The organism is Flavobacterium frigidimaris (genome assembly GCF_002217275.1).
Lineage (GTDB): Bacteria > Bacteroidota > Bacteroidia > Flavobacteriales > Flavobacteriaceae > Flavobacterium > Flavobacterium aquidurense.
The window spans coordinates 173,014-230,684 of sequence record NZ_MUGV01000015.1; the positions used below are offsets into that span (position 1 = coordinate 173,014).

Genomic DNA, 57,671 nt, shown 5'->3' on the forward strand with positions numbered 1-57,671 from the left:
TGTGGCACCGGTATTGGCATAATGATTTTCATTTCCTGCATGGTTTTAGAAACCTTGTAGGTTTAAATTTAGTGGTTGATTTTAAAGTTTAAACTATTTAATGGAAAAAGCAGAGCATGTAGTGTATTCAGAAAATGGAGAAGTTTTTAACGCATTTTTAAACTCTAATTGGTATGATACCATGAGTCCATATTTATATTGTGTGTCTCAATTAAAAAGTATTAAAAGCAAGATTGACAATAACGAAAAATTTAAAATAGAAAGTAATGGTAAAATATATCATATCACGACCAATTTAGAATTTAGGAACTGGATAGAAAAAGTGTTTTACGGAGGGTTTGAAAAACATGTTTTTATTGATTAAAAATTAATAACAAACTTTTAAGGTTTTGAAAACATTAAAGGAAACATAGAGTGAAAATCTCTTTAAAAAAGTTCCGGAGGAACGAAATTTTGGTAGCAACGGAATTTATACCGTTGAAATGATAAGCGATCCAAATAATAGCTCCGTAGGAGCCCATTTGCTAGCGCGAGCTTCCAGCTCGTGCCCACAAAGAAAATTATTATTAGAGTTTAAAATTTATAGTTGGAATGTGCACGAGCGGGACGCTCGCGCCAGCAAAAGAAAAATATAATTAAAATTTCGGAAAATCATAAATCATCTTATGAAACCGATACTGCGTGAGGGATAGAAGTGAAAAGCCCGCAGACCAATGCAGTGATAACGAAATTGGTCGAGGACTTGTAACGGATAGCCCGGTTCGCCTTTTTCGGCGAACACGCCCAAAATATTTAAGAATTAAAGCTTTTAAACCTATCGATTCTGATAGGGTTTAGAATAAAAAATAAACATACCTGCAAGGTTTCGAAAACCTTGCAGGAAAAACAAAGAAAAAAAACTCAGAACCTTAGAATCTCAGGATCTTAGTAACTTAAAAAGAAATGGCAGAAAAAAGAAGAGACCTTGTATTAGCAGGATTAGAACCATTGATTATTACGCCCGAAAGTGTTTTTGTAAACGTTGGGGAACGTACGAATGTAACAGGTTCGCGAAAATTCCTTCGCTTGATCAAGGAAGAGAAATATGACGAGGCGCTTGATATTGCAAGACAACAAGTAGAAGGTGGAGCACAAATCATCGATATTAATATGGATGAAGGAATGCTTGATGGGGTTCAGGCAATGACAAAATTCCTGAATTTAATTGCATCAGAACCGGATATTTCGAGAGTGCCGATTATGATCGACAGCTCGAAATGGGAAATCATCGAAGCGGGTCTTAAAGTAGTACAGGGAAAAAGTGTTGTCAACTCGATTTCACTGAAAGAAGGGGAAGAAGCCTTTATTCATCACGCCAAATTAATCAAACGATACGGAGCTGCGGCTATTATTATGGCTTTTGACGAAGTAGGTCAGGCGGATAATTTTGACCGAAGAGTCGAAATCTGTCAGCGTTCGTATGATATTTTGGTTAACAAAGTTGGTTTTCCTCCGCAAGATATCATTTTCGATTTAAATATTTTCCCCGTTGCAACCGGAATGGAAGAACATCGCTTAAATGCTTTGGACTTTTTTAGAGGGACAAAATGGGTTAGAGATAATTTGCCTCACGCACATATTAGTGGTGGAGTAAGTAACGTTTCATTTTCTTTTAGAGGAAACGATCATGTTCGTGAAGCGATGCACTCGGTGTTTTTATACCACGCGATCAAGAACGGGATGACGATGGGAATCGTGAATCCGGAAATGCTTTCGATTTACGATGATATTCCAAAAGATTTATTAGAGCACGTTGAAGACGTAATTTTAAATAGACGCGACGATGCAACAGAACGACTTTTGGATTTTGCTGAAAACGTAAAAGGCGAAGTAAAATCAGATGAAAAAGCGATTCAGGAATGGCGTTTAGGAACGGTTCAGGAGAGAATTACGCATTCATTAGTAAAAGGAGTTGATGCTTTTATTGAAGAAGATGTTGAAGAAGCGCGTTTAGCGGCTGTAAAACCTATTGAAGTTATCGAAATCAATTTGATGACGGGAATGAATGTGGTTGGAGATTTATTTGGAAGCGGAAAAATGTTCCTGCCTCAGGTTGTAAAATCGGCACGTGTAATGAAAAAAGCCGTTGCTTATTTATTGCCTTATATTGAAGCCAGCAAACAAGCCGGAGACAAACAAGGAAACGGGAAAATCCTGATGGCGACTGTAAAAGGTGATGTTCACGATATTGGTAAAAATATTGTTTCGGTGGTTTTGGCTTGTAATAACTACGAGATTGTAGATCTTGGCGTTATGGTGCCTCCGGAAAAAATTATTGCGGCTGCGATTGAACATAATGTTGATATTATTGGACTAAGCGGACTGATCACGCCTTCGCTTGATGAAATGGTTTATCTGGCCAAAGAATTAGACAAACAAGGAATTAAAATTCCGATTATGATTGGAGGTGCAACAACTTCGCGTGCGCATACCGCCGTGAAAATTGCGCCACAATATAGAGAAACTGTAATTCACGTAAACGATGCTTCGCGCGCCGTGACAGTGGCAGGAAATCTATTGGATCATAACCGTAAAATATATGCAAGCGATATTCGTGCAGAATACGATTCGTTTAGAGAAACGTTTTTAAATCGTTCGAGAGATAAAAACTTCTTAAGTATTGAAGATGCCCGTAAAAATAAAATGCAATTAGACTGGAGCGAATACACTCCAACAAAACCAAAATTTATTGGAAAACAAACCGTTGAGGTTGATCTGGATGTTCTGGTTCCGTATATCGACTGGACGCCATTTTTTCAGACGTGGGAATTGCACGGAAAATATCCTGCAATTTTAACGGATGAGGTTGTGGGTAAAGAAGCAACTTCTCTTTTTGCAGATGCTCAGGCGATGCTTAAAGTAATTTTGGCTGAGAAAAAACTACAAGCAAAAGGTATTTACGGCATTTTTCCTGCGAATCAGGTTGATGATGACGATATCGAATTGCGTGATGAAAACGGAAAAGTTTTAGAGAAATTCTTAACGCTTCGTCAGCAATCACAAAAAACAAAAGGCGCTCCGAATATCGCATTGTCTGATTTTATTCTTCCAAAAGAAAGCGGAATAGAAGATTATATGGGAGCTTTTTGTGTGACAACCGGTTTTGGTGTAGACGAATGGGCGGCTGAATTTGAGAAGGATTTGGATGATTATAATTCGATTATGGTTAAGGCATTGGCCGATCGTTTTGCTGAGGCTTTCGCCGAATATCTTCACGAAAGAGTACGTAAAGATTTCTGGGGTTATGATAGAGAAGAATCTTTAACAAACGAAGAATTGATTAAAGAAACTTATAAGGGAATTCGTCCGGCGCCAGGATATCCGGCTTGTCCTGATCACCTGGAGAAACCAACGATTTGGAAACTTTTAAATGTAGCCGAAGAAATTGGAGTAACGTTGACAGAAAGCATGGCGATGTGGCCAGCTTCTTCTGTTTCGGGATATTATTTCGGAAATCCAAAAAGCAGGTATTTCGGACTCGGAAAAATAAAAGAAGATCAGGTAGTAGATTACGCCAAACGACGCAGCGTCTCCACTGAATACGCATCAAAATGGTTAAACCCTAATATAGCAGATTAAATTAGTCGAAAGTCATAAAGTCCGAAAGGAAAGACTTTAGACTTTAGACTTTACAACTTTAAGACTTAATAATGAAAGTAACAGAACATATAGAAAACGCCAAAGGAAATACCTTATTCTCATTTGAACTTATTCCGCCTCAAAAAGGGAAAAGCATTCAGGAATTATACGATAATATTGATCCGTTAATGGAGTTTAAACCGCCGTTTATTGATGTAACGACTTCTCGCGAAGAGTATATTTATATTGATAAAGGAAACGGACTTTTAGATAAGAAATTGACTCGTATGCGTCCGGGAACGCTTGGAATCTGCGCTTCTATAAAACATAAATACAATGTAGATACTGTACCGCATTTGCTTTGCGGAGGCTTCACACAGGAAGAAACAGAATACATGTTGGTTGATTGTCAATATTTGGGAATTACTAATGTAATGGCGCTTCGTGGCGATGCCATGAAAGACGAACAATCTTTTGTTCCTAAAGTTGGAGGTAACCATTTTGCTATAGATTTGGTAAAACAAATCAATAATTTAAATTGTGGAAAATACCTTCATGAAGTTATGGATGCCGACAATAAAGCCGATTTTTGTATTGGTGTTGCGGGATATCCGGAGAAGCATTTAGAATCTCCTTCATTACAATCTGATTTAAAGCGATTAAAAGAAAAAGTTGATGCAGGTGCTGATTATGTAGTAACGCAGATGTTTTTTGACAATGCTAAATATTTTGAGTTTGTCAAAAAAGCAAGAGAAATAGGTATCACAATTCCGATTATTCCTGGAATTAAACCTATTGCTGTTCAAAGACACTTACAGATTTTACCACAGATTTTCAGAATCGATTTACCAGAAGATTTAATTGATGCTGTCGATAAATGTAAAAATAATGCTGAAATCAAACAAGTCGGAATCGAGTGGGCGATTCAGCAATCTCTTGAACTAAAAGCAGCAGGAGTTCCGGTTTTGCATTATTATTCAATGGGTAAATCTGAGAATATTCGCCAGATCGCGAGTCAGATTTTTTAAGAGTTTAGCTTAAACAAACTGTAATAACTTACAGTATGTCATTCCGAGGAACGAGGAATCCCCGCAAGTAGCTCGACAAAGATTGTCGATTTTGTTGGCGGAGTTTCTTGTGGGGATTCTCCTCCGTCGGAATGACAAACATTGCTTTTAAACTCTAGTGTGGTTGCTTCGTTCCTCGCAATGACAAACAAGTTTGGAATTTGGTCCCGAGGCTTCGGGATTAATTGGAATTTAATTTTAGTTTTATGGAAAAAGAAGAATTACAAGCAATCGCGGCTCAGTTAAAACATCCAACAGGAGAAAAAGGGATAGAAATGGCCAACATGATGCATGAAACCAACATCAACATGACGCATCATTCTATTCAAAATTTAAATATAAAAAGTGGAAATTCTATTTTAGAATTAGGTCATGGAAATGCGGGACATGTCGAATTTATATTCGAACAAGCTGAAAACTTAAAATACTACGGACTCGAAATGTCTGAATTAATGTTTCAGGAAGCGCGCCAGATCAACAGAAATTTTGTCTCTCAAAAACAAGCTTTCTTTTCGGTTTATGACGGAAACGCAGTTCCGTTTCAGGATGCCTTTTTAGACAAAATATTCACGGTTAATACTATTTATTTTTGGCAGGAACCAGAAAAATTGCTTTCAGAAATATACAGGGTTTTAAAACCAAATGGCGTTTTCTGTATCACTTTTGCAGAAGAAAGTTTCATGAAACAGCTTCCGTTTACGAAATATGAATTTGAACTTTACAGCACTGAAAAAGTAGAGCAATTAGTCCAAAAAACAGCTTTCAAAATCTTATACAAAGAGACTTTAACCGAAAAAGTAAAAACCAGAACAGGAGAATTAGTTGATCGGGACTTTACTACGATTGTTTTAGAAAAGGAGTAGCTTGTTAAATTCGTTCATGATTTTTTGCTACTGATTTACTTCCTCTATTCGCTATCGCTCAGGTCACAGATTTTCAAAGATTCAGGAAATCATTTAAAATTATTTTAATCTGTGGCATTAAAAAAAAATCAGATAGTTTTTGAACTCTTTTTTTGAGTAATTTAATTGATTCTTATTTCACGTTTCCATTTCCGAAAATCCTAATACTTTAAAAAATTATGGAGGTTAAAAAAATCAATTTTCTCAAAAGTTATAGCAGCATTTTATTACTTCTAGGCGGTATTATTCTCGGAAGTATTTTAGGGTTATTTTATGGTAAAGATGTCTTGGTTATAAAACCACTCGGAGATATTTTCCTAAACTTACTTTTTACAGCCATTATTCCACTTATATTTTTTACAATTGCTTCTTCAATTGCCAATTTAGAACGTACAGAAAAATTAGGCAAGTTATTCCTTGTAATGATTGTTGTTTTTTTAGCAACGATTCTGATTTCTGCCATCGTAATGATTTTGGCCGTTTATCTTTTTCCAATTCATCAAAATATCATCATTTCTAAAGTTCCGATAGAAAATATAAAATCGGGAACTATTGGAGATCAAATAGCGCAATTGCTTACGGTAAATGATTTCTTCGAATTATTGTCCCGAAAAAGTATGCTCGCTTTGATTATATTTTCTTTTTTAATTGGATTTGCAAGTTTGCATTCGGGAGAAAAAGGAAGTGCTTTTAGAAGTTTTCTGGATTCAGGAAATGAAGTCATGAAACAGCTTTTGAATATGATTATGAAATTGGCACCAATTGGTTTGGGTGCTTATTTTGCGTATCAGGTTGGGGTTTTTGGACCGCAGTTATTCGGTGTTTATGCCAAGCCTTTGGGAGTTTATTATGCCGCTTGTGTATTTTACTTCATAGTGTTTTTTAGTTTATACGCTTTGGTTGCCGGAGGAAAAAGAGCTCTTATAGTATTTTGGAGCAACAATATTACGCCCGCTTTAACCGCAGTTGGAACCTGCAGCAGTATTGCAACGATTCCAGCAAATCTTGAAGCGGCTGAAAAAATGAACATACCAAAACATGTTCGGAATCTGGTTATTCCACTTGGAGCGCCTTTGCATAAAGACGGATCGAGCATGTCTTCGATTTTAAAAATAACCGTTCTTTTTGCCATGTTTGGAAAAGATTTTACAGCACCTTCAACCATACTATTGGCATTAGGAATTACCGTAATCGTTTCAATAGTCGAAGGCGGAATTCTGAACGGAGGTTATATCGGAGAAGTTTTGGCCATAACCGTTTATGGATTGCCAATGGAGCAAGCTTTGCCAGTCGCCATGATTTTAGGAACATTAGTAGATCCAATTGCGACTTTATTGAACGTAAATGGCGATTTGATTTGTTCGATGATGATTTCGCGGTTTTCTGAAAAGACTAAATGGTAAAATAAGATTTATAACTATTTCAAAATAAAATAATGAATTCAGTATTACAACACGATCTAAACGATTTCGAAAATATCTTAGAAAAGACAAAACAACAAGGAATAGCTTTTTTGAATAATCTCGAAAACGTTCCCACTTCTACTAAAAATTCAATTGATCCAACCAGAGAGTTAAACGAATTAGGTTTGGGTTCATTGGCTGCATTAGAAGAATTTAATGAAAGGTTAGCGCCTTTATTGGTAAGTTCGCCAGGTCCTAGATATTGGGGATTTGTAACAGGAGGATCAACGCCGGCTTCCATTGTGGGTGATTGGCTGGCTTCCGTTTACGATCAAAATACACAGGCTGTGAAAGCTCAGGGCGGAGTCTCTGCTTTAATAGAATTTGAAACTATTAATTTAGTACTTCAGTTATTAAAACTGCCAGATACTTTTTTAGGCGGATTTGTAACCGGAGCAACGATGTCAAATTTCACTTGCCTGGGAGTGGCAAGACAATGGTTTGGAAAGCAATTTGGAAAAGATTTTGCTAAAAACGGAATATCAGAAACAATCAATATTCTGACTGCGACGCCGCATTCGTCATCGATTAAATCATTGGCGATGTTAGGAATTGGGAGTAATAATTATACCACATTAAAAACAATTGAAGGCAATCGCGAAGCAATTGATATTGCCGATTTAGAGAAAAACATTGAAAGTTTAAACAGAAAGCCTTTTATCTTAATTTCAAGTGCCGGAACTGTAAACACAGCAGATTTTGATGATTTTAAAGCAATTTCAAAGTTAAAAGAAAAATATAGTTTTTGGTGGCATATTGATGCTGCTTTTGGAGGATTTGCTGCCGTTTCAGATAAGTTTAAACATTTTGTAGACGGTTGGGAAGGAGCGGACAGCATTACAATTGATTGTCATAAATGGTTGAATGTACCTTATGAAAGTGCTTTTTATTTAATCAAAAAAGAACATGCAAGTTTGCAAATAGAAACCTTTCAGAATTCGAATGCACCGTATTTAGGAAATCCGTTAGAGAATTTTAATTACCTGAATGTATTGCCCGAAAATTCCAGACGTTTAAGAGCGTTGCCTGTTTGGTTTTCTTTATTGGCGTATGGTAAAGAAGGGTTTTGTGATATTGTTGAAAATAGCGCTTCAATGGCGCTTCAATTTGGCAATGAATTGATTGAAGATGGAAATTTTGAATTGCTGGCCCCAATCCGTTTAAATAATGTTTGTTTTACTTTGAAGGGGAGTCACAATCAGGAAAAAGTAAATGAATTTTTGACACTTTTAAATGACAAAGGAAAAGTTTTTATGACGCCAACGGTTTATCAAAATCGTAAAGGAATAAGAGCCTCATTTGTGAACTGGCGTACAACAGAGGAAGATATAAAAATAGTAATTGAAGAAATGAAAGAAACTATTTTGGATTTAGAGATCTAATAAAAAAAGAGCCTGTTGAACAGACAGGCTCTTTACTAACATCAAAAAAAAACAAAAAAACAAGGATTAAAAAAACAAAAAAAAAGTATTTCTGACTTGTGTTTTATAATTAAAGACAATTAAAAAATTGACTTGCTTTATAAATTAATATTAAAATTAGGAGAACAATTATATTCGTCATTGTACTTTTAATTTGATTACGATGAGGCAAATATAATACTATTTGTAATAAGTCTAAATAAAAACAATAAAAAATTGATTAAAAAATACTTAACCAATTGGATGTTAATGGTTTTACTTTTAAAATAATTTTATATCATTTTAAGGTTTGAAAATATAAACATCTGATAAGGTATAAAAGCAAAAAGACGCTCTGTAAAAGAGCGTCTTTTTATGTTAACTGAGATTGAGAACTGAGACTGAGACTGAAAACTTATTTAGTAATCTCTCTAAAAACAGCTTCTAAGTTTTTATTCTTCTGATTCAATTGTAATGTTTTTAAACCATTTTCGTTAGCGAAATCAAAAATAGCAGGACGCATATCTTTTTCTGCTACAAAGGTTAATTCCCAGGTCATATCGTGGGTATTTTTGTAAGAAATAATATTTGGGAGTTTTGATAAAAGCTGTTCTTCAACCTGATAATCAAATTCAACTTCGATAACTTGTTCCTTATTTTCAGAAACCAGATGATCTAATTTTTTATCAGCCACGATTTGTCCTTTGTCAATAATAATGACCCGATCACAAATAGCTTCTACTTCCTGCATGATGTGAGTAGATAAAAAAACCGTTTTATCTTTTCCAACGTTTTTAATCACATTTCGAATTTCCATTAACTGATTCGGGTCCAAACCAGTAGTGGGTTCATCCAAAATTAAAACGTCGGGATTATGTAATAAAGCGTTGGCAAGTCCCACACGCTGGCGGTATCCTTTTGATAATTGCCCTATTTTTTTATGACTTTCAGCTGACAGTCCTGTCAGTTGAATTACTTCTTCAATCCTTGATTTTGCTACCTTGTAAACATCGGCATTAAAAGCCAAATACTCACGAACATACAAGTCCATATATAGCGGATTATGCTCTGGTAAATAACCAATAGAACGTTGCACCGCTTTTGCATCCGTCATGACATCGTGACTGTTTACAAGGGCTGAGCCTTCATCTGCCAATAAATAAGTCGTTAAAATTTTCATTAAAGTAGATTTTCCTGCACCGTTTGGCCCAAGAAATCCAACAATTTCTCCTTTTTGAATGGAGAACGAAATTTCGTTTAAGGCTTTTTGAGATCCGTAACTTTTTGATATGTTGTTTACTTCTATCGACATGACTTTTTATTTGCTACAAAAGTAAACAGAAATAGTTTTGATTGCTAAATTTTGTCTTTCAAAGAATTTATTTAAAAATGTAAGGAGTAAAAATTGTGGCATCTTTATTGTTAAAGGAGTATTAAAATTTAACAAATATCACACATGAAAAAAATGTTAGTTGTTGTTGCATTAGCTATTGTTAGCTTTGCAAATGCTCAAAAAAAAGGTTCTATTTTAGTTATGGGAAGTATTGAGTACAATTCTCAAAACGTATCTAATTCTGGTTCAGAAGACACGTACAATAATTTTGCTTTTTCACCTAAAGTTGGATATCAATTTCACGAAAACTGGACTGCAGGTATCGAGGCTGGATTTGGTACTTCAAAACAAGAGACAAATAATAATAACGAGTATAAAACAGACACTTTCTCTTTAGGAGGTTTTTTACGTTATGCTAAACCATTAAACCAAACATTCTCTGCTTATGCTGATTTAGGTGTTGGATATCAAAGCAGAAAAGTAACACAAGATGTGGGGCCGATCGATGCAATAAATAAAGGAGACGGTTTTTATATTGGAATTACTCCGGCAATTTTAGTTAATGTTGGTAAAGGATTTGGTTTGAACTTCAACGTAGGAGGTTTAGGTTACAATACTTTAAATTATGACGGAAATGATGGAAATGGAGACAATGTGAAAAATTTCAATTTCTCTTTTGGAAAACAATTTTCTGTAGGGATTTCAAAGAATTTCTAATTTTAGAATATATTTCAATTTCAGAAAAGCATCCGCTGCGGCGGATGCTTTTTTTGTTTTCTCAAATCTTGTAAAAACTAAAATTTCTCATTTAGCCCCGATAGGAGCGATATCCTTTTGTGTCCGCCGCGGCGGACACAAAAGATATAGCGGATAGCGGGACTGAAGGTGTTTTGAAAATAAAATCTTCTGCTTCAAAAAAATATAATTATCTTTTTTCTTATAAACAATAATGCCAACAGAAGTGAAATCGAAACTAAATCATAACTACAAGAATTTTCGATTCCACTTGTTGACACTAAAAAACAAAAATATAATAAGATAAAATTAGGCAGTCACTCCATTTTCAACGGCAGCTCGCATTTCCTGAGCGGCGGCAACCATTTCGATTAAAGCTTTTTTTGTTTCATCCCAATGACGTGTTTTTAAACCACAATCCGGATTTACCCATAATTGATCAACCGGAATAACAGCTGAAGCTTTTTCGAGCAAACGGATCATTTCGGGCTTGAAGGCACACGTAGCGAGTGAATATCATAAACTCCTGGACCAATTTCGTTTGGATATTTAAAGTTGGCAAACGCATCTAAAAGTTCCATTTGCGAACGCGAACATTCAATCGTAATTACGTCAGCATCCATATCAGCAATATTCTGAATGATATCGTTGAATTCGCTGTAGCACAAATGCGTGTGAATTTGTGTGTCGTCCTGAACGCCAGAGGCAGAAATTCGAAATGCTTTTACAGCCCAATCCAGATAATTTACCCATTCTTCTTTTCTCAACGGTAAAGCTTCACGAATTGCAGGTTCATCAATTTGAATGATTTTGATTCCGGCTTTTTCAAGATCTACAACTTCATCACGAATGGCCAATGCAATTTGCAGCACGGCATTGGAGTTTTAAATATTTTGCCACAGATTACACAGATTATAATGATTTTTATGTGCTTGATGTTTAAATTTCCGCCACGAATTCACGAATTATTTTAAATCCAATGATTTAAAATAATTCGTGAATTCGTGGCGATAAAACTTAAATCAAATTAATCTCGGGCCTATTTTTATTCGATATTATCATAAAATAAAATGTAATTTTGATTCTCAATCTAAAATTATAAATGAAAGAGGAAGATTTTAAAATTGAAAATTATTTAGTAGCATCAAAACAGAAGCGAATTTTAAATTTTATTATTGATAGTCTAATAAAGGTTATTATTGTTAGATTGCTACTAGCTTTTCTAATTAACTTGGAAATTTCAAAAGGAATAAATCTTTCAGATATGATTGAGCGTTATTTGTTTTGGAGCATAATCAGTTTTGTGTATTTCGGAATTACAGAAGGGTTTCTTGCTCGATCACCAGCTAAATATTTAACCAAAACAATTGTTGTAATGGAGGACGGTTCAAAGCCAACCGCAAGAATTATCTTAACCCGAACTATTTTGCGTATTTTGCCTTTTGAGCCATGGACTTTTTTAAGAGGGCGTGATTTAGGTTTACATGATGAAAATTCAGGGACTTTTGTTGTTGTGAAATCTAAACTTGAAGAAAAAATGAAAGATCATTTTGAATTAATATCTTTAGAAAAAGCATAAAATAAATGTACTTTTGAGGTTAGTAAATCTAAAATGTAAAATCACAAATCTAAAATAAGAAATGAACTGGGAACAACTTTTATCATTAAAACGCCAAGGAGATACTAGCAAAAGATTACGTGTAGAACAAGATGATACGCGATTGGGTTTTGAGGTAGATTATGACCGAATTATTTTCTCGGCTGCGTTTCGATCTTTGCAGGATAAAACTCAGGTTATTCCACTTTCTAAAACAGATTTCGTACACACAAGGTTAACGCATAGTCTAGAAGTATCAGTTGTTGGGCGTTCTTTAGGGCGTTTGGTTGGAAAAAAAATTCTTGAAAAATATCCTCATTTAAAAGAAATTCATGGTTATCATATGAATGATTTTGGAGCAATAGTTGCGGCGGCTTCATTGGCGCATGATATTGGGAATCCTCCTTTTGGACATTCAGGTGAAAAAGCAATTGGAGAGTATTTTTCAATTGGAAATGGATTAAAGTACAAAGATAAACTGACGGCAAAACAATGGCAGGATTTAATTGATTTTGAAGGAAATGCCAATGGATTTTCGGTTCTTACGGCAAGTCGTCCGGGAATTGAAGGAGGACTTCGAATTTCATACGCTACTTTGGGTGCTTTTATGAAATATCCAAAAGAAAGCCTTCCTAAAAAACCAACCAATAATATTGCAGATAAAAAATACGGCTTCTTTCAGACGGATAAATCATTCTTTGAAGAAGTAGCCAATGATATGGGAATGATCGCCAATAAAGAAGATGGTGATATTGGTTTTGAAAGACACCCTTTGGCCTATTTGGTTGAAGCTGCAGATGATATTTGTTATACTATTATTGACTTTGAAGACGGAATAAATCTGGGATTAGTTTCTGAAGATTATGCTTTAGAGTATCTTATAAAATTGGTAAAAGATAATATTGGAGTTGCTAAATATAAATTATTGGAAACCAAAGAAGACCGTATCAGTTATTTGCGTGCTTTAGCAATTGGTGCTTTGATCAGTGATGCCGTAGATGTTTTTGTGGAGAATGAAGAAGCAATTCTGCGTGGAGAATTTCCATATGCCTTAACCGATAAAAGCAAGTATAAAGCGCAAATGAATGATATTATCAACTTAAGTGTCGAGAAAATCTATCAAAGCCGAGAAGTAATCGAGAAAGAAATTGTGGGGTATCAGATTATTCAAACCCTGCTGGATAAATTTATAACCGCTTTTAATAATAAATATGACGGAACGGCTTCCAACTATGATAAATTGATTTTGAAAATGTTGCCTGAAAAACATCATTTAGACAAAGGTAATTTATACGAGCGTTTATTACATATCTGTCATTATGTTTCATTGCTAACCGATGGAAATGCGTTGGAATTATTTGAAACAATTAACGGAAGAAAAAATAATTAAATAGAATTTTCTACCAGGTTTAAAATAAAAACACCCTATAANNTTATAGGGTGTTTTTATTTTCTCAATATTGAGAAATATGTTTTTTATTGAAAAGCATATACCAGACCAACACCTAAGACTTGTCTTAATTGCGCTCTTGGACCATCATTAACCTGAGATGTTGTTCCGGTAGTTGGATCAACAACATCTTTTTTAGTTTTGATATCATCATCATATACTAAATGTACGCCAATATTTGCTTTAACATAAGCATTTACCACAAGATCTAAACGAGTATCATAATCGACATCGACGTTTCCGAATTTGTTTAAATAATCAGTATAAAGGCTTAATCTGTTTTCGTAGAATATATTTTTATAAATCTCGTTTTTCATGTAGGCTGTTAACAAAATACCGAATTCGGCTTTTACTTTTTGTCCTTCCTGAACTAATATCTGCGCTGTAGGATCCAGAGGATCTGGTGCGTAAACTGCTTTTCTAACACCAAAAGATCCTTGATTGGCCAAGTAGTCGTCGAGTACCAAAGTCGTCTTTAAAGTAATTGGAGAGAAATAAAAAGTTCTGTTTTTCTGCTTGTTTGAATTTTCAGCTCCGGCTCCTAAAAAGATATAAGCTGGTGCAAAAGGTTTCGAAATGGCGATATCTCTGTTTGGATAATTGTAACCGTTTGAAAATTGTGTGTTGAAATTAAATTTCGCTGAATAATACCAATTTGAAACGGTGTCTTTTCTGAAACCATAAGTTGAATTAATTAAAAGGGCATCATCAGTTTTTCTTAGCTCGGTACCATCCTGTTTGTTTAAACCGTATTTTACAATGAGTTCGTTTACCCATTTATGATTTCCTTTAACGTAAGTTCTTCCAAATTCACCTTTAAATAAACCTGAAATAGAACTTGTTCCCCCTGCACTCCAGTTCACAAAGGCAATTTCGGAAATGTCAAAACCTACTTGATTTTTCTTAGTCCAGTTAGAGGGCAATTTTGGTAATTGATTTGGATCTAAAGTGGTTTGGATAATTTGAGCAAAGTTATTTGAAGTACACAAAAGCAGTAACAGCAAAAGGGTAGCACGCAATAATTTCATTAGGTTGGTTTTAATATTTCGGTTGTGCAAAATAATTATTTTGAATCATTAGAAAAAAGATTTACCAAACTTTTAACGTCAATTTTACACAATTGTTGTAACTGATTTACGGTTCCATGCTCAATAAATACGTCTGGAATACCCAAAATTTGAATATCATTTTTATAATTATTTGCAGCAGCAAACTCTAAAACAGCACTTCCAAATCCTCCATTTATTGTCGCTTCTTCTATAGTAATTATACTGCTGAAGTTAGAAAAAATAAAGTGTAATGTGTTGTTGTCTAAAGGTTTAATAAAAGAAAAGTCATAATGTGCAATTTCATTAGAATTGGAACTCTCCTTCAGTGCGTCTATAACATTATTCCCAATGCTTCCTGTCGACAGAACCGCAATTTTTGTGCCGTTTTTCAGGCAGTTTGCCTCGCCAATTTTAATTTTATGATAATGTCCGAAATTTTCTACTTCCCATTTTGGTAAAACGCCCCGACCTCTCGGATATCGAATTGCGATAGGATGATTTAGCCCCAGTTGAGCGGTATATAAAATGTTTTGAAGCGCAATTTCGTTGATTGGTGCGTAAATAATCATGTTCGGAATTGCTCTTAAATAAGCGATATCAAAAACCCCATGATGCGTTGCGCCATCTTCACCAACCAAACCGGCTCTGTCTAAACAAAAAATAACGGGAAGATTTTGTAAAGCCACATCGTGAATAACCTGATCATAAGCACGCTGTAAAAATGTCGAATAAATGTTACAGTACACGATCATACCCTGGGTCGCCATTCCGGCCGCAAGGGTTACGGCGTGTTGTTCTGCAATTCCAACATCAAAAGCACGTTCCGGAATTTCATCCATCATAAATTTTAAAGAACTTCCTGAAGGCATTGCAGGCGTAATTCCGATGATTTTTTCATTCTTTCTGGCTAAATCTAAAATCGTCAAGCCAAAAACATCCTGATATTTTGGTGGAAGATTTTCTTCTGATTTTAAAAGCAGTTCTCCTGTTGCAGCATCAAATTTTCCAGGAGCATGATATTTTACCTGATTTTCTTCAGCCTGCTGTAAACCTTTTCCTTTTGTGGTTACAATATGAAGGAATTTAGGCCCTTTTATGTTTTTTAATCTGTTTAATTCTTTTATTAAATTCGGAAGATCATGACCGTCAATTGGACCAGAATAATCAAAATTCAGTGACTTAATCATATTATTTTTCTTCGGATTTTTCCCTTCCTTAACCGCAGTAAGATATTGTTTAAGTGCACCAACACTCGGATCAATTCCGATAGCATTGTCATTCAGAATAACCAGTAAATTAGCATCTGTAACTCCAGCGTGATTCAAACCTTCAAAAGCCATTCCGGATGCAATGGAAGCATCGCCAATAACTGCAATGTGCTGTTTGTTGAGATCCCCTTTTAATTGGGAAGCAATCGCCATTCCCAGTGCAGCAGAGATTGAAGTTGAAGAATGTCCAACACCAAAAGTATCATAAACACTTTCACTTCTTTTCGGGAAACCTGAAATACCTCCAATTTGTCTGTTGGTGTGAAAGTTTTCTCTTCTTTCGGTCAAAATTTTATGTCCGTAAGCCTGATGGCCAACATCCCAAACCAATAAATCTTCAGGTGTATTGAAAACATAATGTAAAGCAATGGTCAATTCAACAACGCCTAAACTCGCTCCCAAATGACCTTCTTTCACAGAAACAACATCAATTATAAATTGACGCAATTCTTTCGCAACCTCTGGAAGTTGTGCTTCAGAAAGTAAACGTAAATCGGCAGGATTGACTATGTTGGAGAGTAAGTTGCTTTTCATTATAAGGTAAAAAGCAAATTTACGGTTTTAAATTTAATTTTTAGACTGAGATCTCATTCCAATACAATGGGTAAGGAATATTGTATTCTTGTTTTTTTTCCATTAGATGTTGCAGGTTGCCATTTAGGGCATAAACTTAGAACTCTATTAATTTCTGTTTCTAAAGTTTTGTCAATAACTGGATCAGATTGCAAAAAAGATGCAGAGCCGTTTCTTTCTACTACAAACGAAAGCTTGATCTTGAGATTTGTAGTAGTAATGTTTTCGGGTTTTTTAAATTCCTTTTCAAAAAAATTATAGAATTGTTCAATACCACCAGGGAATTCTGCATTGGTTTCAATTGCTACACCACCGTTATAAACTTCATCTTCGACGCTAGTTTTATGCTTTATTGTTTCGCTACAATTATTCGCTTTTGATTTAAGGTTTTTTGTGTTTTTTATTTCTGTTTTTCCTTTTACAAATTTAACCTGGTCAATTTTTGGAGGTGGTGGTGGAGGTAAAATGGTATCGTGTAAATTAGTAATTTTTGCGTCACCAACGGAAATATGTTCTACCGGAACATCCTCTTGAACAACTTCAATTTTATCAATTTTTTGCTTGTTTCCACTTTTATCCTGGCAACTAAACAAGGTTGTTCCCATGGCGATAAACAAAGCCAGTAAAAATATTTTAGGATAATGTGTTTGAGTGTGTAAAACACGACTCGGAATTTGAATTGTTATTGTATCTAATTGAGATTTCTTAAATCTTCCGCAAATTTTATTATTTTGATTTTGGATGAAAAAATGCTGTATTTCATGGGGTAACATCGTTGTAAAGTCAACAACAGTTTTAGAACAACTCAGACAGAAACGACCATTTTCGTTTGGAGTCATTTTATCCCAATTTTCATGGCAGGGTTCAGGAATGGTTATTTTATGTTTCATTCTTTATTACTTAAATGGAATTTGCAAAGTGTAAGTGGAGCGAACAATTCTATTTTTTCGTTTGCCCGGAATCCACTTTGGCGTTTTTTCTAAAATTCCGATGATATCTTTTTCACTTGCTGCTGTTGTATTTTCAAGTATATTAAAATTACTAAGACTTCCGTCGCCTTCAATCACAAATAAAACGGATATTTCTCCTTGTTTTGCCGTGATAAGATTTTTTGAAAAATTAGAATTGAATTTTTTTATTCCATTTTTTGGAACAGCTGCAACGTCTAAATCATGTGAATTATAAATAATTCCGTATTGTCCGGATTGAGGTTCCTCTTGTCCAGATTGAGAATGTTCTTGGGTGTTAAGTTTTTCTACAGGCATCAAAATAATTCCAGTAGTAGCGTGTTGTTCTGGTTTGATATCTTCTACGACTTCAATTGTATCTATTTTTTTCTTATTGCCGTCTTTGTCCTGACAACTAAATAATGTAGTGCCCATAGCTATAAAAAGCGCCAATAAAAACATTTTTCGATAATGGATTTGGCTGTATAATATTTGAGATGGAATCTGAATATTTATTTCACTTAGCTGCTCACTTTTAAGTCTTCCACAGACATTTTTATGTGAAATAAAATAGTGCTGAATTTCCTCCGGAAGCATTGATGTAAAATCAACAACTGTTTTAGAACAGCTCATACAAAAACGGCCATTGTCTTTAGGAGCCATTTCGTCCCAATTTTCATGGCAGGGTTCAGGAATTGTTATTTTGTATTTTCTTTCCATGGTTGAAATTTCAATATTTAAATATAATAAAAAATCAATACGAAAATCATATCCAAAAATGATGAGGCGATTAATTTTGATAAAGTAATTGAAAAGAGATAAAATATAAGGTTTTAATCAATGCTTTTTAGATATTTAATTCAGAAATAATTATTTCAAAAATGTACTTTTGCAACTATGATAAATCCTTTCACCGACGAATACTTTATGAAGAAAGCTTTGCAGGAAGCTGAAATGGCCTTTGATAAAGGTGAAATTCCTGTTGGAGCTGTTATTGTAGTGGCTAATAAAGTAATTGCAAGCAGTCATAATTTAACCGAATTGTTGAACGACGTTACAGCTCATGCCGAAATGCAATCGATAACCGCTGCAGCAAATTTTCTTGGCGGAAAATATCTTAAAGATTGTACCTTATATGTGACCCTCGAACCATGCCAAATGTGTGCAGGGGCTTTGTACTGGAGTCAGATTTCGAAAATCGTTTTTGGTGCCCGTGATGAACAACGTGGTTTTATGGTTATGGGAACAAAACTGCATCCTAAAACGACCGTCGTTTCTGGAATTATGGCCAATGAAGCAGCTGATTTAATGAAACGTTTTTTTCTGGAAAGGAGAAAATAATTTTTAAAAACTTCAACAAAAGTTAAATAGTTAGAGTAGCGAATTTTCCTCTTAAAATATTTCAGAAAATACTTTATATTTACTACAATATAATTGGCATTTGGCTAGTTATGGTTTTAATAGTAAAATGTTAAAACGTTCTGTCATTTTTTAAAATTCGTAACCCATTAACTCTAAATAAAAGTGAAAGCAAAAGGATTAGTTCTCGTGTTTTGTGTGTTTTTTATTTTTCAATCTTGCGGTAGAAAATCAGCTGCCGATTTCAATTCCGATTTTTCATTATTTAAAGAGTATATAGTCAGTTTCACGGGGGGAATAGTCTCGTCGGAATCTGATATTCGGGTGGTTTTGGCTTTCGATAAAAAAGAATGGAAAGCCGGTCAGGTTTTAGACAATGATTTGTTTGATATTTCTCCAAGTGTCGACGGTAAAGTCGTAGCACTTTCTCCTAATACAATTGCTTTTATTCCGGAAAAAAAACTGAAACCGGGAACAGAATATCAGGTTACTTTAAACTTAGATAAAATCATCACGCTTCCAAAAGAGAAAGAGGCGGCACTCTCTGATTTTAATTTTACGGTTAAAACCATCAAGCAGGATTTTACAATCAATACGGCTGATATTCAATCGTACAGCAAAGAATATCAATACCTAAACTGCGTTCTTAAAACAGCAGATAATATTGATATAGAAACCGCTAAAAAGTTAGTTGAAGCCAGGCAAAAAGGGAATAATCTTAAAATTAAATTTGATGCAAAATCGGGTTCTGCAAAAGAGTTCCATTTTATAATTGACAGTATTCAGCGTTATTCTGAAGCAACAAATCTGGAGATTATTTACGATGGAAGCGATTTTGATATTGATCAAAAAGGGCAGATCGATGTTCCGATTACGAATATAAACGAATTTAAAATCGTTAAAGTCGAAGTTCCCGACGGAAGCAATCAATCGGTTTTGATTAACTTCTCTGAACCTTTAGAAAAAGGACAGAATTTCGCAGGTTTGGTTTCAATTCAGAATACCAATAATCTAAAATTCTCCACTCAGGGGAATTTACTGAAAGTGTATTTCAACAATGAAAAAACACCCGTTAAAAAAGAAGCTGAGGTTTCAGTACCTGTAGAGGAATCAGCAGTTTCGTTAGTAGATTCGGCTGCAGTTGTAGTTGATAGTGCTGCGGCGGTAGTTGATGATGTGGTAGAAGTGGTTCAAAACGAAGAAGCAGAACCGGAACAAATTTTGGCCGGAGATTTATTGATTGAAGTTTTTCAGGGAATCGAAAGTCAGTATGGCAAAAAAATGGACTCCAATTACACCGGGAAAATCTCTTTTGACCAAATAAAACCAAGCATCAAATTCATTAAAAACGGAACTATTCTTCCAAGTTCCAATAATTTAAAATTGAATTTTGAAGCGGTAAACTTAAGTGCTGTAGATGTAAAAGTGTATAAAATTTACAAGAATAATATACTGCAATTTCTTCAGTACAATGAATTAAACGGGGCTCAAAATCTCAAGAAAGTAGCTCAGCCCATCGCCAAAACAACGCTGAATTTAATTGAAAGTAAATTAATAAATCCGGCTAAATGGAACACTTTTGCTTTGGATTTATCTAAAATAATCACGCCGGAGCCAGGAGCAATTTATAGAGTAGAATTTGTTTACAAAAAGAAATATTCTTTGTATAAATGTGAAACTTCAGAAGCAGATTCAAATGACGAAGAAGAGGAGGAAGCGGATGAAAATGATGTGAATTATAGCGAGAACTCTTACGATGATTATTATTACGATGATTACGAATGGAGAGAAAGTCAGGATCCATGTACCAGCTCTTATTTTTACAATGCTAAAATTGCAACTAATATTCTGGCTACAGATTTGGGCGTAATTGCAAAAAGAGGCGAAAATAAATCGTATGTATTTGCTGTAAACAACATTGTAACAACAGAACCGGTTTCGAATGCAAGAGTAGATTTGTATACGTATCAGCAGCAAAAAATAGCTACTGCGGCGACAAGCAGTGAAGGAATTGCTTCTTTTCAGCTGAATAAATTTGCTTATTTTGCTATTGTTACTTTAGGAAATCAGTCCACTTACGTGAAGCTGGATGACGGACTTTCTTTGTCTGTCAGTAATTTTGATGTTGCCGGCGAAACTTTGCAAAAAGGTTTAAAGGGCTTTATTTATGGAGAACGTGGCGTTTGGCGTCCGGGCGATAATCTGTATTTGTCTTTTATTTTGAATGATGCATCAAACAAACTTCCAAAATCACACCCAATCAAATTTAGACTGAATGATCCAAATGGTAAGACTGTTTATCAGACTGTTCAAAAAACAAATGAATTAAACCATTACGCTTTTACCGTTCCAACAAGCCAGGATGCACCAACAGGAAATTGGGAAGCGATGGTAAGCGTTGGTGGAGCTAAATTTTATAAAAGTATCAAAATTGAAACGATCAAACCGAACCGCTTAAAAATTAAAAACAATTTCTCCAGAAAAACACTTTCATCTTATTATCCAAACACGAGCAATCTCGAAGTGACCTGGCTTCACGGTGCCATTGCTAAAAATTTGAATGTAGAAATGCAGGCAAAATTTTCTCAGCAAACAACCACTTTTAAAGGGTATGAGAAATTTAGTTTTGATGATTTAGTGCGTCAATTCAGCACAGAAGAAATTAATGTTTTCTCCGGAAAATTAAATGAAAACGGAAAAGCATCGGTAAATATTCAGCCAAAATTACAAGGTCAGGCACCGGGAATGCTTCGTGCTTCATTCATCACAAAAGTGTATGAAGAAGGTGGAGATTTTAGTACCGATGTAATTTCGACAACTTATTCTCCATACAAAACCTATGTCGGAATTAAATCTCCGGAACCTAACAAATACGGAATGCTGGAAACCAGAACCAATAACCGTTTTGATATTGTGACGGTGGATGAAAATGGAAGGCCAAAATCAGTCAGAAATCTTGAAGTAAAAGTGTATAAAGTAGAATGGCGCTGGTGGTGGGATGCTTCAAGTGATAATTTATCGAATTATAATTCTTCGAATGCGACTACTTCATACAAAACATTTGTAATCAATACGGACTCAGGTGGAAAAGGAAGTGTTCAGTTTTCATTAACTGATGAAGAATGGGGACGTTATTTGATCCGTGTTTCGGACAATGCAGATGGTCATGCAACAGCTTTAACGGTAAACATAGACTGGCCAATTTGGTCTGGAAAAACGCGTAACAGAGATGCTTCAACAGCCAATATGTTGGTTTTTTCTACAGATAAGAAAAACTATGCTGTAGGCGAAAAAGCACAGATTTCTTTCCCTTCGAGTGAAGGCGGAAGAGCTTTAATCTCTATTGAAAATGGATCAAAAGTAGTACAGACCATATGGGCAAAAACACAAAAAGGAGAAACAAAAGTGGAGGTTCCAATAACTTCGGCAATGGCTCCAAATGTGTATTTTAATATCACCTTATTACAGCCTCACGCTTCAACGAAAAATGATTCGCCAATTCGTATGTACGGAATCGTTCCGATTGAAGTAGTGGATAAAAATACCATTTTGGCACCAACACTTTCAATGCCGGATGTTTTAAAACCAGAGCAAACCTTTACGGTAAAAGTGGGAGAAAAAACCGGAAAAGAAATGACCTATACCATTGCAGTTGTCGATGAAGGTTTACTGGATTTAACCCGTTTTAAAACACCAAATGCGTGGGATAGTTTTTACGTTCGTGAAGCTTTAGGCGTTAAAACCTGGGATATTTACGATGATGTAATTGGAGCGTATGGCGGAAAAATAAATCAGATTTTCAGTATTGGTGGAGATCAGGATTTAGGCGGTGGAAAAGCTAAGAAAGCAAATCGATTTAAACCTGTGGTGCTTTATTACGGTCCGTTTAAATTAGAAAAAGGACAAACGAAATCACACCAACTAAAATTACCAAAATATATTGGTTCAGTTCGAACTATGGTAGTTGCAGGAGATGCAAATACAAGTGCGTACGGAAGTGTTGAAAAAGCAACTCCGGTTAAAAGTCCGTTGATGGTTTTGGCTTCGTTGCCGAGAAAAATTTCACCATCAGAAAAAGTAACAATTCCGGTTACTGTTTTTGCAACGGAAAATAATATCAAAAATGTCTCAATTCAGATTAAAACAAGCAACGGTTTAAAAGTGATGGGAAGCGCAACGCAGTCCCTGACTTTTGCTTCGCCTGACGAAAAGATGGCCAATTTCAATTTGGTTGTAGGTGCTACTACCGGAATTGCAAAAGTTCAGGTTATTGCGACTTCCGGAAAAGAGAAATCGGTTTATGATGTCGAAATCGATATGACGAATCCAAATCCGGTTACGAATACTTTTACCGATGTGATACTGCCTCCAAACAGTACCAAAACGATTTCATGGAAAACCTTTGGAGTTTCAGGAAGCAATAAAGCAAGATTGGAAGTTTCGTCAATGCCAACAATGAATCTGAACGGAAGATTGCAATATCTTATTCAGTATCCTCATGGTTGTGTGGAGCAAACAACTTCTTCGGTTTTTCCACAATTGTATTTAAATGATGTTGTTGATTTGGATGCAACTCGTAAAGCACTTATTCAAAAAAATATTACGGCTGGAATTACAAGATTGGGAAGTTTTCAATTATCAAATGGAGGTGTGGCTTACTGGCAAGGCAATACAATTGCAGATGATTGGGGAACTTCATATGCAGGACATTTCCTGATTGAAGCAGAGAAAAAAGGATATGTGTTGCCAATTAATTTCAAATCAAAATGGATTTCGTATCAACAACGCGAAGCAAAACAATGGCGTTTTGAACCGAAATACGGAAATGATTTAGCGCAGGCTTATAGATTATACACTTTGGCCTTAGCCGGAAATGCCGATTTATCGTCGATGAACAGATTAAGAGAAACCAAAGGAATTTCAAACGAAAGTAAGCTGCGTTTAGCGGCGGCATATGTTTTGGCGGGTCAAAAATCGGCAGGACTGAATTTGTTTTTACATAGCAAAATTGAAGACGAATCAAGTAATTATAATTATTACTATTACGGTTCAAGCGAGAGAAACAGAGCAATGGCTTTGGAGACAATGCTGCTTTTAGGACAAAAACAAAAAGCATTTGATATGGCTTCAAAATTAGCCAAACAAATGTCTAACAATCAGTGGATGAGCACCCAGACTACAGCGTATTGTTTGTATGCAATGTCGAAATTTGCTGTAAATAATGCTCCAAAAGGAATCAATATTCAGTTTAACAAAAATGGAAAAGGCGAGACGATAAACACTCAAAAAACAATCGCAGACAGAAGTTTGGTTGCTCAAACGGGTGCTAATAGCATAACGTTGAAAAACATTAAAAATAACACGGTTTACGTTCGTGTTTTGAACACTGGAATATTGCCAATCGGACAAGAGAAGGCAATTGAGAGTGATGTTTCGGCATCTATTGTTTTCAAAAACAGAAAAGGAAGTGTTATTAATGTTTCAAAAATCAGTCAGGGAACAGAATTTGTTGCTGAAGTAACGATAAGAAATCAAAGAAATGAGCATGTAGAAAATGTAGCATTATCGCAAATTCTGCCTTCAGGATTCGAAATTGTAAATACTCGTTTTACTGATTATGGAGATGCAACAAACAACATTGCAGATTACATTGATATTCGTGATGACCGAACTAATTTCTACTTTGGAATGAAAGCCGGAGAAACAAAAGTCTTTAGAATTTTGTTGAATGCTTCTTATCTGGGGAATTATTATTTACCAGGTTTACAATGTGAAGCCATGTATGATAATACTTTCTTAGCCAGAACAAAAGGATTCTGGGTTGAGGTGGTGAAATAAACGTATCCTAACAGGTTTCTAAAACCTGTTAGGTATTATTGGAGTTAGTTAAAGAAAGAAAAACATACCTAACAGGTTTTAAAAATCTGTTAGGATAATAAAATTAGAGAAGGTGAAGAAGGATTTTTTCGAAGAAGGACAATATTATCACATTTATAATAGAGGAAATAACAAAGAGAATATTTTTATTGAAGAAAAGAATTATAATTATTTTCTGGAAAAATTAAAAAAATATATTATTCCAATTGCTGATATTTATGCCTATTGTTTACTTAAGAATCATTTTCATATAGTTTTACGAATTAAGGATAGAAAAGATATACCGGAAAAATTTAAAGAAAAAATTCATTTACCATTTTCGAATTTGTTTAATGCCTATTCTAAAAGTATCAATAAAGCATATAATAGAACTGGGAGCCTATTTCAAGAACATCTGCAACGCAATAGAATTGAAAATGAAAATTATTTAAAGCAATTAATCATTTATGTTCATTTGAATCCGATTAAACATAAATTTACTGAACACTTCGATAATTATTTACATTCATCGTATCGTTCCTATTTATCAGTTAAACAAAGTAGTATTGATAGACAATTTATTCTTGAATTATTTGATGACTTAGAAAACTTTAAATTTTGTCATGATGAAAGAAGAATTGTTTATGAAGGAATACTAAATGACGTAAGTTTAAGTGACGATTAAAAGAGCCGTTTTATTATTTAGTTTTCTCTCCTAACAGGTTTTCAAAACCTGTTAGGTATGGTATTAAGAGAAAGTTGATTTTCTTATAGTTATTATTAAAAAGATACCTAACAGGTTTTGAAAACCTGTTAGGATACTAAAAAAACTTTCGAATTACTTTGAAAAATAAATTAATAGCGTTTTCACAACGCATTATAAATTGGATAAAAAAGAATAAAATAAAATCAGCAATTGCATTTCTGCTTTTGCTGATTTATTATTTCTCTATACCACGAACATTATTTCAGGAACCTTATTCAACGGTAATTGAAAGTAAAGAAGGAGAACTGCTTGGCGCAAAAATAGCCGATGACGGACAGTGGCGTTTTCCTGCGCAGGATAGTGTGCCTAATAAATTCAAAAAATGTATCGTTTATTTTGAAGACGAATATTTCTACAAGCACCCCGGATTTAATCCGGTGTCGATGTTAAACGCAATTAAACAAAACAAAAAGGCAGGCAAAGTGGTTCGAGGTGGAAGTACGTTAACACAGCAGGTTATTCGTTTATCCCGAAAAGGAAAAGGAAGAACCTATTTTGAAAAATTAATCGAAATCATTCTCGCAACCCGATTAGAATTGGGATATTCTAAAAATGAAATTCTTGAATTATATGCAGCTCATGCACCTTTTGGAGGAAATGTGGTTGGACTTGAAATGGCTTCGTGGCGTTATTTTGGAGTGCAATCGAGTCAATTATCATGGGCTGAGAATGCTGTATTGGCTGTTTTGCCTAATGCACCAAGTTTGATTTATCCGGGTAAAAATCAGATCAAGTTATTGAATAAACGTAACCAATTATTGTTGAAATTACATCAGGAAGGAATTATTGATCAACAGACTTACGAATTGTCAATTGATGAACCATTGCCGCAAAAACCTTATGATTTGCCTCAGATTGCGCCTCATTTGTTGCAGCGAGTTGCTAAAAGTGAAGAAGGAACCCGTGTAAAAACTACGATTGATTATGCTTTGCAAAACAGAGTCAATCAAATTGCAAGGTATTATTACAATCAGTACAAACAGAATGAAGTGAATAATCTGGCTATTTTAGTTATTGATGTTGAGAATCGAAACGTAATGAGTTATGTTGGTAATGCTCCAACAGATAAAGATCACCAAAAAGATGTTGACATTATTGATGCACCAAGAAGCACCGGTAGTATTTTGAAACCGCTTTTATACGCTGGAATGCTGGACGACGGCGAATTATTGCCGAATACTTTAGTAGCTGATGTACCAACGCAAATAGCAGGATATACACCGCAGAATTTTAATCTCACATTTGACGGAGCAGTTCCGGCACATCGCGCCTTGTCGCGATCGCTGAACATTCCTGCAGTTTTAATGCTTCAGGATTTTGGTGTGAATAAATTTTATGAAGAATTGCAAAAATTCAAATTAAGAGATATTAATAAAACACCAGATCATTACGGATTGTCGCTTATTTTGGGCGGTGCCGAAAGTAATTTATGGGATTTATGTCGAACGTATGCAGGATTGTCTTCAACTGTAAATTATTATACTAAAAAGCAAGCGAAGTATCGAACGAAGGAATTTATAGAGCTGAATTTTAAAAATGATTTTGAACCCGATTTTGGTTCAGAAACAGACCAAAAGAATATAATAGGCGCCGGAGCAATTTGGTTAACGTATAATGCAATGGAACAAGTAAACCGTCCGGAAGGAGATGAAGCCTGGAAGTTTTATGATAGCTCATTAAAAATTGCCTGGAAAACCGGAACCAGTTTTGGAAATAGAGATGCCTGGGCCATTGGTACCAATTCAAAATATGTAGTAGGGATTTGGGTGGGAAATGCAACAGGCGAGGGTAGACCAACCTTAACAGGAGTTACGAGTGCAGCACCTATTTTATTTGATGTTTTTAATTTATTGCCAAGACAAAAGTGGTTCGCAACACCTTATAAGGATTTAGAAGAAGTTGAGGTTTGTCGTTTAAGCGGTTATCTGGCAAAAGAAGATTGTCCTAAAATCAAACAATGGGTTTCTAAAAAAGGAAAATCTACGGCAGTTTGCCCGTATCATAAAAAGGTTCATTTAGATAAATCGGAGCGATTCCAGGTTAATAGCAGTTGCGAAAGTGTTGATAATATTATCACTAAAAGCTGGTTTGTTTTGCCTCCGGTTATGGCGTGGTATTACAAAAGTCAGCATATTGAATATTTGCCTTTGCCGCCATTTAAGGAAGATTGCCAGGGAACACAAACGACAACAATGGATTTTATTTATCCGAAAACGAATAGTAAAATTTATTTAACGAAGAATTTTAATAGCGAAGTGCAGCCTGTAATTCTGAAAGTCGCTTATTCAGAAAGAGATAAAGAATTGTTTTGGTATGTTGATGATGTTTATAAAGCGACCACCAAAACGTTTCATGAATTACCTATTACGCCAACTTCAGGAACGCATTATATCACAGTTGTTGATGCTTTTGGAAATGAAATTAGACGGAAAATTGAAATTGTGAGGGAATAAAGATTAAAAATTCCAAAATTAAGCACACTCAAAAGTTTTTTCCGCCACGAATTCACGAATTATTTTGTGAGTTTGTGGTTGTGTTTTTACCGCAAATTGCACAAATTGCCACAAATTTAATTAGTGAAAATTTGTGTAATTTGTGGCAAACCTTTTAAATCTGCGTGAAAAAATAATTCGTGAATTGCTTTACCATTTCGCTATCGGCTCGGGTCTAAATTTCAAATCAGGAAAATTGTAGTAAAAAAAATAGCCACGAATTCACGAATTAGTTTAAAATTAATTCGTGAATTCGTGGCGGAAAAAAAAGTCATAAAAAAACCGCCAATCTTTCGAGAGGCGGTTTTTATTTTATTCTGAAATAACATTTCCTTTTTTATCATAGAAATGGTATTCTAAGTACGTGTAAGCGTCACGAGGTATGATTTTCACCCATTTCTTATGTTCAAAAAACCATTTTGAACGTAATGATGGAAAACCTTTACTGAGGTATGCAGCCACAAACGGATGTACATTAAGCACGACGCCTTTGTGGATTTTTAAAATTCTGTCCAGATCAGATGCGATTTTATCAATGATTAAAATTGGCGCTTCAATTTCGCCATGTTCATTGTTTGGATCTTCTTCTCTAGTCTTAATATTAACTTCTGGTCTCACGCGTTGTCTGGTAATTTGAACTAAACCAAATTTACTAGGCGGTAAGATTTTATGTTTTGCTTTATCGTCGCTCATTTCTTCTCGCAAGAAGTCGAACAAGACTTTCCTGTTTTCAGGATTAGACATATCGATAAAATCAACTACGATTATTCCGCCCATATCACGCAAACGAAGTTGTCTGGCAATTTCAGCGGCAGCAATCATATTCACTTCCATGGCCGTGTCTTCCTGGTTGGTCGCCTTATTTGAACGGTTTCCGCTGTTTACGTCTATAACGTGAAGAGCTTCAGTATGTTCAATAATAAGATAGGCGCCTTTACTCATGGAAACGGTACGTCCAAATGAAGTTTTGATTTGTCTCTCTATATTGTATTTCTCGAAAATTGGAGTGTCATTTGATTGATAAAACTTTACAATCGATTGTTTTGAAGGTGCAATTTCTTGCAGATATTCCTTCGTTTGGTGGAACAACTCTTCGTCATCTATCTGAATACCGCTGAAGGTATCATTAAATACATCTCTTAATATCGAAGAAGCTCTGTTAAGCTCTCCTAATACTTTTGATGGATGATGAGCAGTTGGTAATTTTTTACACATTGCAGTCCATCTGCCAAGCAGGTTCTGCAAATCTTTTTCTAATTCGGCTACGTTTTTGCCTTCGGCTACTGTGCGAACAATAACACCAAATCCTTTAGGTTTGATCGATAGAACAAGTTTTTTTAGACGATCCTTTTCCTTTTTGTCTTCTATTTTTTGAGAAATAGAAACACGGTCAGAAAACGGAACGAGAACAATAAATCTTCCTGCCAATGAAAGCTCAGCGCTTATCCTTGGACCTTTGGTTGATATAGGTTCTTTAACAACTTGAACTAAAACAGATTGATTGGCACTTAAAATATCAGTAATGATGCCATCTTTGTCAATCTCTTTTTCAAACTGAAAGGTTTTTAGGGAGAAATCTTTTATTTTACCTGCGCTTACAAGTTTTATGAATTTCAGTTGGGAAGCTAAGTTAGGTCCTAAATCGTGATAATGTAAAAAGGCATCTTTTTCGAAGCCCACATTTACAAAAGCAGCGTTAAGTCCAGCAACTGGTTTTCGTATTTTGGCAATAAAAATATCACCAACCTGAAAGTTGCTTTTCTCTTCTTCTTTGTGTAATTCAATTAGTTTTCCATCTTTTAATAAGGCAAAATCTACGGCTTCAGAACTAGATCTAATGATTAATTCTTTATTCACACTGTAAATTTTTATCTGTTTTTTCAGAAAATAGAATATAGAGAAAAGAATATAGATTTAAAAAAGCTACAATCTAAAATCTAAGATCTAAAATCTTATCTACAGATGGATTAAACAATATTTTTAACAGGTATTGAACCCGGGGGATTTTAGTTAGCAGTTTTAAGTATCAGTTAGCAGTTTTAAGCTGCAGACTGTGACTGGTCACTGAGACTAAATTCCAATTTCAATGAACGTTTAAAAAGAAAAAAGTAGTTTAAAACTACTTTTTCTTTTTGTGACGGTTAGCTCTCGCTCTTTTTTTACGTTTGTGAGTAGCTACCTTATGTCTCTTTCTTTTTTTACCACTTGGCATATCGTGTCGATTTTATGATTAATTAATATTATTTTGCTTCGTTGTTAGTTTTTACTCCTTCTACAAAAACTTTTGCAGGTTTAAACGCAGGAATATTGTGTGCAGGAATTTTGATAGTGGTGTTTTTTGAAATGTTTCTTCCTGTCTTTTCAGCTCTGGTTTTTACGATAAAACTTCCGAAACCTCTTAGGTAAACATTGTCACCAGTTTCTAAAGAAGTTTTAACTTCTTCCATAAAAGTTTCTACTGTTGCTTGAACATCTCCTTTTTCAAGACCTAGTTTCTCTGAAATTTTCGCTACGATATCTGCTTTCGTCATTTTCTTTCCTATTTTATTTTATAAATGATGTACTATTTTTTTGAGTTTGCAAATATAGGAATTAAAAAAATAATTAATCAAGCTAATTCGTTAAATTTTAATTACATAAACATTTACTTTTGTTTTCTAAGTATTTTATAATGGATTTTCATAACATATTGATAAGTTGGTATTTACAGAACAAGCGCGATTTGCCGTGGCGGAATACGACCGATCCTTACCTAATTTGGCTCTCAGAAATTATCCTGCAGCAAACGCGAGTTGCTCAGGGAATGCCTTATTTTTTCAATTTTACGCAAGAATTTCCTACAGTGTTTGATTTGGCAAATGCCTCAGAAGAGCAGGTTTTGAAACTTTGGCAAGGGTTAGGTTATTATTCTCGCGCCCGAAATCTGCATAAAACAGCTCAATATGTGGCAAATGAGTTAAATGGAGTTTTTCCGGAAAACTATAATGGGTTACTAAAATTAAAAGGTGTTGGTGAATATACCGCCGCTGCGATTGCTTCTTTTTCTTATAATGAAGCGGTTCCTGTTGTTGATGGAAATGTATTTAGAGTACTTTCAAGATATTTTGATATTGAATCGGATATTGGTTTGCCTGCAACAAAAAAAGAATTTACGGCACTGGCTAATGAAATAATGCCAAAAGATGATCCTGCAATCTTTAATCAGGCAATAATGGAATTTGGTGCTTTGCAATGTGTGCCTAAAAGTCCAAACTGTATGATTTGTGTTTTTAATGAAAGTTGTGCGGCTTTGCAAAAAAAGAAAGTTGATAGTTTACCAGTGAAATCAAAAAAAGTAAAAATCACAAATCGTTTCTTTAATTATTTGGTTTTAGAAGATGTTCTGGGTAATACTTTAATTCAAAAAAGGACTGCAAAAGGAATTTGGCACAATCTATATGAATTTCCTCTTTTGGAAACACACGAAATTGTTGGTTTTGATGTTGTCTCAAAAGCGGCCCAATTTAATGTTTTTCCTTCCTATACTATTATAGGTATAGAGGAGTGTGCGGAAACGACTGTTATTCATAAGCTTTCGCATCAACATCTCCATATTCAGTTCTGGAAAGTTAAAATTAAAGAAAAAATAGTGAATGGTGTGAATACCAGTGATTTAAAAACTTTTCCTTTTCCAATTGTGATTTATAATTTTATAGAAAAGCAGGAAATAATTTGCTAAAAAAATGTATCTTTGGGATAAATACCACTAAAAACTATGAACGGAACTTTAAATAAGGTGATGCTGATTGGCCATTTGGGCGATGACGTGAAAATGCATTATTTTGATGGAGGAAACTGCATCGGTCGTTTTCAGTTAGCTACAAATGAAGTATATATCAATAAAACGACCAACGAAAAAATAACTTCAACTGAATGGCATAATTTAGTTGTGCGCAATAAAGCCGCTGAAATCTGCGAGAAATATTTATCTAAAGGGGATAAAATATATGTTGAAGGACGTATAAAATCACGTCAATGGCAAGCCGAAGACGGTATTACAAAATATACGACCGAAATTCAGGTAACTGAGTTTACTTTCTTGACTACCAAAAAAGAAACAGGAAATCATAAGCCACATCAGGATCAGGAATCCGCAAAAAATACTAACTTTGATGCGTCGAACGAAAGCTTGCCTATAAACGACTTGCCTTTCTGATTGTTTAACTAATCTTTTTTAATTTGGACCCGGAGCCCAGTTTATTTTTTACTACAACTTTAGACATCAATTTAATAGTTGGTTTTGTCGGAATATTTATTTTGCTGTTTCTATCAGCAATTGTATCAGGTGCCGAAGTAGCACTTTTTTCTTTATCTCAAAAAGATATTGATGAAACCTTACAGGACAATCTCCCAAAAGGGAAAATTATTTCCAATCTTTTAGATAAGCCCAAAAAACTTTTAGCGACCTTATTAGTAGCCAATAATTTTTTAAATATTGGTGTTGTAATTTTGTTCTCTTTTATAGGGCAAAATATTTTTGATGATATCAGTTCACCAGTTTTAAAATTTATTTTAGAAGTAATTCTCGTTACGTTTCTGATTTTATTGTTTGCAGAAGTTTTACCTAAAGTTTACGCAAGCCGAAACAATATAAAATTTGCTAAATGGGTAGCCTATCCAATTTCTTTTTTAGATAAATTACTGTCCCCAATAAGCTTGCCGATGCGCAGTGTTACGTTATATTTGCAACATAAATTGGGAAAACAGAAAAATAGTTTTTCAATAAACCAGCTTTCTCAGGCTTTGGAACTTACAGATTCAGAAGGGACATCAAAAGATGAGCAAAAAATATTAGAAGGAATTGTTTCCTTTGGAAATACGGATACAAAACAAGTTATGAGTCCGAGGATTGATATTTTTGGTTTGGAAATATCAGAATCCTTTGAAGCTATTTATCCGAAGATAATCGAAAAAGGCTTTTCGAGAATTCCTGTTTATCGTGACAATATTGATCAGATTGAAGGCGTTTTATTTGTTAAAGATTTATTGCCGCATATTGATAAGAAAGAATTTGACTGGACGACTTTAATGAGGAAAGCTTTTTTTGTTCCTGAGAATAAAAAACTGGATAATTTACTTAAGGATTTTCAAAGCCTTAAAAGTCATTTGGCGATTGTGGTTGATGAATACGGAGGGACATCGGGATTGGTTTCTTTAGAAGATGTTATAGAGGAAATAGTAGGGGATATAAGCGATGAGTTTGATGATGAAAATTTAAATTTCTCACAAATTGATGAAAAGAATTTTCTTTTTGAAGGAAAAATTAACTTGAAAGATTTTTACAGAATTATTGATGTCGACGAAGATATTTTTGAGTCACATAAAGGTGAAGCAGAAACATTGGCGGGTTTTATTTTAGAAATCCTTGGTAATTTTCCAAAAAAAGATCAAAAAATAGCTTTCGAAAACTGTGTTTTTACGATAGAAACAGTAGATAAAAAGCGTATAAAGCAAATAAAAGTAACAATAGAATAAAATGTTTAAAAGAATAATTTCAATAACAATCATTTTGCTAACAGTAACATTTGTAAGCTGTAAAGATGATGTTTTGCCTAAGCCATCAGGTTTTTTACGCTTAGACTATCCGGAAGCAAAATATGTTAATTTTGAAAATAATTGCCCTTTTACTTTTGAAATGAATGAGGCTGCCACTATTAAAGGAGAAAAGGATTGTGGTTTTGCAATTACGTATCCAAAAATGAAAGCAACAATTTATTTGACTTACAAACCGGTAAATGGTAATATCGAAAAATTGCTTAAAGATGCTCAGAAATTAACTTACGAACATGTTATTAAAGCGGATGATATTTTGGAGCAACCGTATTTAAATCCTCAGAAAAAAGTTTACGGGATGTTTTATCAGGTAGATGGAAACGCTGCAACAAACTCACAATTTTACGTGACTGACAGTACAAAACACTTTATAACAGGATCGGTTTATTTTTATGCTAAACCTAATTTTGATTCGGTTATGCCTGCTGCGAGTTATATTAAAAATGATATGCAAAGGCTTATGGAGACCTTGAAGTGGAAATAGAAAAATAAAATCATAGAAAAGGCGTTCAATTTGAACGCCTTTTTTGTGTGTTAAAAATTAAATATTACTTTAAGAAAATTCCAAATTGCAACAACAATTGGAATTTATTTAATTACGATTTAATATTCGAAACTTTATACGTTTTTCCGTCTCCTGTCGCTTGAACAGTTTTTGTTAAGTTTTCCTGATTTTGAACCGTTTTGTCAAATACAACAGTAGCTGTTTTTTTATCAAAATCTACAGTAGCTTTTTCTACTCCGTCAAGATTTGTTAGTTCTTTTTCGATTGTTTTTGCACATCCCATAGCGCAAGTCATTCCTTCGATTTCGAAACTAGCAGTCTGAACATTTTCAGCTGCAATTGCTTTATGTTCTTTTGGAGCTGTTTCTATGGCTTTGATATTCGCTAAATTTTTATCTTCTTCTTTTTTGCAGCTTACCAATACTAAACCTGCAATTGCTAATGTTGCTATTATTTTTGTGAATTTCATTATATAAAATTTTAATTTGTCAATAAGTTCATTGCAAAATTAATAAAATTAGGGAGGCTGGTTTGTAAAATTATTACAAATTTGCAGTAAAATACGTTTCATGGATGCAAAACAATTAAAGTGGGCTTATTTATTGCTTCTTTCGCTAATTTGGGGAAGCTCTTTTATTTTAATTAAAAGAGGATTAGTCGGATTAACAGCTGTTCAGGTAGGTTCATTCCGAATTATTTTTGCTGCCTTATTTCTATTGATTGTTGGCTTTAAAAGTTTGAAGAAAATTTCACGTCGCCAATGGAAATTTGTTGCTATAACCTCTTTTTTCGGAACTTTTACTCCGGCCTATCTTTTTGCTATTGCAGAAACTGAAGTCGATAGCTCGATTGTGGCTATTTTAAATTCATTAACACCTTTGAATACTTTGGTTTTGGGAATTCTTGTTTTCGGAATTCAGTTTCAAAAGCGACAAGTTTTAGGTGTTTTTGTTGGATTGGTGGGTTGCTTGCTGTTAGTTTTAAGCGGCGCGTCAGCGCATCCGGGGCAGAATTACTATTATGTTCTTTTGGTTGTCATTGCAACACTTTGTTATGCCATAAATGTCAATTTGATTAAAAAGCATTTATCAGATTTAAATTCGTTAAGTATTACTACCGGAAACTTTGCCGTTTTGTTAATACCGGCATTAATTATTTTAAGTACAACTGATATTCCGCAAAGAATCAATTTTGAAGCTACCCAACATTCGATTTTATTTGTAATGATTCTCGGTGTTTTAGGAACCGGAATTGCGAATGTATTGTTCTTTAAATTGATCCAGATGTCATCGCCGGTTTTCGCAACATCAGTAACGTATTTAATCCCGATAGTCGCTTTTTTCTGGGGATTATTAGATAATGAAATGTTGACGCCCATTCAGTTTTTTGGTGCCTTTATTATTTTGATTGGCGTTTATTTGTCTGCTAAAAAATAGCTTTTTAAGAGTAAAATGATTTTTGTGAGATGTAAAATGTTTCTGCTTTGTCACACCGTAAGTAGAAAAAAGGAGGCAATTGGAATGGACCTTCGACTTCGATCAGCCTGAAAAAAAATATACATAAAAAAAAGTCTTGTCAAAGTTTTAACTTTGACAAGACTTTTAAAAAGAATAATTAATGTTCAAAACCTTTGCTCCTTTGAGCCTTTGTAACTTTGAACCTTCTTAAAGAAAATCTTTCTCAGAAACTCCTTCATTAATCTTAATATCAGACATTTTTATATCCAATTCAAAACCAACATTCTGAATTAAGTTAAAAGGAACTTTTACACCTTTTACTTCTTTATAATCGTTGAAGTTTGTTATTTGCGTTGCTGATTTCCCGCCTTGTTCACGAACTTTAGATTCGGCTACTTTTAGACCTGATTTAACATCATAGAAATAAGTAGTTTTTCCGTCTTTTATAGCATACGCATCGCTACCATTAATTGGCTCGATTGAGTCTACTTTTAAATCAGTTCTTTTTTGTAATTGCAATTCTTCAAATGGAGCTGCATTGGCTTTCATTTCGGCAAGATCAGTACCTTCCAGGTTTTTGCGTTGTCCTTGTTGTTCAATATAAGCACCTTTATCGTTTACAACTTGTTTCATTAAGTTCATGGTTCCCATGGCAAGCGAAATCATCATTTTTCCTTTTGAATCTAATTTAGAGGTAAAAGTCAAAGGGCCTGGAGCCTGTGGAATAGTTGTTGTTCCGTTCATATAAAGTGTTTTTACAGCTGAAACTGCTTTTTCGCCTCCAATTGCCTTGATGTAATTTTCAAAAACAGTTTTTGCTGTAATTCCCGTTGGAGCTTCTTTTTTGGTAATAGGTTTTTCAACAGGATTTCCGTATTTGTCAAAATAGTAAATCGGAATTTGAAGTTTCTCTAAACCAGTAATCACATCAGAACCTTTTCCTGCAATTATGATTCGCATATTATCCAAAAGGAAATATTTATTAGCGACACGATAAATGTCATCTGCAGTAACGTTATTTATAGTCTGAATGTATTTTTCGTAGAAATCCGCAGGCAATTTTTCAGTTTCAATATTCAGTGCGTATCGGGCAACTGCCTGTGGTTTTTCAACCTGCATTACAAAACGCCCAATATAACCTGCTTTTACATTTTTCAAGACATCTTCAGAAACTTTTTGAGTTCTGATTCTTTTAATTTCTTCAACAAATTGCACCACTGCACTATCTGTTACGGTATTTCTAACGGCAGATGAAGCTTTGAATTTAGTTACATATTTCCCGCTTCCAATGCTTGAGTTTGCACCGTAAGTCCAGGCGTGCTTTTCGCGTAAATTCATGTTTAAATAACTATTGAAATCGCCACCTAAAATTTGATTTGCAATTACGGCAGGGAAAAAATCAGGATCGCTCATTTTTAAATTTACCGTATTTACCAATGAAATTTCAGATTGAACTGCATTTGGAACATCAACAAAATCAATTTGAAGTTTAGAAACATTTACAGGATCCGGGTAAGTATTTTTTGGAGCGGCTTGTTTTTTCCAGCCCCCAAAAAGCTTTTCGACGGCTTCTTTTGTTTCTTTAAATTTAATGTCTCCAATAATTACTAAATAGGCATTTTCAGGAACGAAATAAGTAGCGTAGTTTGCCTGAACATCTGCAAGAGAAACATTTTTAACTGTTTCTTCAGAAAGATATTCGCCGGCAGGATGATTTTTTCCAAAAGCTAAAACATCAACAACACGATTGGCAATAGCAGGAACGCTTTTTTCGTCGGCTTTAAGTCCTTCAAGTAATTTTTCTTTTTCTTTATCAAATTCTGTTTGTGTAAAATTTGGCTGTAAAGCTCCTTCGGCCAAAAGTTCTAAAACACGTCCGGAATATTTAGATAGCGAACTTGCATAAGCACCCGATGAAGTAAAGTTAATGCTGGCACCGTAAAAATCAATTTCTTCATTAAAAGCTTCTTTTGCTGTTTTTTTAGTACCATTTCCAATTAAGCTGCTGGTTAATTCATCAACACCTTTTTTACTTCCTTCTGTAAAAGGAGCATTGTCTAAAGTAAGATTGAAACTTACTCTTGGTAGCTTGTGATTTTCAACCACCAGAACTTTCATGCCGTTTGCCAAAACAAAAGTTTGTGGTTTTTTGATATTGACTACTGGTGAATTACCTGGTTTTGGTTGTGGACGATCTTGTGCTTGCATAATTCCAGTTAGGAATAAAAGGATTAAAACTGTATGTATTTTTCTCATGACTTGGCGCTCTTAATTTTGAACTTTTGTTGAAGGAACGTACTCTAGAACCAAACGTTGATTCGGATTTAGATACTTTTTAGCAACGGCTCTGATTTCTTCTCTTGTGATAGAGTGATACAGGTCAATTTCTGTATTGATAAGATTTACATCTCCGTAAAGTAAATAATAAGAAGCGAGATTTTCAGCAATTCCCTCCACAGTCGCATTTGCGTTTACAAAGTTATTATCGAATTTATTCTGCAATTTCTCATAATCTTTTTCAGAAATCAAATCGGTTTGGATCTTTACAATTTCTTCATCCATTTCTTTTAAGATGTCGGCCATGGTATAAGTTCCCATTGGTAAACCGTATAAAATGTACATTCCGTAATCTTCCTGACTAAAACCTACCGCGCCAATTTGGAGTGCCATTTTTTTATCGTCGACTATTTTTTTATACAATTTTGAACTTTTTCCATCACTCAAATAAGAAGAAATCAGATCTAAAACTCTTGCATCTCTGGTTTTCATTGATGGTGTTCTGTAAGAGGCAATAACCATCGGAATCTGAATATTTGGATCTTCGTATGTTGCTTTTATTGTCTTAGTAATAGGTTCTTCAACAAAAGTTTGTTTTTTAACCACTTCACCTTTCGGAATTGGACCAAAATATTTCTGAATCCATTCTTTTGTTTTGGTTTTGTCAAAATCTCCGGCAACTACTAAAACAGCATTATTTGGTGTATAGAATTTTTTATTAAAAGCCTGAAATTCTTCTAAAGTTGCAGCATCCAAATCTTTCATAGAACCAATAGTAGTCCAGCGATAAGGATGGTTTTTGAACATATTCTCTTTAACAACAGGCAAAATGTTTCCATAAGGCTGATTATCATAACGCATTCTTTTCTCTTCTTTAACAACTTCGTTCTGAGTATCAACACCAATTTTATTGATAATAGGATGCATTAACCGCTCAGATTCCATCCACAAACCCAATTCTAAACTGTTTGATGGGAAAACTTCGTAATAATAGGTTCTGTCGTCTGATGTATTGGCATTGTTAACTCCGCCATTTGCGGTAACAATTTTCATCCATTCGCCACGTTTTATATTTTGAGTTCCTTCAAATAATAAATGTTCAAAGAAGTGTGCGAAACCGGTTCGGTCAGGTCGTTCGTCTTTTGAACCAACATGATACATTACAGACGTAATGACAACAGGAGCAGAAGGATCGTTATGCAAAATTACATGCATACCATTATCCAGATTGTATTCTTCAAAAGCTACTTTTTGAGCATGAGCAACTCCGCCGAGCATTAGTGCAGCACTTAACATCATTATCGAATTTTTCATAGAGATTAATAATTTATATTTACCTTAGTAATAGGTAGCCAAGACTTGTTTATAGTTACATCAAAAATAAGTTTTTTTAATTACGAATAAGGAATCTGTCTCGGTTTTCATAATACTTTAACAGTCTTTTACTTTAAAAATGCTTTTTTATGTGGCTAAAACACCTTGAAAAACAGACTTTAAGGTTAAATAAATATTTTTGAAATAAGAGATTGCACAGTAAATTATTAATTGTATATTTGCAACCTTAAAAATCAATAAATCAATTTGGTATGTATGCAATCGTAGAGATAGCAGGGCAACAATTTAAAGTAAGCAAAGACTTAAAGGTTTATGTTAACCGTTTGGCTAACGAAGAAGGTTCAAGTATTTCATTTGACAAAGTTCTTTTATTAGACGATAATGGTAACGTAACTTTAGGCGCCCCAGCTATAGAAGGTGCTTCAGTAGAAGCTAAAGTGTTACAACACTTAAAAGGAGATAAAGTAATCGTTTTCAAAAAGAAAAGAAGAAAAGGTTACAAAAAGAGAAATGGTCACAGACAATATCTTACTCAAATTGTAATTGAAGGTATTACTGCAGCAGGTGGAACTAAAAAAGCAGCAGCTAAAAAAGCGGTTGTAGCAGAAGATGCTCCGGCAACTGAAGTTGAAGCAGCTCCAAAAGCAAAAAAAGCAGCAGCTCCAAAGGCAAAAAAAGAAGCTACTAAAGAATAATAACAATATTTAAACTCATACGTCATGGCTCACAAGAAAGGTGTCGGTAGTTCGAAGAATGGTAGAGAATCAGAATCAAAACGTCTAGGCGTTAAGATTTTTGGTGGACAAGCTGCTATTGCTGGGAACATCATCGTTAGACAAAGAGGTTCAAAACATAATCCAGGTGAGAACGTTTACATCAGTAAAGATCACACACTACACGCAAGAGTAGCTGGAGTTGTTAAGTTCCAAAAGAAAAAAGATAACAAATCTTATGTATCTATTCTTCCATTCGAAGCATAATCATTAGACTACTTATTACAAAACCCGTTCTGAAAAGAACGGGTTTTTTTATGCTTACCATATAAGTTATATAAAAGAATTAAAGTTTGCTATGGCTTATGGTTTAGTTCCTATTAGATTATGTTCATTTTTGTCATCGCGAGGAAGACGGAACCCCCGCGAGTAGATCGACAAAGATTTGTAAGTTTATATGTGAAGTTTCTAGTGCCATCTTTCCTTCGTTAGGATTGACAAGATTGCCCATAATTGGAATTTGGATTTTTTTTATTGGGATTTCTAATAAAAAAAAACCTTTGTCAAGTCTTTTACTTTGACAAAGGTCAATAATGTTTTCAAATGAAACAGTGCAAAAATTGGAATTTGGAATTTAAAAGAATTGGAATTTAATCTTTTATTCCTCAGTATCCTTTGTCTCTTCCAGATCATTAGATTTTCTTCCCACTTTTATCTTTGGATTATCCTGCGTTCCGGTAACCGTTAGCGGAATACCAAAAATCCCCAATGGAGGAAGTCCTAGACGCATTTTTAGATTTAATTTTCCATCTAAACTTGTTGTGCCTTCAATTCTTGGTCTAAAGCCTGCAAACTTAAATTTAAAACGTTCAACCGTCATGATGTTGTTTTTGATCGTCGTTTTAATGTCAACTTTAGAAAGATCCGGATTTTTCATTGCCTCAGAACTTGTTTCCTTGCTCACGGCATTAAACATTTTCAATCCTCTAACTTTTACGTCTTTCACAGAAAGTGTTCCGCCACCAGTTAATGAAGGATAAACGGGTTCCATATTTCCATTTAATCTTCCTTTTAATTGATAATCTAAAGAAACAATTCCTTGTGCTTTTTCAGCAGCGCTCGCCATTTTTCTGAAAACTTCAATTTCATTGTAAGCTCTTTTAATATCAAAATCAGAAGCTTTGATGTTGTAGTCGAAATTTGCTTTTTTAGGTGTTACAGCTTGATAATTGGCATTCATAACGACATTGCATCCAATTAAATTAAAACCTGTATTCTGCATAGTCAATTTGCCTTTGTTCATGCTTAGATTACCAACGGCATTTTGAAGATTCAGTTTGTCAAAATTTACTTTTTGAGCATTTGCTGTAAATTGTAGATTTAAATTTGTTGGAATAATAATAACGCCAGTGCCTTTTGCTTCAGCTGGTTTTGTTTCCGTTTGTGGAACAGGATTTTTTGTTACAGAAGCATCAGCATTTGTGTTTGACATAAACTCATCAACGTTAATATATCGTGAAGTGGAAGTGAAAGAGCCTCTTAAAACTCCGGTATTTGTTGTTGCATAATTGAAAACATTTTGCAAGTAACCGTTCATTCTAAAATCAGATTGACCGTAAGCAGCCAAAAAGTTATTGAACGACATTTTATCCTGATTAATTTTGAAAACACCTTCTTTAATGATGAATTTCTTCGGAAGATATTCTGATGTAATACCAATATTTCTCAGCTCAAGAGTTCCTTTATTGTTTAATTTGCTGTAATTTCCTTTCTCAGCATCGCTTTGCTTTCCTTTTAAAACTAAATCAGCTTTTACAAAACCATCTAAATCCAATCCTTTTTGAGAGAAAACTTTGTAGATTTTGTTGATGTCTAATTCTCCTTTTGCTTTGATGTCATAAGTCAAATCATTAAAATTACTTAAATCAGCTTCTACAAAAACAGGTTTTCCTTCAAACGTAAATTGAGTAGGTTTCAGGCTTACTTTTAAATCATCAAAAGTTCCTTTGTTGTTTTCAATTTTTGCTTTAATAGTAATATTGGTAATTGGATTTGGATAATAGGGCGTTTTTAAATAACCGTTTTCTAAGTCAATATTTCCTTTTGTAACGGGGAAAAGTCTGTTCTTTGGGTCAAATTTTCCGTTTGTTTTTACGTCACCAACTAAATTTCCTTTTAATTCAACATCCGGAATTCCAAGTGCTTTCATTAATTTTCCGAGATCAATTTTAGCTTTAAATTCACCATTGATATCCGGAGTATTTACACCTTGTACGTGAAATTGAGATTTTAAATAATCTTTATTTATGTTTAAAGACAAATTTTTGGCGTCAACGATCACAAGATCCGGATTTAAAGACGGAACTTTAGTTTTTACATCCAGATATAAATTTGAAACCGGAAAAGGACTTTTATTATAATTCACAAATCCACTATCAATTTTGATGTCTAAATTAAGGTCTGGCGCGATACTTTTTGACGCGATATAGTCTCCTTTTAGCGTTAAAAGTAAATTAGTGTTCCCTTTTAATTCGGTTTTTGATAGCCAGGTAACATATTTTGGTGGAAAAGCTGTAAAAACATCTTTCAAATTGCTATTATCTGATTTAATAACAAAATTCATTTTGTATCCTTCCTTCAAAAAGTCGAAATTTCCTTTAAAATCGACTAGTAGCTGATTGATTTTCAGGTTATTTTGCTGGAAGAAAAAAGATAAAGAGTTGACGTTTACTTTTGTAATTAAATCGGCATCAACTTTTTTATTCATTAAATACGGCTCGCCTTCGTAAATAACATTCAATTTTTCAATTTTAGCAACAGAATATAAATCGAAAACGGCTTTGTCCAGATTCCCTTTTCCTTTGTAATTAAATCCGAAGGCATCAAAATGAACTTTGGTTGATTGATCGTCGTAAATGATTTTACTGTTTAGAATCTCTATTCGCTCTAATTTTAAGGCTGTTTCGGTTGTGTCTTTTGGATTTGAAGGTTTAGTTGATTTGTAGATATTGTAATTAGCTTCACCGTTTGCATTTACTTTTACATTAATAAAGGAATCAGATAAATAAATCTGGTCGATTTTTACTGTTTTGCTAAAAACTAAACTGGCAACATTTATTCCGAAAGAAACTTCTTTTGCAGTAATGAATTTTTCAGTTTTATAGGGAGCAGAGCCATTAAGACTCAAATCGTTTAAGGTTAAAGTTAAAGACGGAAAATGATGAAAAAACGAAAGTGAAACATCAGAATAATTTAATTCTGCACTTAGTTTTTCGTTGGCTGTTTTTTTAATTTGTTCCTTAATTGTATCCGCAAAAATGATAGGTATCAAGAAAAGTAATCCTAGAATAACGACAAAAGTTATTCCGAAATATTTAGCTATTTTTAATAAAACGGATTTCTTTTTACTTGCTGTCATAACAAATGAAGGTATTTAGGTAATAAGATAAAATAGAGATAAGAAAATATTATCCGTGAACTGTTTCGCTTTTTCCGTAATTTGTAATGATTGAGCCTTCATATTCTATCCATTCTTTCCAACGCTTGTCAACATCAACATTGTCAGCATATTTTCTTGCAAAACCTAAGAAAGTAGTATAATGTCCGGCTTCAGAAATCATTAAGTCACGATAGAATTTGGCTAATTCTTCATCTTTTATATTTTCAGAAAGTACTTTAAAACGTTCACAGCTTCTAGCTTCAATCATTGCCGAAAATAATAAACGATCGCAAAGTGCGTCTTTTCGGCTTCCATCTTTTTTCATGAATTTAAAAAGTTCATTTACATAATGATCTTTTCTTTCTCGCCCTAAGGTCAAACCTTTTTTCTTAATAAGATCATGAACCATTTGCAAATGCTCTAGTTCTTCTCTTGCAATAACAAGCATTTCAGTTACCAATTCCTCCAATTCAGAGTTGTAAGTAACTAAGCTAATGGCATTTGAAGCAGCTTTTTGCTCACACCAGGCATGATCCGTCAAAATTTCTTCGATATTCGATTCGACTATATTTACCCAACGAGGGTCTGTCGCTAATTTTAATCCTAACATAATTTTATAGAAAAAAGTATTATGCAAAATTAGTGTTTTTTTACGACCGAAAGTCAGCAAATATGGTGCAAATCCGCGCAAAATAGTATTATTTTGTAAGTTGAAACAAATAAAATGAATCAGATCAAAAAACTTTTAATTATTGGTTTTGTTTGGCCCGAACCAAATTCGTCTGCGGCTGGTGGCAGAATGATGCAATTGATCTCTATTTTTAAGCAAAATGGATTTCAAATTACATTTGCAAGTCCGGCAATGGATAGTGATTTTATGGTTGATTTATCTGAATTTGGAGTAGATAAAAAATCAATTGAATTAAATAATTCCAGTTTTGATGATTTTGTAATCGAATTAAATCCGGATGTTGTTTTGTTTGATCGTTTTATGATTGAAGAGCAATTTGGCTGGCGTGTGGCCGAAAATTGTCCAAAAGCAATTCGATTATTAGATACTGAAGATTTACATTGTTTAAGAACGGCAAGGCAGAAAGCATTTAAAGAAAACAGAACTTTTGCATTGAATGATTTATTGTCAGAAGAAGTAGCAAAACGTGAAATAGCCAGTATTTTAAGATGCGATTTGTCTTTTATAATTTCCGAATTTGAAATGAAAGTTTTGAAAGAGGTTTTTAAGATTGATTCGGATTTATTGTATTATTTGCCGTTTCTGGTTTATGAAATATCGGATCTCGATCTTTTGAAATTGCCTTTGTTTGAAGAACGCAAGAATTTTGTTTTCATTGGAAATTTTCTTCATGAACCCAATTGGAATACTGTTCAATATTTAAAAGAGTCGATTTGGCCTTTGATTAAAAAGCAATTTCCAGAAGCAGTTTTAGAAGTTTATGGTGCTTATCCTTCGCAAAAAGTGTTGCAATTGCATCAGCCTAAAAACGGTTTTTTTATTATGGGAAGAGCAGCAGATGCAAATGAAGTGGTGAAAAATGCCAGAATAGTTTTGGCACCAATTCGTTTTGGAGCGGGCTTAAAAGGAAAATTATTAGAAGCCATGCAATGTGGTACACCAAGCATAACAACAACAATTGGTTCTGAGGCAATGTATGCAAATTTACCCTGGAATGGTTTTATTTCAGATGATATAGAAACATTTGCTAAAAAAGCAGTTGAATTCTACCATGATGAAAATTTGTGGAAACAAGCTCAAAAAAATGGAGTTGCTGTTGTGAATGAGTGTTATCAGTTAAGCAAATATTCGACTGCTTTGATAACAAAGATTAATTCGCTGATGAGTGATTATGAAAGTCATCGTCTGCAAAATTTCATGGGAAGTTTGTTGCAGCATCACACCTTAAAAAGCACCAAATACATGGCAAAATGGATAGAAGCTAAAAATAAAAATTAAGCTTCCATTTTTCCAAATCCTACCGTTTCCCGATACAACTGCGGAGAAACATCGGCATTCGTTTTAAAAAATCGACTGAAATAATGTTCATCATCATAACCTAATTCGTAAGCGATTTCTTTAACGGTTTTGTTCGTCATATATAATTCTCTTTTGGCTTCAATAATGATTCTCTCAGCAATTAGATCGGTTAGCGTTTTGTTGAAATAATTTTTGGATAATTTGGCTAAGGCTTTCGCCGAAATATTCAGCATATCTGCATAATTTCCAGCAGAATGTTTGGTTTTGAAATTGTCTTCGATAGCGTCTTTTAAATTTTGAAGAATGAAGGGTTCTTTAGAATTCGGAACCGATTTCATTTCTTCTAATTGCTGATTTTTTAATCTTGAAGCTGTAATCAAAAAGATTTTTAAATAAGAAACCAGAGATTCATATTGCGCCAAATCAGTGTTTTGAATCTCCGTTTTCATTTGATCCAAAACCATTTTAAAAGTGGCAGAAGCTTCGTCTGTAATTTTAACAAATGGCGGTTGATAAACATTATTAAATAAAACACCGCTGCAGGAAACCTCTTTTTGATGCATGTGAATGCAGTAAAAATCGGGATGAAAGTGAATTGCAATTCCTTCGATTGGTTCGCTTACACAAAGCATAAAAGGCTGATAAGGAGAAAAGGCAAGAAGTGAATTTTCTTCAAAATGATGTTCAGCAAAATCAGCTTTTACTTTCCCTTTTCCTTTGGTAACCCAAATAAGAGAGAAAAAATTATTGCGTTGTAAATGATCAAAATGACTGTTGTCACCAAACGGAAGCAGTTTGAAAGCCAGATTGCCTGTTTGCGGATTTATTAGTGTAAAAACATTCTGATTACTCATAATTGACATTTAATAATATAAAGATAGTCATGAATGAATTCACCACTATCTTTATAAATTGTTTTTTTGCTGAATTAGTTTTGTAGTTCTAAACTTGGAACTGCTGGAAAATCAATTTCAGTATTGGCTGTATTGTTGAAATAGTTGGTTAAAACATTCAAAGCAACATGAGCAACAGTTTCTGCAATTTCAGCATCTGAGACTCCTGCATTTTTTACTGCATTTACATCTTCGTTGTTTACTAAACCATTTTTACTAACTAATGTTTTAGCAAATTGAAGAATCGCTTCTGTTTTTGCATCAGTTGAGTTTCCTGTTCTCGCCGCTTGTAAAACTTGTGGGTCGGTTTTCAATAATTTTTCTCCAATAAAAGTATGAGCCGCAACACAGTAGTCGCATGAGTTTTTTTCTGAAATTGTTAAAGCTAATAATTCTCCGGTTTTGGCACTTAGTTTTCCGTGACTCAGAGCGCCGCTTAAGTTTAAATATCCTTCTAATACTGCCGGAGAATTTCCCATTGTTCTCATCATGTTCGGAACAACACCTAGTTTAGCTTGTACAGCGTTGAATAAATCTTTAGTTTTTCCTGTTACTTCTTCCGGGTTTAATGCTGTTAATCGTGCCATTTTATTTAATTTTTATGTTGTTATTTATTTGTTGTCTTTTGACATTACAAAGGTGCGACGATTACAGATCTTAGAACATGGAGAATTAACGCTATGTGATGGACAATTTTCCCGAGTTGTTTTTTTGAATAAAAGAGTAACCGATTGTAATTTATCCCGTAGGGATTACATGTTGGTATAAATTGTCAAGTATTATAGCTATTTGTCCCGTTAGGGACTANNTAGTCCCTAACGGGACAAATGATCAAAATGGATGTTATTTTTTCTACCAACATGTAATCCCTACGGGATAAAAAAAATCCCCGAATTATCTATCTGATAATCGGGGATGTAAAGTGTAAAAATGCAAACTGTTTATTGTTACTGTTTACTGCGACTGAAAACTGTGACTGAAAACTATTTCAATAGCCCATCAACAGCCTGTACAGTTGTGGCATGATAACCTGATTTTGCTTTTTCGAAAATTTGTTTTGCCCAGGTTTTTCCTTCTGGAGTTTTTACTAATTCCTTATACAGTGACATCAATGATCCGGTTCTGCTTGTTGCAATCATAAATTGCTCTATTGCCGGATAAGCAGTTTTGTATTGATGACGAATTGCCTGAATGAACCATTGACGTTTAATAACGAAGTTTCCGTTTTTAGTAAAACTGAATTCGTTATCGATTGTCGTCATTTCTTCAACAGTAATATCGGCAGGTAAATAGTCTATAAAATGCTGTTTTTCTGTAGTTGATTTTATTTTCTCACTTAATCCTTTAACACCAGTCGTTCTCCAATTTTTCTGAATATTATCTATTGTTGTAAAATCTTCAGAGGAAACAGCAGTAATATTTGATGGAACTCCTGGTTTGTAAATCCAATCGTCTAATTTGATTTTGTCAGCTAGCGCTTTGTCATCTTTGATCAGATTTTCTTTTAGATATTTTACAAAATCTTCTGTTGTGATCGATTGAAAAGCATGCGCATCAAAATAGTTTTTAATAAACGGATCGAATTTTTCACGACCAACAGCCGCTTCGATTACTTTTAAAAAGTTATATCCTTTTACATAAGGAATTTGACTGATTCCATCGTCAGGATTTCTATTTGTAAGGCTCACTTTTAATCTTGTATCAGGATTTGTAGCGCCATATTCTGCTATATTATCGTCTAAGTCTTTGCGAGTTAAAACATCCTGCATTTCAGCTTCTTTTTTGCCGAAAATTTCTTCTCCAATTCTGTGTTCAACATAAGTGGTGAAACCTTCGTTTAACCAAATATCATCCCAGGTTGCATTGGTAACTAAATTTCCGCTCCAGCTGTGGCCTAATTCGTGCGCTAATAAGCTTGTTAATGAACGATCACCCGCAATAACGCCCGGAGTTAAAAAAGTTAAGTTTGGATTCTCCATTCCGCCATAAGGAAAACTTGGAGGTAAAACCAATACATCATAACGTCCCCAACGGTATGGGCCGTATAGTTTTTCAGCAGCGCCAACCATTTTTCCTAATTCAGCAAATTCCCAGGCAGCTTTTTTTAGTAAAGAAGGTTCTGCGTACACACCAGTCCTGTTATCTATAGCCTGAAATTCAATATCTCCAACTGCAATAGCCATTAAGTAAGACGGAATTGCTTTGTCTTGTTTAAAAGTATAAACTCCGGTATCGTTCTTTTTCTGAGGATTTACTGAAGCACTCATTACGGCCATTAAATCTTTAGGAACGGTAACTTTTGCATTATAAGTAAAACGAATTCCCGGTGAATCCTGACACGGAATCCAGGTACGTGACCAAATGCTTTCTCCCTGAGAGAAAACAAAAGGTTTCTTTTTGTCGGCTGTCTGTTGTGGATTCAGCCATTGTAGTGCTACAGCATCTTTTGTGCTGCTATAGTAGATATTAACTTTGGTGGTATTTGGTTCGATTGTAACATGAAGCGGTTTTCCGTGGAATTCTACTGCTGTACCCAATTCAAATTTGGTTTCTTTTTCTTCGTCTCCTAAAGTTACTTTGGTAATATTTAACGTGTTTTCGTCGAAGATAATTTCATTTCCTTTACTCACATTGTCAATTGTCCAGGAAGCTTTTCCTGAGATAGTCTGCGTATCAAAATCAACTTTGATGTCGAGATCCAAATGTTTTACTACAGCAAGTGCTGGTTTAGAGAAACTGTGTTCGTCTGTAACAACTGCTGGTTTTTCGGTTTGCTCTTTTTTCTGGCAGGCGATGGCTGTCAGGAATAAAGTTACAAGGATTAGTTTTTTCATTTTATGAAGTATTGAATTTTGAGGATGAAATTAAATAAAAAATCCCGTTTTGAATAAACAAAACGGGATTTTATTAAATATAACCTTCGATTTCGATCAGGCTGACAAAAAAATTATGCCAACATTGTAACCGGGCTTTCGATGTATTGTTTTAATGTTTGTAAGAACTGAGCACCAGTTGCACCATCAATTGTTCTGTGGTCACACGCTAATGATAACATCATTGTGTTTCCAGCTACAATCTGACCGTTTTTAACTACTGGTTTTTCAACAATTGCACCTACAGAAAGAATAGCAGAGTTTGGTTGGTTGATAATTGAATTGAATTCAGTGATACCAAACATTCCAAGGTTAGATACTGTAAAAGTACTTCCTTCCATTTCTTGTGGTCCTAATTTTTTGTTTTTAGCTCTTCCTGCAAGATCTCTTACTGAAGCGCCAATTTGAGATAAACTCATAGCGTCAGTGAATTTCAATACAGGAACTACTAATCCGTCTTCAACAGCTACAGCAACTCCAATGTTAACGTGGTGGTTGATGATGATAGCATCTTCTTTCCATTGTGAGTTAATTTTTGGATGCTTTTTCAAGGCTAGAGCACAAGCTTTAATTACCATATCGTTGAAAGATACTTTTGTATCCGGAACAGTATTAATTGTCGCTCTTGCTGCCATTGCATCGTCCATGCTTACTTCGATCACTAAGTTATAGTGAGGTGCAGTAAATAATGACTCAGCAAGACGTTTTGCGATAATTTTACGCATTTGAGAGTTTTTGATCTCTTCTGTAAAAACTTCTCCAGCAGGAACAAATACTTTTGGTGCAGCAGGAGCGGCAGCTTCTTGTGGTTTAGCAGCAGAAGTTGCAGCAGGTTGTGCTTGCGCAGATGGAGTAAAGTTTTCGATATCGCTTTTTACGATACGTCCGTTTTCTCCAGAACCTTTAACCTGAGTTAATTGGATTCCTTTGTCAGAAGCGATTTTCTTCGCTAAGGGCGAAGCTAAAATTCTTCCTCCATTTGATGAAGTATCAGCAGTTGCTTCAGTTGCTTTTTCTTCAGTTGCAGGAGCTGCTTTTTCTTCAGTTGCAGGAGCGCTTGCAGTTGTAGTACCTCCGGCAGTATAGTTATCAGCAATTCCAGTAATATCAGTTCCGGCAGGCCCGATGATAGCTAATAGACTATCAACAGGAGCTGTATTTCCTTCCTGAATTCCGATGTATAATAATGTTCCTTCATTGAAAGACTCAAACTCCATAGTAGCTTTGTCTGTTTCAATTTCTGCTAAGATATCACCTTCAGCAACAGCATCACCTACTTTTTTCAACCAGGTTGCAACTGTTCCTTCAGTCATAGTGTCGCTCAAACGAGGCATAGTTACAACTACAACACCTTTTGGTAATGCAGATGCAGCTTTTGCAGGAGCAGCAGTTTCTGTTTTTGCTTCAGCAGCCGGAGCAGCTTCCGCTTTTGGAGCTTCTGCAGCAGGAGCGTCACCACCAGCCAATAAAGCTGAAATGTCTTCTCCTTCGTTTCCAATAATTGCTAATAAGGAATCAACAGGAGCAGTTTCTCCAGCCTGAATTCCAATATGTAAAAGAGTTCCTTCGTTAAAAGATTCGAACTCCATTGTCGCTTTGTCTGTTTCAATTTCAGCAAGGATATCTCCTTCGCTAATTTTGTCGCCTACTTTTTTTAACCAAGTCGCTACCGTTCCTTCCGTCATAGTATCGCTCAAACGAGGCATTGTTACTTTTATCGCCATAATATATTATAGTTTATGAGGTGTAAATGGATAGTCTTCTTGTGCGTATACTACGTCGTATAATTGTTGTAATTCAGGATATGGAGATTCTTCAGCGAATTTCACACATTCTTCAACCAAGTCTTTAACCTTTTGGTCAATTGCATCAATTTCTTCTTGTGTAGCATATTTTTGATCCATAATTACATCTAAAACTTGTGTAATAGGGTCAATTTTTTTGTATTCTTCAACCTCTTCTTTAGAGCGGTATAGTTGTGCATCAGACATAGAGTGTCCTCTGTAACGGTATGTTTTCATTTCAAGGAAAGTTGGTCCGTCTCCACGACGAGCTCTTTCGATAGCTTCTGTCATTGCTTCGGCAACTTTTACAGGATTCATTCCGTCAACTGGTCCGCAAGGCATTTCGTATCCTAAACCAAGTTTCCAGATGTCAGTGTGATTTGCAGTTCTTTCAACAGAAGTTCCCATTGCATAACCATTGTTTTCAACGATAAATACAACTGGAAGTTTCCATAGCATTGCCATGTTGAAAGCTTCGTGTAATGAACCTTGTCTTGCAGCTCCGTCACCAAAGTAAGTCATAGTAACTCCACCAGTTTCAAAATATTTATCAGCAAAAGCTAAACCAGCTCCTACCGGAATTTGTCCACCTACGATTCCGTGACCTCCGTAAAAACGGTGTTCTTTAGAGAAAATGTGCATAGAACCTCCCATACCTTTAGAAGTTCCTGTTGCTTTTCCTAAAAGTTCAGCCATAACGCGTCTGGGATCAACTCCCATACCAATTGGCTGCACGTGGTTTCTGTAAGCAGTAATCATTTTGTCTTTGGTCAAATCCATAGCGTGCAAAGCGCCCGCTAAAACAGCTTCCTGACCATTATATAAGTGTAGAAAACCTCTAACTTTTTGTTGAATGTATAATGCTGCAAGTTTGTCTTCAAACTTTCTCCAAAGCAGCATGTCTTCGTACCACTTTAAATATACTTCTTTTGTAACTTCTTTCATCTGAATTCTTTCTTTTGCTAAAGTTGTTTGTGTTATCAATTGTTGCCTATAACGCAAAATAGTTTCCTCCCACAAATTTGCGCCCGAAAGGTCGGGATGCAAAAATAAGACATTAGATTTAAGAACTAAAATTTAAACGCTACTTTTTGGCTTTTTTTTATAAGAACTTTTTATCAAACATAAAAGGAAGTAAGTTTTTTAGGGAAGCTGATTGATAAACTTCACCAATTTCGCCCATAAAATAGATTTCGATAGGAGTATCCTGCTTAATTTCGTATTCTGCAATTGACTGTCGGCAAGAACCGCAAGGAGGAATTGGAGCTGTTGTCTTATTAGTATCTGAAGCGGCAGTAATTGCCATTTTTAGAATTTTAGCTTCCGGATAAACACTTCCTGCATGAAAAATTGCTACACGTTCTGCGCATAATCCTGACGGATAGGCAGCGTTTTCCTGGTTTGATCCTAAAACTATTTTTCCGTTATCTAAAAGTAAGGCAGCGCCAACTCTAAACTGAGAATAAGGAGCGTATGCTTTTTTGCGAATTTCAACAGCCTGATTCATTAAGTCCTGAATTTCTGGTGAAAGCTCTTTTAAGTTGTCATATACTACAAATGATGATGTAACGCTTATTTCTTTCATTGTTTTTATGGGAAAAAAAATCCAAATTTCTAAAAAAATAGAAATTTGGATTGTTATTGTTTTTTATTTTGTCTCTTTAATAAGTTTCATATTTGTCGCCAAAGTTAAACGTTAAAGAAAAACGAAGTGTGTTTTCTAACGGATTTTTAACTTTTGAAGTCGAGAATAAATAGGAAACATCAACTTTTACGATATTATATTTGAAACCTGCTCCTAATGAAAAGAACTGTCTGGCTCCTTTTTCCGGACTTTCATGAAAATAACCTGCACGAACTGCAAAAGCATCCTGATACATATATTCTCCGGCAACACTATAGGTAACTTCTTTTAATTCTTCGCTAAAACCGTCTGGAGCGTCTCCAAATGATTTGAAAATTCCTTCAACCCAACCTATGTCATGATAATTGTTGTAATTGTTGGCATTGGCTTGTTCTTGCGAAATATCTCCCGGATCGGTAAAATCACCATCGCCGTTAGCGTCAACAGGTGTTCCGGGTCCCGGAGGAGTTGGAACTAATAACTTAGTAAATTCAACACTAAGATTAACTTTGTTGTAATCATCTAATATGAAATCGAAACCTCCACCTAGTCTTAAATTGGCTGGTAAAAAGTTAGAGCTTAAATCATCATTGTCATAATGGATTTTTGGTCCTAGATTTTGAATGTTAAAACCTGCTCTCCATCTTCCATTGAAATCAGTATAGGCAATTTCTTCTGATTGATAGAATCCGGCTACATCTACCGCAAAAGATCCTGCAGCAGAAGCATCAATATCTTCTGAAGCAATTTTTAAATTGGAGCGAATATACCTTCCTGCAACAGCCATTGAGAATTTCTCGCTTAACTTTAAAGAATAGGATCCATCTAACGCAAATTCGTTTGGTGATACTATTCTTGCAGCTTCGTTTGGATCGCCCGTAGTTCTTAGTTCAATATCTCCAAAACCAAAATAACGAAAGCTTGTTGCAAAAGCACTTTTTTCGTTGATCTTATTATAATATGTTAATTGGCCAAGTGAGATGTCATTGGCTAAATCAGTAAGATATGGAGTATAACTGATTGAGAAACCTTGTTTGTCTTCTGAAAAAGCATATTTTGCTGGATTCCATTGTTGGGAAAATACATCGGCAGAAGTTGCTACACCCTGATCTGCGAGACCTGCTGCTCTTGCATCAGCGGCTACTAATAAAAATGGAACTCCAGTTGTAATAGGTCGATCTTGGGCTTTGACGTACGTAACAATTAAAAAACAAATTAATAAAAGTGATATTTTTTTCATTTATAGAAATAATGGTATTTATTGTACAAATATATATATTATTATAGGATGACAAGCTTTTCGTATTTTTCTGCCTTTTTATTTGTCAAATTAGATTTGACTGTAAGTTTGTAAATGTAAACTCCTTTTCCAATTCTGTCTCCAAAATCGTCTCTGCCATCCCAGGTTATTTCTCTTGATAAAAAACCTTCTGTAGTAATGATTTGATTTTTTGTCCATACTACTTTTCCTGTGATTGTCATTACCTGAACCTGGACGTCCAAAGGTTCGTAAGGTCTGTTATGCGAAAACCAGAACTGAGTATAGGTCGAAAACGGATTTGGATAATTAAGAACGTGTGTTAATGTCAAAGATTCATCTCCTACTACAACAAATTGGATTTCACTTGTTACCGGATTGTTGTAAACATCCCAGGCTGTAAAACTTATTGTATGCATTCCTGCTGCTAAATCTCGTAATGGGAAACGTAAATTTCCATTAGTATAATCATCTAATTTTGTTTGATAATAATCATTCAAAACATACGGATTACTTACATCACCGTCTAAAATTGCAACAATATCGTGGCCAATTCCGCTGGCGGTATTTATACCATTTTCATCTTCTAAAAGAGCCAGTAGAAATGGAGAACTATTTGTAATGCCACCTGAAACAAAAGTTTCGTCGTTCATATATAACTTCACTTTTGGACTAATATTGTCCTGAGGTGCATTTTCGTTTATTCCGCCAATTTTAATAATAGTACTATAGCCGGATTGGTTTTCTATTGGTTGATTTTTTTTAGAATAAAAACTAATTCTTCCATAATCAACAGCAATTCGTATGTCTCTCGGAACAACAAAACTAAATTCAAATTGACCGTTGGTTACGCTTGCGTTTCCTCTGAAAATAGTTTCTCCAAGGGTTTTGAATGACATTGCAGGGCTATATCCATCATTATTTAAAGTTGAAGCTGTAATTAATTTGTCAAAAATAGCAGTGGCTAATTCGCCATTATAATTACTTAATAAAGTGTTGTTTTCGTCTGTGATTTCTCCGGAAATTTTAATTTTTGACAGTGATTTAAGATCTGGAATTGGTTGTGAGATCACAACATCGTTTACTTTTGTTAAATTTATTCGTGGTTTAGGAATGGCTAACATCAAAGCGGGGTCTCCAATGTAAAAAATAACATTACTTGAGTAACTTGGGTTTTCATTTTTTGAAATTCGGAGTGCTTCTGCAATTGTTGTGTATTGGTTTGATCCGTATGAAAATAGATTTTTGCTTAAACTATCATTGAAGTTTTCAGCATTAAATTGACCAATTGCCCGAATGGTTGTTAGCATAGAAATGGCGCCCCCCTTTGGATTCCAAAAAGTATATTCACCGGCCGTTGGTCTTGTTGGATCGTCAAATCTCGAAAACTCACATGTGATAGTGATGAATAACGGATATTTATATTGATTATTTAAGTTTTGACCATCTGATTTTTCCCAAATTCTTTCACTTGCGAGACCATCTTCACCACCATGTCCTAAATAATTAAAAACCAACGCTCCTTTTTCAAAAGCATCAAAAAAATCGCTTCTTGCTTTTGGGTATCTCGAACCACCAGCAGAAGCTTCCTGTGTATAAGAGTCGAGAATAATTTTGTCAATATTGAAAAAGGGTTTTTCAGTAGCAATCCCATCGGCTAAACTATTTTGCCTGGACTGTAAAGAAGCATCTGAACTTTGATCTGAATCATCACTAACTAAAACAAAGTTATTTCTCCAGTTTCCGTAAGATTTTGCGTCATGATATTCTAGTACTTTATTAACCATTTCTCCGGCCTGAGCATTGTCTGAAACCAGCATTCTTCCAACTGCAATGTCAATTCCTCCAAAAAACGAAATTACATTTCCCTCATCTGGATCCATAAGTCCGTAAAAATCATCAGAAGCAAATGAAGATTCTCCAATTGTATTACTATTTAAGGAATGGTATATAGGTACAATATTGGTGTTGTTTGAAATTCGATCTTTGTAATCGAATGAAGCGTCTCCAAATAGATTGATGTATTTTACTCTTTTCTCTGGAGAAGAAGCATTTTCGTAAATGTATTTAATGCAATTTCTTATAGCTGCAATATCTTGTTTTCCGGAAGAAAATTCCTGATAGATATTTTCTAATGCAATTACTTTTGTGCTTAAATTAGAGTAAGAACGATGAAAACTAGCTAGTTTTTCAGCTTGAGAAACTAAAGACTTTGGCGTAATAATGATGTAATCGATATCCTGAAAGCTGTTCTGAGCGTTCTTAAAAAGAGTTCCTTTCAGGTTTTGATTGGTAATTTTTGACTGACTTTCTTTTAAAGGACTGAAATAATCGGCGGGATCTATGGCAATGTATTTTCGAATTTCTCCTAAAGAAGCTTTAAAGCTAAAAGTAGTCTGATTGGAGTTTTCCACTTTTGATACATTATATAGGTCTGTAATATCCCAAATTTGAGAAATTCCTGCTGCATTTCCAATAGTGTAATTTGCGATTCCTGCCGTAGAACCCGCTAAGTCATACTGGAATTTAAATTGTTTTCCGATTCCAAGAAGCTTTCTTTTTGCGGTTATATTGATATAGTCCAAGTATCCTTTTGATCCCGGAACACCGTTATTATTATAGGTAAGTTTTATTTTTACACTTTCGGATCCGTTAAATGTAGTGTTTGCAGGCAGTTTTCCTGTGTAAAACCTGACTTCTGAACTTTGTACTAAGGCATTAAAATTTATAGTACCAATACTTTGTCCATTGGCAGTAATTACAAACGAAGTAGGAGTGTAGGCAGCTGAAGCACTGTTAACTTCAATTTTTAATGGTACTGCTGTTTCAAGATTCGGAAATGTAAATGTAAATTCCTGTTCCTGATTGATGTCAAATGATTCGCCGAACCATTGACGTCCTAAGTGAGCAATGTTTGTCTGGTCGATTTCGTGAAATTGATAGTCATCAAACGTGTTTAGCTCGAGTGTGGTGTTTGCAGAAGGTTGATTCAGGTTTAAAATCCTTTTACCATCGCCACCATTTACAGTTATATAATAATAAGATTTGTTGTCGAATAAATTGAGATTTGTCTGACTCTCCGTGTTCCAGTTATCAGTTCCTTCAGCATAAAAAAGAATGTAATCATCATTGTTAAAAACCCCGTCAGATTCGCCAATAATCTGAATAGCATTCTCAGTTAAATCATTCGGGTAATAAGTGCTGTTCATTAAAGGTAGCATTTTTCCTCCGTTTCCGTAGATTTTAATTCTTTTTGGATCAACCTTAGAAGCGTCAAATCCCAAACTCTGTAAAAATGCTTTTGAAATTTTATAAACACCTGATTTTTCAATGTAAAAGCGATACCAATCTCCAGTCGCTAAAATAGAATTTTGAATGCTATTTGATTTTTGCGCGAAAGAAATGTTACTGTTTTTGGATGTATTGTTGTTTAAATTATAAGAGAATGACCGAATACGTTTAAAGCTGTTTCCTTCCTTTATAATAGGTGAAAGTGATATGAAAATTTGTTTTTTATCTCTTGAAAAAGCAATTTTTAACGTTTCATTTGGTTTTGCCGGAATATTTTCGAGCGATAAATCACCTAAATCAGATATTGAGACTGTTTCATAAATAATATTGGAAATTTGTACAGAAGAGTCGTTGGAGTAATTAGATTGGTTCAAATTAAGCAATAATATTATGCTTTTTTTTGTACTATCATACCTAAAACTATTGCCGGAAAAGTAAGGGATGACTGTTTTGAAATCGCCAAAACTCATTTCTTTTTTAGTTTGCCAATCTATTGTAAAGTCCCCATTTATTTGGGAAAATGCCAAAATTGGAAGCATAAAAAAATATAAGATTAGGGACTGTTTCATAAGTTGAAAAGTAGAAATTATTTTTAAATTATTTTAGTAAGTAAAAATATAGTATTTCATGTTACAGTAAATAATAAAAAGTATATTTTTGCGTTCGTAACTATAGGTTATTTTCTGGTAAAAAACAGTGAAATAAAATTATTAGAACAGATGTTGCTAATTAAATGTTAATTATTATATTGCAGCACCTAAATTT

At 34.5% G+C, this 57,671-nt stretch carries 42 protein-coding genes and 1 pseudogene (1 of these 43 running past the window's edge); 22 read left to right on the forward strand and 21 right to left on the reverse strand.

Translation table 11 applies throughout. The features are described 5' to 3' along the window. The 7 genes from B0A65_RS08305 to B0A65_RS08335 all read left to right on the forward strand — a co-directional run. On the forward strand, nucleotides 1-22 hold the end of the coding sequence (locus B0A65_RS08305; protein ID WP_074660443.1) for a homocysteine S-methyltransferase family protein. 983 nt of this gene lie to the left of the window's left edge; the window shows 22 of its 1,005 coding nt (coding positions 984-1,005); the start codon falls outside the window, past its left edge; its stop codon occupies nucleotides 20-22. A 78-nt stretch (nucleotides 23-100) separates the two neighbouring features. Beyond that, on the forward strand, nucleotides 101-364 hold the full coding sequence (locus B0A65_RS08310; RefSeq protein WP_074660444.1) for a hypothetical protein: 264 nt from the start codon (nucleotides 101-103) through the stop codon (nucleotides 362-364). Nucleotides 365-942: 578 nt separating this feature from the next. Beyond that, entirely contained in the window at nucleotides 943-3,618 is a 2,676-nt protein-coding gene (gene metH, locus B0A65_RS08315; RefSeq protein ID WP_074660445.1) for a methionine synthase, read from the forward strand. 71 nt (nucleotides 3,619-3,689) lie between these two features. Further along, nucleotides 3,690-4,646, forward strand: a complete 957-nt coding sequence (gene metF, locus B0A65_RS08320; RefSeq protein WP_074660446.1) for a methylenetetrahydrofolate reductase [NAD(P)H] — start codon at nucleotides 3,690-3,692, stop codon at nucleotides 4,644-4,646. Between the two features lie 245 nt (nucleotides 4,647-4,891). Next, nucleotides 4,892-5,548 carry a class I SAM-dependent methyltransferase gene (locus tag B0A65_RS08325; protein WP_074660447.1) on the forward strand — a complete coding sequence of 219 codons (657 nt, stop codon included), beginning with the start codon at nucleotides 4,892-4,894 and terminating at the stop codon, nucleotides 5,546-5,548. A gap of 218 nt (nucleotides 5,549-5,766) precedes the next feature. Continuing rightward, entirely contained in the window at nucleotides 5,767-6,990 is a 1,224-nt protein-coding gene (locus B0A65_RS08330) for a dicarboxylate/amino acid:cation symporter (RefSeq protein WP_074660448.1), read from the forward strand. Nucleotides 6,991-7,022: 32 nt separating this feature from the next. After that, nucleotides 7,023-8,432, forward strand: a complete 1,410-nt coding sequence (locus B0A65_RS08335) for a pyridoxal phosphate-dependent decarboxylase family protein (RefSeq protein ID WP_074660449.1) — start codon at nucleotides 7,023-7,025, stop codon at nucleotides 8,430-8,432. 433 nt (nucleotides 8,433-8,865) lie between these two features. On the opposite strand, the gene gldA is transcribed toward B0A65_RS08335, so the two are convergent. After that, complete coding sequence (gldA, locus tag B0A65_RS08340) at nucleotides 8,866-9,762, reverse strand: gliding motility-associated ABC transporter ATP-binding subunit GldA (RefSeq protein ID WP_074660450.1); 897 nt, start codon at nucleotides 9,760-9,762, stop codon at nucleotides 8,866-8,868. A 144-nt stretch (nucleotides 9,763-9,906) separates the two neighbouring features. Here gldA and B0A65_RS08345 point away from each other — a divergent pair, with 144 nt between their 5' ends. After that, the gene (locus B0A65_RS08345) at nucleotides 9,907-10,500 is read left to right on the forward strand and encodes an outer membrane beta-barrel protein (RefSeq protein WP_074660451.1); all 594 of its coding nucleotides are present in this window, start codon (nucleotides 9,907-9,909) and stop codon (nucleotides 10,498-10,500) included. 327 nt (nucleotides 10,501-10,827) lie between these two features. On the opposite strand, the pseudogene B0A65_RS08350 reads toward B0A65_RS08345, so the two are convergent. Next, nucleotides 10,828-11,399: pseudogene (locus B0A65_RS08350) on the reverse strand (5-methyltetrahydropteroyltriglutamate--homocysteine S-methyltransferase); the annotation flags it as partial. 221 nt (nucleotides 11,400-11,620) lie between these two features. Here B0A65_RS08350 and B0A65_RS08355 point away from each other — a divergent pair. Next, a complete protein-coding gene (locus tag B0A65_RS08355; protein WP_074660452.1) occupies nucleotides 11,621-12,097 on the forward strand; it encodes an RDD family protein in 477 nt (158 codons plus the stop codon). Nucleotides 12,098-12,158: 61 nt separating this feature from the next. Further along, nucleotides 12,159-13,505: a deoxyguanosinetriphosphate triphosphohydrolase gene (locus B0A65_RS08360; protein ID WP_074660453.1), complete on the forward strand. Its 1,347-nt coding sequence runs from the start codon at nucleotides 12,159-12,161 to the stop codon at nucleotides 13,503-13,505. Between the two features lie 86 nt (nucleotides 13,506-13,591). On the opposite strand, the gene B0A65_RS08365 is transcribed toward B0A65_RS08360, so the two are convergent. The 4 genes from B0A65_RS08365 to B0A65_RS08380 are packed head-to-tail and all read right to left on the reverse strand — an operon-like array spanning nucleotide 13,592 to nucleotide 18,122. Further along, nucleotides 13,592-14,593 carry a DUF3078 domain-containing protein gene (locus tag B0A65_RS08365; RefSeq protein WP_074660454.1) on the reverse strand — a complete coding sequence of 334 codons (1,002 nt, stop codon included), beginning with the start codon at nucleotides 14,591-14,593 and terminating at the stop codon, nucleotides 13,592-13,594. A 35-nt stretch (nucleotides 14,594-14,628) separates the two neighbouring features. Further along, nucleotides 14,629-16,416 (reverse strand): 1-deoxy-D-xylulose-5-phosphate synthase, encoded by a 1,788-nt coding sequence (locus B0A65_RS08370; protein WP_074660455.1) that lies wholly within the window; start codon nucleotides 16,414-16,416, stop codon nucleotides 14,629-14,631. 53 nt (nucleotides 16,417-16,469) lie between these two features. Beyond that, a complete protein-coding gene (locus B0A65_RS08375; RefSeq protein ID WP_083370460.1) occupies nucleotides 16,470-17,345 on the reverse strand; it encodes a hypothetical protein in 876 nt (291 codons plus the stop codon). Between the two features lie 6 nt (nucleotides 17,346-17,351). Next, entirely contained in the window at nucleotides 17,352-18,122 is a 771-nt protein-coding gene (locus B0A65_RS08380; RefSeq protein WP_074660456.1) for a hypothetical protein, read from the reverse strand. Between the two features lie 177 nt (nucleotides 18,123-18,299). Between B0A65_RS08380 and B0A65_RS08385 the strand changes: the two genes are divergently transcribed. The 4 genes from B0A65_RS08385 to pbpC all read left to right on the forward strand — a co-directional run bounded on the left by B0A65_RS08385 (nucleotide 18,300) and on the right by pbpC (nucleotide 27,836). After that, nucleotides 18,300-18,743 (forward strand): nucleoside deaminase, encoded by a 444-nt coding sequence (locus B0A65_RS08385; protein WP_074660457.1) that lies wholly within the window; start codon nucleotides 18,300-18,302, stop codon nucleotides 18,741-18,743. A 183-nt stretch (nucleotides 18,744-18,926) separates the two neighbouring features. Continuing rightward, nucleotides 18,927-24,599, forward strand: coding sequence for an alpha-2-macroglobulin family protein (locus B0A65_RS08390; RefSeq protein WP_074660458.1), 5,673 nt, complete (start codon nucleotides 18,927-18,929; stop codon nucleotides 24,597-24,599). A gap of 112 nt (nucleotides 24,600-24,711) precedes the next feature. Then, entirely contained in the window at nucleotides 24,712-25,302 is a 591-nt protein-coding gene (locus B0A65_RS08395) for a transposase (protein ID WP_026983820.1), read from the forward strand. Nucleotides 25,303-25,460: 158 nt separating this feature from the next. Beyond that, nucleotides 25,461-27,836: a penicillin-binding protein 1C gene (gene pbpC, locus B0A65_RS08400; RefSeq protein ID WP_074660459.1), complete on the forward strand. Its 2,376-nt coding sequence runs from the start codon at nucleotides 25,461-25,463 to the stop codon at nucleotides 27,834-27,836. Between the two features lie 351 nt (nucleotides 27,837-28,187). Here the strand turns inward: pbpC and B0A65_RS08405 are convergent, their stop codons facing one another. Continuing rightward, the gene (locus B0A65_RS08405; RefSeq protein WP_074660460.1) at nucleotides 28,188-29,732 is read right to left on the reverse strand and encodes an Rne/Rng family ribonuclease; all 1,545 of its coding nucleotides are present in this window, start codon (nucleotides 29,730-29,732) and stop codon (nucleotides 28,188-28,190) included. A gap of 383 nt (nucleotides 29,733-30,115) precedes the next feature. Next, a complete protein-coding gene (locus B0A65_RS08410; RefSeq protein ID WP_007805026.1) occupies nucleotides 30,116-30,406 on the reverse strand; it encodes an HU family DNA-binding protein in 291 nt (96 codons plus the stop codon). A gap of 140 nt (nucleotides 30,407-30,546) precedes the next feature. On the opposite strand from B0A65_RS08410, the gene mutY reads away from it, so the two are divergent. The 4 genes from mutY to gldD are packed head-to-tail and all read left to right on the forward strand — an operon-like array spanning nucleotide 30,547 to nucleotide 33,951. Next, entirely contained in the window at nucleotides 30,547-31,593 is a 1,047-nt protein-coding gene (gene mutY, locus B0A65_RS08415) for an A/G-specific adenine glycosylase (RefSeq protein WP_074660461.1), read from the forward strand. Nucleotides 31,594-31,629: 36 nt separating this feature from the next. Continuing rightward, complete coding sequence (locus B0A65_RS08420; protein WP_074660462.1) at nucleotides 31,630-32,070, forward strand: single-stranded DNA-binding protein; 441 nt, start codon at nucleotides 31,630-31,632, stop codon at nucleotides 32,068-32,070. 23 nt (nucleotides 32,071-32,093) lie between these two features. Further along, nucleotides 32,094-33,389, forward strand: coding sequence for a gliding motility-associated protein GldE (locus B0A65_RS08425; protein WP_074660463.1), 1,296 nt, complete (start codon nucleotides 32,094-32,096; stop codon nucleotides 33,387-33,389). 1 nt (nucleotide 33,390) lies between these two features. Further along, complete coding sequence (gldD, locus tag B0A65_RS08430) at nucleotides 33,391-33,951, forward strand: gliding motility lipoprotein GldD (protein ID WP_074660464.1); 561 nt, start codon at nucleotides 33,391-33,393, stop codon at nucleotides 33,949-33,951. A gap of 112 nt (nucleotides 33,952-34,063) precedes the next feature. Here gldD and B0A65_RS08435 read toward each other — a convergent pair whose 3' ends face one another. Continuing rightward, nucleotides 34,064-34,441, reverse strand: coding sequence for a heavy-metal-associated domain-containing protein (locus B0A65_RS08435; protein WP_074660465.1), 378 nt, complete (start codon nucleotides 34,439-34,441; stop codon nucleotides 34,064-34,066). Nucleotides 34,442-34,541: 100 nt separating this feature from the next. Here B0A65_RS08435 and B0A65_RS08440 point away from each other — a divergent pair, with 100 nt between their 5' ends. After that, nucleotides 34,542-35,408 carry a DMT family transporter gene (locus tag B0A65_RS08440; protein WP_074660466.1) on the forward strand — a complete coding sequence of 289 codons (867 nt, stop codon included), beginning with the start codon at nucleotides 34,542-34,544 and terminating at the stop codon, nucleotides 35,406-35,408. 228 nt (nucleotides 35,409-35,636) lie between these two features. Here the strand turns inward: B0A65_RS08440 and B0A65_RS08445 are convergent, their stop codons facing one another. Both B0A65_RS08445 and B0A65_RS08450 read right to left on the reverse strand, forming a co-directional pair. Continuing rightward, on the reverse strand, nucleotides 35,637-37,685 hold the full coding sequence (locus tag B0A65_RS08445; RefSeq protein WP_207556413.1) for an insulinase family protein: 2,049 nt from the start codon (nucleotides 37,683-37,685) through the stop codon (nucleotides 35,637-35,639). Nucleotides 37,686-37,697: 12 nt separating this feature from the next. Next, a complete protein-coding gene (locus B0A65_RS08450) occupies nucleotides 37,698-39,020 on the reverse strand; it encodes a M16 family metallopeptidase (protein ID WP_074660468.1) in 1,323 nt (440 codons plus the stop codon). A gap of 272 nt (nucleotides 39,021-39,292) precedes the next feature. On the opposite strand from B0A65_RS08450, the gene rplU reads away from it, so the two are divergent. Both rplU and rpmA read left to right on the forward strand, forming a co-directional pair. Then, nucleotides 39,293-39,736, forward strand: a complete 444-nt coding sequence (rplU, locus tag B0A65_RS08455; protein WP_056190314.1) for a 50S ribosomal protein L21 — start codon at nucleotides 39,293-39,295, stop codon at nucleotides 39,734-39,736. Between the two features lie 24 nt (nucleotides 39,737-39,760). Further along, nucleotides 39,761-40,021: a 50S ribosomal protein L27 gene (rpmA, locus tag B0A65_RS08460; protein ID WP_017497241.1), complete on the forward strand. Its 261-nt coding sequence runs from the start codon at nucleotides 39,761-39,763 to the stop codon at nucleotides 40,019-40,021. A gap of 391 nt (nucleotides 40,022-40,412) precedes the next feature. Here rpmA and B0A65_RS08465 read toward each other — a convergent pair whose 3' ends face one another. Next, complete coding sequence (locus tag B0A65_RS08465) at nucleotides 40,413-43,172, reverse strand: AsmA-like C-terminal region-containing protein (RefSeq protein WP_074660469.1); 2,760 nt, start codon at nucleotides 43,170-43,172, stop codon at nucleotides 40,413-40,415. Between the two features lie 49 nt (nucleotides 43,173-43,221). Then, nucleotides 43,222-43,803, reverse strand: coding sequence for a tRNA-(ms[2]io[6]A)-hydroxylase (gene miaE / locus B0A65_RS08470; RefSeq protein WP_074660596.1), 582 nt, complete (start codon nucleotides 43,801-43,803; stop codon nucleotides 43,222-43,224). A gap of 114 nt (nucleotides 43,804-43,917) precedes the next feature. Between miaE and B0A65_RS08475 the strand changes: the two genes are divergently transcribed. Beyond that, a complete protein-coding gene (locus B0A65_RS08475; RefSeq protein ID WP_074660470.1) occupies nucleotides 43,918-45,162 on the forward strand; it encodes a glycosyltransferase family 4 protein in 1,245 nt (414 codons plus the stop codon). Here B0A65_RS08475 and B0A65_RS08480 read toward each other — a convergent pair. The 8 genes from B0A65_RS08480 to porU form a co-directional block, all read right to left on the reverse strand. Continuing rightward, nucleotides 45,159-46,037 (reverse strand): helix-turn-helix domain-containing protein, encoded by an 879-nt coding sequence (locus B0A65_RS08480; protein ID WP_074660471.1) that lies wholly within the window; start codon nucleotides 46,035-46,037, stop codon nucleotides 45,159-45,161. The genes B0A65_RS08475 and B0A65_RS08480 overlap by 4 nt on opposite strands. A gap of 74 nt (nucleotides 46,038-46,111) precedes the next feature. Continuing rightward, entirely contained in the window at nucleotides 46,112-46,663 is a 552-nt protein-coding gene (locus B0A65_RS08485; protein WP_074660472.1) for a carboxymuconolactone decarboxylase family protein, read from the reverse strand. A 396-nt stretch (nucleotides 46,664-47,059) separates the two neighbouring features. Then, complete coding sequence (locus tag B0A65_RS08490; protein ID WP_074660473.1) at nucleotides 47,060-48,910, reverse strand: hydrolase/aminopeptidase; 1,851 nt, start codon at nucleotides 48,908-48,910, stop codon at nucleotides 47,060-47,062. A 113-nt stretch (nucleotides 48,911-49,023) separates the two neighbouring features. After that, nucleotides 49,024-50,673, reverse strand: a complete 1,650-nt coding sequence (locus tag B0A65_RS08495) for a dihydrolipoamide acetyltransferase family protein (RefSeq protein ID WP_074660474.1) — start codon at nucleotides 50,671-50,673, stop codon at nucleotides 49,024-49,026. Between the two features lie 6 nt (nucleotides 50,674-50,679). Beyond that, nucleotides 50,680-51,678: a pyruvate dehydrogenase (acetyl-transferring) E1 component subunit alpha gene (gene pdhA / locus B0A65_RS08500; RefSeq protein ID WP_074660598.1), complete on the reverse strand. Its 999-nt coding sequence runs from the start codon at nucleotides 51,676-51,678 to the stop codon at nucleotides 50,680-50,682. Between the two features lie 157 nt (nucleotides 51,679-51,835). Beyond that, nucleotides 51,836-52,318, reverse strand: coding sequence for a cytidine deaminase (gene cdd / locus B0A65_RS08505; protein WP_074660475.1), 483 nt, complete (start codon nucleotides 52,316-52,318; stop codon nucleotides 51,836-51,838). Nucleotides 52,319-52,394: 76 nt separating this feature from the next. Further along, complete coding sequence (gene porV, locus B0A65_RS08510; protein ID WP_074660476.1) at nucleotides 52,395-53,597, reverse strand: type IX secretion system outer membrane channel protein PorV; 1,203 nt, start codon at nucleotides 53,595-53,597, stop codon at nucleotides 52,395-52,397. A gap of 41 nt (nucleotides 53,598-53,638) precedes the next feature. After that, nucleotides 53,639-57,475, reverse strand: a complete 3,837-nt coding sequence (gene porU / locus B0A65_RS08515; protein WP_074660477.1) for a type IX secretion system sortase PorU — start codon at nucleotides 57,473-57,475, stop codon at nucleotides 53,639-53,641. Nucleotides 57,476-57,671 lie beyond the last annotated feature (196 nt).

Bases quoted from the DNA above. Each gene is read 5' to 3' on its own strand.
- gldD (WP_074660464.1), top strand. From the start codon at position 33,391: ATGTTTAAAAGAATAATTTCAATAACAATCATTTTGCTAACAGTAACA.
- gldA (WP_074660450.1), bottom strand. From the start codon at position 9,762: ATGTCGATAGAAGTAAACAACATATCAAAAAGTTACGGATCTCAAAAA.
- B0A65_RS08495 (WP_074660474.1), bottom strand. From the start codon at position 50,673: ATGGCGATAAAAGTAACAATGCCTCGTTTGAGCGATACTATGACGGAA.
- pdhA (WP_074660598.1), bottom strand. From the start codon at position 51,678: ATGAAAGAAGTTACAAAAGAAGTATATTTAAAGTGGTACGAAGACATG.
- B0A65_RS08485 (WP_074660472.1), bottom strand. From the start codon at position 46,663: ATGGCACGATTAACAGCATTAAACCCGGAAGAAGTAACAGGAAAAACT.
- B0A65_RS08490 (WP_074660473.1), bottom strand. From the start codon at position 48,910: ATGAAAAAACTAATCCTTGTAACTTTATTCCTGACAGCCATCGCCTGC.
- mutY (WP_074660461.1), top strand. From the start codon at position 30,547: ATGGATTTTCATAACATATTGATAAGTTGGTATTTACAGAACAAGCGC.
- B0A65_RS08335 (WP_074660449.1), top strand. From the start codon at position 7,023: ATGAATTCAGTATTACAACACGATCTAAACGATTTCGAAAATATCTTA.
- rpmA (WP_017497241.1), top strand. From the start codon at position 39,761: ATGGCTCACAAGAAAGGTGTCGGTAGTTCGAAGAATGGTAGAGAATCA.
- B0A65_RS08435 (WP_074660465.1), bottom strand. From the start codon at position 34,441: ATGAAATTCACAAAAATAATAGCAACATTAGCAATTGCAGGTTTAGTA.
- B0A65_RS08410 (WP_007805026.1), bottom strand. From the start codon at position 30,406: ATGACGAAAGCAGATATCGTAGCGAAAATTTCAGAGAAACTAGGTCTT.
- porV (WP_074660476.1), bottom strand. From the start codon at position 53,597: ATGAAAAAAATATCACTTTTATTAATTTGTTTTTTAATTGTTACGTAC.
- B0A65_RS08345 (WP_074660451.1), top strand. From the start codon at position 9,907: ATGAAAAAAATGTTAGTTGTTGTTGCATTAGCTATTGTTAGCTTTGCA.
- B0A65_RS08385 (WP_074660457.1), top strand. From the start codon at position 18,300: ATGATAAATCCTTTCACCGACGAATACTTTATGAAGAAAGCTTTGCAG.
- B0A65_RS08450 (WP_074660468.1), bottom strand. From the start codon at position 39,020: ATGAAAAATTCGATAATGATGTTAAGTGCTGCACTAATGCTCGGCGGA.
- B0A65_RS08445 (WP_207556413.1), bottom strand. From the start codon at position 37,685: ATGAGAAAAATACATACAGTTTTAATCCTTTTATTCCTAACTGGAATT.
- B0A65_RS08440 (WP_074660466.1), top strand. From the start codon at position 34,542: ATGGATGCAAAACAATTAAAGTGGGCTTATTTATTGCTTCTTTCGCTA.
- porU (WP_074660477.1), bottom strand. From the start codon at position 57,475: ATGAAACAGTCCCTAATCTTATATTTTTTTATGCTTCCAATTTTGGCA.
- miaE (WP_074660596.1), bottom strand. From the start codon at position 43,803: ATGTTAGGATTAAAATTAGCGACAGACCCTCGTTGGGTAAATATAGTC.
- B0A65_RS08375 (WP_083370460.1), bottom strand. From the start codon at position 17,345: ATGAAACATAAAATAACCATTCCTGAACCCTGCCATGAAAATTGGGAT.
- B0A65_RS08475 (WP_074660470.1), top strand. From the start codon at position 43,918: ATGAATCAGATCAAAAAACTTTTAATTATTGGTTTTGTTTGGCCCGAA.
- B0A65_RS08480 (WP_074660471.1), bottom strand. From the start codon at position 46,037: ATGAGTAATCAGAATGTTTTTACACTAATAAATCCGCAAACAGGCAAT.
- B0A65_RS08465 (WP_074660469.1), bottom strand. From the start codon at position 43,172: ATGACAGCAAGTAAAAAGAAATCCGTTTTATTAAAAATAGCTAAATAT.
- B0A65_RS08420 (WP_074660462.1), top strand. From the start codon at position 31,630: ATGAACGGAACTTTAAATAAGGTGATGCTGATTGGCCATTTGGGCGAT.
- B0A65_RS08380 (WP_074660456.1), bottom strand. From the start codon at position 18,122: ATGGAAAGAAAATACAAAATAACAATTCCTGAACCCTGCCATGAAAAT.
- metF (WP_074660446.1), top strand. From the start codon at position 3,690: ATGAAAGTAACAGAACATATAGAAAACGCCAAAGGAAATACCTTATTC.
- B0A65_RS08330 (WP_074660448.1), top strand. From the start codon at position 5,767: ATGGAGGTTAAAAAAATCAATTTTCTCAAAAGTTATAGCAGCATTTTA.
- cdd (WP_074660475.1), bottom strand. From the start codon at position 52,318: ATGAAAGAAATAAGCGTTACATCATCATTTGTAGTATATGACAACTTA.
- B0A65_RS08365 (WP_074660454.1), bottom strand. From the start codon at position 14,593: ATGAAATTATTGCGTGCTACCCTTTTGCTGTTACTGCTTTTGTGTACT.
- B0A65_RS08355 (WP_074660452.1), top strand. From the start codon at position 11,621: ATGAAAGAGGAAGATTTTAAAATTGAAAATTATTTAGTAGCATCAAAA.
- B0A65_RS08310 (WP_074660444.1), top strand. From the start codon at position 101: ATGGAAAAAGCAGAGCATGTAGTGTATTCAGAAAATGGAGAAGTTTTT.
- metH (WP_074660445.1), top strand. From the start codon at position 943: ATGGCAGAAAAAAGAAGAGACCTTGTATTAGCAGGATTAGAACCATTG.
- B0A65_RS08360 (WP_074660453.1), top strand. From the start codon at position 12,159: ATGAACTGGGAACAACTTTTATCATTAAAACGCCAAGGAGATACTAGC.
- rplU (WP_056190314.1), top strand. From the start codon at position 39,293: ATGTATGCAATCGTAGAGATAGCAGGGCAACAATTTAAAGTAAGCAAA.
- B0A65_RS08325 (WP_074660447.1), top strand. From the start codon at position 4,892: ATGGAAAAAGAAGAATTACAAGCAATCGCGGCTCAGTTAAAACATCCA.
- B0A65_RS08370 (WP_074660455.1), bottom strand. From the start codon at position 16,416: ATGAAAAGCAACTTACTCTCCAACATAGTCAATCCTGCCGATTTACGT.